This is a genomic window from Enterobacter sp. 50588862, assembly GCF_001462935.1.
Lineage (GTDB): Bacteria > Pseudomonadota > Gammaproteobacteria > Enterobacterales > Enterobacteriaceae > Enterobacter > Enterobacter bugandensis.
Map to the genome: position 1 here is coordinate 170611 of NZ_LNHM01000028.1, position 57671 is coordinate 228281.

Consider the following 57671-nt stretch of genomic DNA (forward strand, 5'->3'; position numbering starts at 1 on the left):
CGGTAAACACTCACCATCCCCGACGGGGTGGTGAGTGATTCAAAATTCATTTTACAGGATGTTGCTAAGGAGAAATAACCGACGCTTACAGCAGGTGAAAATGAAAAAGTTAATGTTGTTGTTATTGATAATAAGCCAAAGCGCACTGGCAAACTGTTGGGACAGAGCCGCACATTATTATCATGTCGATCCTTATTTATTGTATGCCATAGCCAACGTTGAATCCGGTATGAATCCGTATGCGGTTGGGCAAAATCATGACGGCACGCGTGATGTCGGGCTAATGCAAATTAATAGCACTCACTTTACTGCGCTGGAAAGGCAAGGAATTGACGAATACCGGCTGATGACCGAGCCCTGCACCTCCATTATGGTCGGCGCTTCCATCTTGTCCGGGATGATTAAGGTGTACGGATATAACTGGGAAGCGGTAGGTGCCTATAACGCCGGATTGAAAAAAGAGAACTATCCGCAGCGGATGAAATATGCCCATAAAGTTTGGGCGAAATATCAGCAGTTGAAATTAGCTGCACGCTATTAAAGTTTTTTATTTTTGAAGAGTTCCTCAGGGTGTTCTTCGAAAAGTGAAAACAGCTGTCTATGGTTTATTTATTAATGGATTAATACATAAGCCGGGATTTAACTTTAACTTTAATTAACAGGAATACTGAAATGAATAAAAGGACGTTACTGAGTGTACTCGTTGCCGGCGCATGCGTAGCACCTTTTATGGCGCAGGCTGCCTCTTTGCAGGCGACCACCGGCGAGCCGTACACCATGAAAGCCAGCGATCTGGCGAAGAAAGAGCAGGAGCTCACTAACTTCCCGCTGATGACCTCCGTTAAAGAGACGATTCAGACCCTTGATAACGCGCAGGTCGAAATGATTGAGCCAGGCCGTGCGGCGAACCCGGACAACGTTAAGCGCGTGGAAGGGATCGTGAAGGCCAGCGACTGGGATTATCTCTTCCCGCTGCGCGCTCAGGCCTATACCTACAGCAACTTCCTGAAAGCCGTAGGTAAATTCCCGGCGCTGTGTAAGACCTATAACGACGGTCGCGACAGCGATGCGATCTGCCGCAAAGAGCTGGCCACCATGTTTGCCCACTTTGCCCAGGAAACCGGCGGTCACGAAAGCTGGCGTCCGGAAGCCGAGTGGCGTCAGGCGCTGGTCCACGTGCGTGAAATGGGCTGGAGCGAAGGGCAGAAGGGCGGCTATAACGGCGAATGTGACCCGAAAGTATGGCAGGGCCAGACCTGGCCGTGCGGTAAGGATAAAGACGGCGACTTCCTGAGCTACTTCGGTCGCGGCGCGAAGCAGCTGTCCTACAACTACAACTACGGTCCGTTCTCCGAAGCAATGTACGGCGACGTGCGTACCCTGCTGGATAAACCTGAGCTGGTGGCGGATACCTGGCTGAACCTGGCGAGCGCGATCTTCTTCTTCGCCTACCCGCAGCCGCCAAAACCAAGCATGCTGCAGGTTATCGACGGCACGTGGCAGCCGAACGATCATGATAAAGCCAACGGTCTGGTACCGGGCTTCGGCGTGACCACCCAGATCATCAACGGCGGCGTAGAGTGCGGCGGCCCGACTGAAATTGCTCAGTCTCAGAACCGTATCAAGTACTACAAAGAGTTCGCGAACTACCTGAAAGTGCCTGTTCCGGCCAATGAAGTGCTGGGCTGCGCCAACATGAAGCAGTTCGACGAATACGGTGCCGGCGCCCTGAAGATCTACTGGGAGCAGGACTGGGGATGGAGCGCGGATACGCCAGACGGTAAGACCTACTCGTGCCAGCTGGTGGGCTACCAGACGCCGTTCAGCGCGTTCAAAGACGGCGACTATACCAAGTGCGTGCAGAAGTTCTATAACGTCAATATCGTGAACGATGACGGCTCTGCCGTAACGCCGGACGAAACCCCGGTAACGCCAGCGCCAACGCCAACGCCTTCAGAAGATGAAACGCCGGCACCAGCTCCAGCGCCAACGCCGGATGAAACCCCGGCTGAACCTGTTGCGGTGAACCACGCGCCGGTTGCGCAGATTGCGGGTCCAATCGGTGCCGTTGAAGCGGGCGCGCAGGTGTCCCTGAGCGCGGAAGGCTCTACCGACGCGGACGGCAACAAGCTGACCTACACCTGGCGTTCTCAGGATGGTCAGACCGTGACCGGTGAAGACAAAGCGGTGGTGACCTTCAAGGCGCCTGAGTCCGCAACGGCGCAGCAGATTGAAATCAGCCTGACCGTCAGCGATGGCGAGCTGACCAATACCACCACTTACCTGCTGAACGTGAAAGCGAAAGCGGCAACGCCATCAGGTGACGAAGGTGCTTACCAGGCGTGGAGCGCGAACAGCAAGTACAACGCAGGTGATATCGTGAACAACCACGGTAAACTGTTCCAGTGCAAACCGTTCCCGTACAGCGGCTGGTGTAACAACTCCCCGGCATACTATGAACCAGGCGCAGGTCTGGCATGGGCTGATGCCTGGACGGCATTATAAACAGCAAACGGCAACCCTCGGGTTGCCGTTTTAGTGTCTGCACCCTCTCCCCGTGGGAGAGGGTCGGGGTGAGGGCATCAGGCCGCACACTCTGTCTTTTGCCGGGTGGCGCTGCGCTTACCCGGCCTACATGAGGCTGGAGGCTTACCGGTGCAACTTCCCGTGATCCCGTAACCACGCCGCCGTGCGCACAATGCCTTCATCCAGCGTCACAATCGGCTTATACCCCAGCTCAGTCTCCGCGCGCGTGATATCCAGCGTAAAATCAAAGTTAAGCTTCGACACGCCGTAGTGCGTCAGCGCGGGCTCTTTGGCGGATTTACTGCCAAAACGCTCCATGCTGCGGGCGATCATGTCCAGCATCGGGTAGGGCACGGAACGGATACGGCAGTCGATCTGCAGTTCATCAATCAGCCGCTGCACGATGCTGCGCAACGAGCACGGTTCGCCGTTGGTGATGTTATAGGCGCGACCGGAGATAAGCTTGTCGCAGTCCGGCTGGCTTGCCAGCCACATGGCGTGGACGGCATTTTCGTAATAGGTCATGTCCACCAGCGCATCGCCGCCGCGCGGCAGCAGCACGCTGCCGTAGTGGTGCATCATCTGCGCCAGACGCGGAATAAACACTTTGTCGTGCGGCCCGAACAGGCTCTGCGGGCGCAGGACGGTAAAACGGGTATGCGGGTTTGACTGCGCCAGCAGGTCGATGACCTCTTCGCTGGCCGCCTTGCTGCGGGCAAACTCGCAAGCAAAGCGAGCAGGGCGGAAATCTTCCTGCACGTCACGATGGTGGTGGTAGTCGAAATAGAGTGACGGTGACGAGATATGGATAAAGTTACGCACGCCCCAGGCTACGGCCCATTCGCCCAGACGACGCGTGGCGCGCACGTTGGCGAGATCGAAGGCTTCCTGGGTTCCCCACGGGGAGGTAAAACTGGAGCAGTGCCACAGCGTGTCGATACCGGCGAGCATCACCTTCGCCTGCGAGGAGACCAGCTCCGTCAGGTCGGCATGGACGAACTCCGCGCCCATTTTTTGCAGCAGTTTCCCCATCGCTTCGTTGCGACCGGTGGCCCTGACGCTGATGCCCTTGTTGCGCAGAAATTCGACCGCATTTCGGCCTAAGCCGCTGGTCGCCCCGGTAACCAGTACCTTCATATCAATCCACTGTGTTGAAAAGAATTTCGTGCGCATTCTTTCGTGAATTACGATGTGTTGCAATGGGAAAGGTGAAAGAAAGAGGGTTTTATTAACTTATTTTCGTCTTTTGTTCTGCCAGTTGCGCAATGCGTTTTGCCATTCCCCGGAAGATAAACAGATGGGCGGGGATCATAAACAGCCAGTAGAACAGACCCGGCATCCCGTGTGGGTGCCACCAGGCGCGAACGTCCAGTTCCCGATGATCGCCTTTGTCCTTGAGCGTAAAGCAGAGCCGCCCCAGCCCCGGCGCCTTCATGCCGAACAGTAGCGCCAGCTGTTTTTCCGGCTCGACGACGATCACCTTCCAGCTGTCGACCGCATCGCCTGGCTTAAGATACGGATGCGCCGGGCGGCCTTTCGCCAGCCGGTGACCGACCAGCAGATCCATCGCACCGCGCGTCTGCCAGAGGATATTGCCGAAGAAATAGCGCTCTTTGCCGCCGATCTGGTTCACCACCTCCCACAGCGCGTGAAGGCTGGCAGAGGTTTTTACCGTGCAGCCCGCCTGCTTCGGGTAATAGCCGTACTCGGGGCGCCAGCGGGCAAAGGCCTGCGCGTCGTAGCCCCAGTCGCTGGAGTTCACCAGCTTCTCTTCTTCTTTCAGCGTATGGCGCACCGCGTCGTCAAAGCGGATCAACGCCTGGGGGATCAATGCGCGCAGCGCGCGATCGTCCGCCAGCAAATCGTGTTTTAGCCCCTGGATCAGTGCTTTGGCAGTCGTCGGGGGAACCGAGGTGATCACATTCAAAAACCACACTGAAATCCAGCGGGTCGGGAAGGGGATGGGGATCAGCCAGCGGCGGCGTCCGCTGACGCGCATGAAATGTTCGAACTGCTCCTGATAGCTCAGCACTTCAGGGCCTGCCGCCTCCAGCACGCGGTGTTGCTCTGCCGGGTGATCCAGCAGGGCCACCAGATAGTGGAGCAAATTCTCCAGCGCAATCGGCGTGGTGCGCGAGCGCACCCAGCGCGGCGGGGTCAGCACCGGCAGGTTGTAGACCATATCGCGCATTACTTCGAAGGCGGCGGAACCCGCGCCGACGATGATCCCGGCGCGCAGTTCGGTGACGGGAATATTCGCCCCGCGCAGCGTGTCTGCCGTCAGCTGGCGGGCGCGCAGATGGTCGGACTGCTCGTGTTCGGGTGCCTGGAGCGAGCTTAAAAAAATCACCTGCTTCACCGGCGTTTGCAGCAGGGCATCGCGGACGTTCATCGCCACCTGACGTTCGTGGGCGATAAAATCCCCGCCTTCGCCCATGCTGTGGACCAGGTAGTAAAGCGTGTCGACCCCTTCCAGCAGCGCGGGGAGTTCCTTCGGCCAGTTGAGATCGACGTTGTGACAGGTCACGCCAGGCAAACCAAGCTTTTGCAGGCGCTCGGTATTGCGTGCCGCTGCCCGCACCTGATGCCCCTGCTGGCTTAATGCAGTGGTGAGGTGCTGACCGATATATCCGCTGGCGCCAAGCACCAGAATACGTTGCGGCACATGATGCTCCTTAACGCTGTAAAAACGCCTGCCAGTGTTTCACCACGTCCGCCAGCTGTTCGCGGCTCACGTCGAGATGCATCACCAGGCGCACGACCGGGGAGGCGTTGATCAGCACGCCACGCGCTTTCATAAATTCACCCAGCGCAGCGGCGTGCTCGTCGCCCACGCGCACAAAAAGCATGTTGGTGTCGTGACGCATCACGTCCGCGCCGATCTCGCGCAGCTGCGTTGCCATCCACGCGGCGTTGTCATGATCGTCCTTGAGGCGCGCCACGTTATTTTTTAATGCGTACAGTCCGGCAGCCGCCAGAATGCCCGCCTGACGCATGCCGCCGCCGGTCATTTTACGCCAGCGGTTGGCGCGCTTGATGTAGTCTGTACTGCCGACCAGCAGCGAACCCACCGGCGTGCCCAACCCTTTTGAGAGGCAAATGGTGAACGAGTCGCAATATTGCGTTATCTCTTTTAGCTCGCAGCCGTACTCCACGACGGCGTTGAAAATGCGTGCGCCGTCGACGTGCAGGCCGAGGTTGCGCTCGCGGGTAAACGCCCATGCTGCTTTCAGGTATTCGCGCGGCAGCACTTTACCGTTGTGGGTGTTTTCGAGGCTGAGCAGCCGGGTGCGGGCGAAGTGAATATCGTCAGCTTTGATTTTTGCCGCGACTTTATCCAGCGGCAGGGTGCCGTCCGACGCGGCGTCAATCGGCTGCGGCTGAATGCTACCGAGCACCGCCGCGCCGCCAGCTTCGTACAGGTAGTTATGCGCACCCTGGCCGACGATATACTCTTCGCCGCGCTCGCAGTGGCTGAGCAGTGCCACCAGGTTAGCCTGCGTGCCGGTCGGCAGGAACAGCGCGGCCTCCTTGCCGCTCATCTCTGCCGCAAAGCGCTGCAGTTCGTTGACCGTCGGGTCATCGCCGTAGACGTCGTCCCCGACCGGGGCGGCCATCATCTCTTCGAGCATGGCGCGGCTCGGGCGGGTAACGGTATCACTACGCAAATCAATCATTTCACATCCCTTTATTTTAAGAGGTCATGCGAAACGTTTTACCTGAGCCAGTTGGTTTTTGCCAGTTCGATCACTTCGTCACCGCGTCCGCTGATGATGGCGCGCAGCATGTAGAGGCTAAAACCTTTGGCCTGTTCCAGCTTGATCTGCGGCGGGATCGCCAGCTCTTCTTTGGCGACGACGACGTCAACCAGTACCGGACCGTCGATGGAGAAGGCGCGCTGCAGGGCTTCATCCACCTCTGAGGCTTTCTCCACGCGAATACCGGTGATGCCGCACGCTTCGGCGATGCGGGCAAAGTTGGTGTCGTGCAGTTCGGTGCCATCCGTGAGATAGCCTCCTGCCTTCATCTCCATCGCCACGAAGCCCAGCACGCTATTGTTAAAGACCACGATTTTCAGCGGAAGCTTCATCTGCACCACCGACAGGAAATCCCCCATCAGCATACTGAACCCGCCGTCGCCGCACATCGCCACGACCTGACGCTCCGGTGCCGTCGCTTTTGCCCCCAGCGCCTGCGGCATGGCGTTGGCCATCGAGCCGTGGTTGAACGAGCCGAGCAGGCGACGTTTGCCGTTCATCTTCAGGTAGCGCGCCGCCCAGACGGTGGGCGTGCCGACGTCGCAGGTAAAAATGGCGTCGTCGTCCGCAAAATGGCTGATCTGCTGCGCCAGATACTGCGGATGAATGGCTTTGTCGCTCGGTTTGGCGAGGTCGTCCAGCCCCTTGCGCGCGTCGCGGTAGTCGCTCAACGCTTTATCGAGGAATTTGCGGTCGGTTTTCTCTTCCAGCAGCGGCAGCAGGGCGGCAAGGGTGGATTTGATGTCGCCCACAAGCGCCATATCGACCTTGCTGTGCGCGCCGATGCTGGCCGGGTTGATATCAATCTGAATGATTTTGGCATCCGTCGGATAGAACGCGCGGTACGGGAACTGGGTGCCGAGCAGGATCAGCGTGTCGGCGTTCATCATGGTGTGGAAGCCGGAAGAAAAACCGATCAGCCCGGTCATGCCCACATCGTACGGGTTATCGTATTCGACGTGCTCTTTGCCGCGCAGAGCGTGGACGATCGGCGCTTTGAGCTTACCGGCAAATTCCAGCAGCTCTTTATGCGCGCCCGCACAGCCGCTGCCGCACATCAGGGCGATATTGCTGGAGTAGCGCAGCAGCTGCGCCAGCTTTTTCAGCTCCTCTTCGGCTGGCGTTACCACCGGCTGCGGAGCGTGATACCAGTGGGTGCTGGCCCCTTCAGGTGCAGCCTTAAGCGCCACGTCTCCCGGGATAACGACCACGGAAACGCCACGGTTTAGTACGGCTTTGCGCATGGCGATCGCCAGCACCTGCGGGATCTGCTCCGGGGATGAAACCAGCTCACAGTAGTGGCTGCATTCACGGAACAGCTCCTGCGGATGCGTCTCCTGAAAATAGCCGCTGCCGATTTCGGAAGAGGGGATATGGGCGGCAATCGCCAGCACCGGCACGTGGTTACGATGGCAGTCGAACAGGCCGTTGATCAGATGCAGGTTGCCAGGCCCGCACGAGCCTGCACACACGGCCAGTTCTCCTGTGAGCTGCGCTTCGGCACCGGCAGCGAAGGCAGCGACCTCCTCATGACGGGTCGGCATCCATTCGATGGTTTTCATCTTGTTCAGGCTGTCGCTAAGCCCGTTCAGGGAATCGCCGGTCACGCCCCAGATACGTTTTACGCCAGCCTGTTCGAGCGTTTTCGCTATATATGCAGCCACGGTTTGTTTCATGGTTGTCCGTCTCCTTTTTGTGATATCGCTTACAAGCTTAGAAGAAAGTCACTGTATTGCCCGTCAAATCCCCCCAATTAAAAGGTGCTTTTCACGCGCCACGCTTAGGCATAATCTGGTGATGCCTCAGTGAAAACAGGAATCATTTCAAATGGTTAAATCATTGTTAATTGCTGTTAATGAAAAGCTATCGTACGACGATCTCGGCAAACTCTTGTTACGACTTGCCGTCGGTGGGCTGATGCTTTTTCACGGTTTGCATAAGCTGTTTGGTGGCGTGGGATTTATCAGCGGCATGCTGGTAGAGAAAGGGCTGCCGGGATTTATTGCCTACGGCGTGTTGATTGGCGAAGTGGTGGCACCGATCCTGATTATTGTCGGGCTCTTTACGCGCCCGGCCGCGCTGGTGCTGGCGTTTACGATGATCGTGGCATGGCTGATGGTGGGAACGAGTGAAACGTTCGCTCTCGATAAGGTTGGGGCATGGGCGATTGAAAGCCTGGTGTACTTCTTTATTGGCTCGCTGGCAGTCGCGTTTTTAGGGGCAGGGCGGTTTGCGGTAGGGAAAGCTCCAGCGTGGCGGTGAGGATAACAAAAGCCCGGTGGCGCTAGCGCTTACCGGGCCTGTGAAGAGCAAACCTGTACAAAGTAGGCTGGGTAAACGCAGTGCCACCCGGCAAAGAAGGGGGCACCGCAGCGGATTACGCCAGCACCAGATCCCCCTGCGGATGACAGGAACATGCCAGCACATAGCCCTCGGCAATTTCCGCGTCGGACAGCGTCATGGTGCTGGTGACGGTATATTCCCCTGAAACCACTTTCGTTTTACAGCAGCCGCACACGCCCGCACGGCAGGCCGCGACTACCGGCACCTTGTTGCTTTCCAGCGCTTCCAGCAGCGTGGTGCCCACGCGGCCAAAGAAGGTCTGTGCGGGCTGCAGTTTGGTGAACTGAATCCCGCTGGTTGCCGCTTTCGCCACCGGCGTGAAGAACCGCTCTTTGAAGAAGCGGGTCACGCCAAGCGCTCTAACTTCTTTCTCCACGATATCCATGTACGGCGCCGGGCCGCAGGTCATCACGGTACGGTTCGCAATGTCCGGCACGCTTTGCAGTAGCTCGCGGCTCAGGCGACCGGGCACAAAACCGTGGGTCGCGTTGTGTTCCGCCACCAGCGTCACCGGATAATCACGCCACTCATCGGCAAAAATCACATCTTCCGGAGAGCGCACGCTGAAGATTGTCTGCACGTCGGCCTGCGGGCGGTTCTTCGCCAGCCAGCGGCGCATCGACATGATCGGCGTTACGCCGCAGCCCGCCGCCAGCAGCAGGAATTTATCGTCTGCCTTGTCGTCACAGGTGAAATCCCCCTGCGCGTCAGACAGCCAGATGTAATCCCCGCGCTTCACGTCACGGGTCAGCCACTGGGAGCCTGCGCCGTCATCAATGCGGCGGATAGTGAGCGTAATGTACTCGCTCACGCCCGGCGTGGAGGAGATCGTATAGGCGCGAAGCGTGTCCGCCGAGTTGCGAACGCTGACCAGCGCATACTGGCCCGCACGGTACGGATAGTAGTCGTGGCAGAGCAGCGACAGCGTCCACACATCCGGCGTCTCCTGATGGATGTGATGAACCTGCATCCGCCACGGACATTGTGAGGTTGGCATGGTCATGAATCGCTCCTTACGCGCTCAGCAGTTGTTTCATATCATCTTCAACGTTGGTCACGGAACGCAGACCGAATTTTTCATTGAGCACCGCCAGCAGGTCCGGCGTCAGGAAGCCTGGCGCCGTCGGGCCGGTTACGATGTTGGTCACGCCGAGAGAAAGCAGGGTGAGCAGGATGACAATCGCTTTCTGCTCGAACCAGGAGAGCACCAGCGACAGCGGCAGATCGTTCACGCCGCAGCCGAGTTTTTCCGCCAGCGTGACCGCCAGAATGATGGCCGAGTAAGCATCGTTGCACTGGCCTGCATCAATCAGGCGCGGCAGGCCTTCGATGTTGCCGAAGTCCAGCTTGTTGAAACGGTATTTACCGCACGCCAGGGTCAGGATCAGGCAATCATCCGGCACGCTGGTGGCGAAATCGGTGAAGTAGTTACGCTCGCCGCGCGCGCCGTCGCATCCCCCAACGAGGAAGATGTGGCGCAGCTTTTCACGGCTGACGAGGTCAATCAGAGAATCTGCCGCACCCAGCAGCGTTTCGCGACCGAAGCCGACGGTGATCAGATGTTCGATTTCGCTGTACGGGAAGCCCGCCATCTGCTGCGCCTGCTCGATAACCGGACCGAAATCGTCGCCTTCAAGGTGGCTCACGCCCGGCCAGCCGACGATGCTGCGGGTCCAGATGCGGTCGTCATACGCGCCCACGGTAGGGTCGATGATGCAGTTGGAGGTCATCACGATAGGGCCAGGGAAGCGGGCGAACTCTACCTGCTGATTCTGCCAGCCGCTGCCGTAGTTACCCACCAGATGCTTGAACTTGCGCAGTTCCGGGTAGCCATGGGCGGGCAGCATTTCGCCGTGGGTATAGACGTTAACGCCGGTGCCTTCGGTCTGCTTCAGCAGGTTGTAGAGATCTTTCAGGTCGTGGCCGGAAATCAGGATGCATTTGCCTTCGGTCGCTTTGACGTTGACCTGCGTCGGGGTCGGATGACCGTAAGTGCTGGTTTCACCGGCATCCAGAATGCTCATGACCCTGAAGTTCATCTGGCCGATTTCCATTGCGCACTTGAGCAGGGCGTTCATGTCGGAAGGCCAGGTGCCGAGCCACGCCATAATTTTGTGGTACTGGGCGTAAATGTCGTTATCTGACTTCCCGAGAACGTGCGCGTGTTCCATATAGGCCGCTGCACCTTTCAGGCCGTACAGGCACAGCAGACGCAGGCCGAGGATGTTCTCGCCAATCGCCGCTTTGTCCTTATTAGGGGTAAATTCTGCGGCCTGGCGCTGTAGCTCGCCGAGGTCCTCGCTCACCAGCTGAAGCTCCGCCATTGGGTTGTCCACGCGGGCACTGGTATCGGCATTCAGGCACTGCGCTTTCAAAGCTTCGCGCAGGGCAATCGCTTCGCGGGCATAGCCGACGATGCGCGGAGAATCGAAGTTGACGTTAGTCAGGGTGGAGAAAAACGCGCGCGGCGCGAAGCTGTCGACGTGATGGTCGACAATGCCGTATTCACGGGCTTTGAAGGCCCAGGCGGAAAGACCATGCAGGGCGGCTATCAGCAGATCCTGCAGGTCTGATGTTTCTGCGGTTTTACCGCACATACCCTGCGCGTAAGAGCAGCCGTTGCCTGCCGGGGTACGGATGGTTTGTTCACATTGCACACAAAACATAATCACACCTGTAAAAGTTATATTTAATATACATGTTTAAGGGTATGCCTGTGCCAGAACGGTGAAAAGAGCTTTCTGCGACAAAATAGAGGGAGATTGATTTAGCGCAATTTTGGCGGCAGGAGCCCTACCGCCACAGAGGTATCAGGCAGAGAAAAACGCCATCAGGACGGGAACCAGCAGGCTCAAAATAAAGCCGTGAACGATGGCTGCGGGCACCATCTCCAGCCCGCCCGAACGCTGGAGGACCGGCAGGGTAAAGTCCATCGACGTGGCGCCGCACAGGCCCAGTGCCGTCGAGCGGCTGCGGCGAACCAGACCCGGGATCAGCATGATGGCAATCAGCTCTCGCGCCAGATCGTTAAAGAAGGCGGCGCTACCGATCACCGGGCCGAAGGATTCGGTCAGCAGAATACCGGAGAGGGAGTACCAGCCAAACCCGGAGGCCATCGCCAGGCCGGTTTTTAGCGGCAGATCGAGAATAAAGGCATTAATCACGCCCGCGACCATGGAGCTGACGACAACCATAACGGCAACGATCATTCCCCGACGGTTCAGGACAATCTGTTTCAGCGTCATACCGTTATTTCGCAGCTGAATACCAATCAGGAACAGCAGGAAGATCAGGGTATATTCGCTGGCGTCCGTAGCGTGCTGCAAAAATGTCCATCCGGTAAGGCCCAGAAGAAATCCAAGCACCACGACGCCGCAGAGCTTTAATGATTCCAGCGCCATTGCAATTCGGGAGGGAAGCTTTTCCTGGTGGTGATTATTTTTCCACGGAATAGTGCGTTCCAGCCACAGCAGGGCGGCAATATTGCAGAGCAAAATAACCACCACGGTGACCGCAGAATAATGCAGGATGGAAAGTAAATTTGTCGCCAGATTATCCAGGAAGGCCAGGCTGATCCCCATAAAGAACAGAATGACGTAAACAATCCAGCTGAGAAAACGGTTAATAAGCTTTAAGGCCGATTCATGACGCAGCGGAATAAGATAGCCCACAATCAGGGGCAGCAGAATAATGAGGAGTCCTGAAAACATGAACAGCCGGTCCTTTTGAGTTTCTGTTAAGCGCCAGAGACACTACCCAATAAAGGCTGCTCAGTAAAGCGGCAAAGAAAGCCGGGCGGCGGCTACGCCTTACCCGGCCGACAAAGTGCACACTCACGTAGGTCGGGTAAGCGTTAGCGCCACCCGACATTACAGGCCGCAATTAATTAATCGCGTTTTTCCAGCAGAGAGCGGTACAGCACGCCGCCCAGAATACCGCCGACGATCGGCATCACCCAGAACAGCCACAGCTGCTCAAGCGCCCAGCCGCCCTGGAAAATGGCGACGGCGGTGCTGCGCGCCGGGTTAACGGAGGTGTTGGTCACCGGAATGGAGATCAGGTGGATCAGCGTCAGCGCCAGACCAATAGCGATGGGCGCGAAGCCTGCAGGCGCGTGTTTGTCGGTTGCACCGTGGATCACCAGCAGGAAGCCTGCGGTCAGTACAATTTCAATTACAATGGCAGAAAGCATGGAATAACCGCCCGGAGAGTGTTCGCCAAAGCCGTTAGAGGCGAAGCCGCTGGCCGCCGCGTCAAAGCCTGCTTTACCGCTGGCAATGACGTACAGCACGCCCGCCGCAATAATACCGCCAACCACCTGCGCCACGATGTAGCCAATAACCTCTTTCGCCGGGAAACGCCCGCCCGCCCATAAGCCTAATGTCACCGCCGGGTTAAAATGACCGCCGGAAATATGCCCCACGGCGAAAGCCATGGTTAATACGGTTAAGCCAAATGCCAGCGCGACGCCGACAAAACCAATACCTAATTCCGGGAATGCTGCTGCCAGAACGGCGCTACCGCAGCCACCAAATACCAGCCAGAATGTACCAAAGCATTCTGCTGCCAATTTTCTAAACATAACCACCTCAAAATAATTTTCCACGCGTTTTCCCGCGCGCGGGATATATCGCCATAAAGGGATGACGACTCAAAGAGCCCGTATTTTAAAAACCAACAACATCCCTTCGCCACTTAAATAAATTCGGTTAATTTGATTTAAGGCAATGTGATGTTAATCCTTGTTCAAATCAGCGGTAAATAGAGCATAGTTCAAATCTCACTAGGGTGAATGTTCTGCTGTCGTGCCAGGGTTCCTGCCGCTATACTGCTGATAACTTAAAGGAAAAAGTGATCATTTCGCGGGGGATTTATGCTTCTCGAACGTGTGGAAATTGTCGGGTTTCGCGGTATTAACCGCCTGTCGCTGCAGCTGGAGCAGAACAACGTCCTGATCGGCGAGAACGCGTGGGGTAAGTCCAGCCTGCTTGATGCGCTGACGCTGCTGCTTTCACCCGAAGACAAGCTGTATCACTTCGTCCACGATGATTTCTGGTTCCCGCCCGGCGATATCGCGGGCCGCGAGAAGCACCTGCATATCATCCTGACGTTCCGTGAATCCGAACCCGGCCGTCACCGCGTGCGTCGCTTCCGCCCGCTGTCGCCCTGCTGGGTGCCCTGCGACGACGGTTTCCACCGGATTTTCTATCGGCTGGAAGGTGAGATGGCGGAAAACGAGGGGGTACTGACCCTGCGTGAATTCCTCGATGAGAAAGCCAACCCTATTCCGCTGGAGAATATCGACGATCTGGCGCGTCACCTTATCCGCCTGACGCCGGTGTTACGCCTGCGCGATGCGCGCTTTATGCGCCGTATTCGTAACGGCACCGTACCGAATATGCCGGAGGTGGAAGTCACCGCCCGCGAGCTGGATTTCCTGGCGCGAGAGCTGGTGTCGCGTCCGCAAAACCTCACCGATGGTCAAATTCGTCAGGGGCTGTCGGCGATGGTGCAACTGCTGGAGCACTATTTTTCCGAGCAGGGCACCTCGGAGTCGCGCCATCGTTTGATGCGCCGCCGTTCTCATGATGAACAGCGCAGCTGGCGCTATCTCGACATCATCAACCGGATGATCGACCGGCCCGGCGGGCGTACCCATCGGGTGATTTTGCTGGGGCTGTTTTCAACGCTTCTGCAGGCGAAGGGCACCGTGCGTCTTGACCGGGATGCCCGCCCGCTGCTGCTGGTGGAAGATCCGGAAACGCGCCTGCACCCCATCATGCTCTCCGTGGCGTGGCACCTGCTGAATCTGCTGCCGCTCCAGCGGATTACCACCACCAACTCCGGTGAGCTGCTATCGCTGACGCCGGTGGAGCACATCTGCCGTCTGGTTCGCGAGTCCTCCCGCGTATCCGCGTACCGCCTCGGGCCCGGCGGGATGAACGCCGAAGACGGGCGGCGAATCGCGTTTCATATACGCTTTAATCGCGCCTCGTCGCTCTTCGCCCGCTGCTGGCTGCTGGTGGAGGGGGAAACAGAGACCTGGGTCATCAACGAACTGGCGCGCCAGTGCGGCCACCATTTTGATGCCGAAGGTATTAAGGTGATCGAATTTGCCCAGTCGGGACTCAAGCCGCTGATAAAATTTGCCCGGCGAATGGGAATTGAATGGCATGTGCTGGTGGACGGCGACGAAGCGGGGAAAAAATATGCCTCAACCGTGCGCAGCCTGCTGAACAACGAGCGGGAAGAAGAACGGGACCATTTAACGATGCTGCCCGCGATGGACATGGAGCATTTTATGTACCGTCAGGGCTTTGACGACGTATTCCACCGCATTGCGATGGTGCCGGTCGACGTCCCGATGAACATGCGGCGCGTGATCGCCAAAGCTATTCACCGTTCGTCGAAACCGGACTTAGCCATTGAAGTGGCGACGGAAGCGGGAAGGCGGGGCGTAGAGGCGGTTCCGACCCTGCTGCGGAAAATGTTCTCCCGCGTGCTGTGGCTGGCACGCGGAAGGGCGGATTAACGTTCGGTCGCCTGTTTCACCTGCTGAATCAGGCTATCCAGCAGCGCGTAGCGGCGACGGTATTCGGCGCGTTTTTTGCTCGCGATCTCTTCTACGGGTTTACGCGGCATGGCAAGCGGCAGCATAAAGTGGCCGCTCTCCTGTTTTTCCCCACCGAGGGAACTCCAGAAGCCGTCGTAATCGGCCAGCAGTTTTCCCTCTTTTTTCTTGCGGTAGCGCCAGCTGCGATAAATATGGGTGGCATTACTGACGGCAACAATCTGCGCGACCGGGAATGCGGCGCCGAACGTCATGGCGGCTTCAACCAGCAGGCGTTTCGGGAACAGACCGTGGCAGGCCTTCGTCGCTTTCTGGATCAGCTCATGGGGAACATGCGCTTTCGCGCCCTGCAAACCGCCGATGAACAGCGTCGATTTTCCTTCAAACTGGCAGAGCGTAAAGGTTAGCTCCGCCAGCACCGTATTCTGTACGTCACAGAAGGTGAGGGTGGCCTCTCCCTCTTTATCCAGGAACGCATCGGCACACAGGCGGACGGTAAATTGCTGTTCATCTTTCCCGGTTAAGGTCAGCAGCGTAGTCCCCTGCGTCGAAAGATAGCCCTTCAGGAGCGTGGCCGGGAGCTGGCGGCTCATGGCCTGATAGTGCCAGTTCAGGGATTCCAGCGCGTGCTGGCGATCCATCTTCACCGTCAGCCAGGGACGATGAAGCCGACACGGCAAACCGGGCTGCACCTGCAGCATCTGCATCAGACGCGGCTGCTTAGCGAGGTTTGTTAACAGGCGAGAGGTGCTCACGGGCGTCGCCAGAGAACGCAGCATGAACTTACGGCGATAGGCGGGGTTCTGCCATGCAAGGCCGGGCGCGATCTTGCCGAACGCCAGATTTTTGAAGAGCTGCCAGCCGGATGTCGGCTGCGTCAGGTTTGGAAGAGGTGTATCGACGATAGAAGACATGATAAATCCTGAGTCTTTTGGAATACCGCTATTTCAGCAGGGGAAATATCAACGTCTTGTAAACAAATTAAGGTGATTTCGGAGAACAGGGGTTTCGTTAAGGAGTCGTTTAGATAGAATCAACGTTTATTATTGCCAGAACATTTATTTGGAATATTTATGAACCTCAAGGGAAAACGCAGAACGCTGTTTCTGCTGCTGGCGCTGGTGATTGTAGCCGGTGGATTCTGGTTATGGCAGGTGCTTAACGCGCCTGTGCCGCAGTACCAGACGCTGATCGTCCGTCCGGGTGAACTGCAGCAAAATGTCCTTGCGACGGGCAAACTTGATGCGCTGCGCAAAGTTGACGTCGGCGCTCAGGTCAGCGGCCAGCTGAAAACGCTGTCGGTAGAGATTGGCGACAAGGTGAAAAAAGGACAGCTGCTTGGCGTTATCGATCCCGAGCAGGCTGAGAACCAGATCCGCGAAGTGGAAGCGACGCTGATGGAGCTGCGCGCGCAGCGTGCGCAGGCGCAGGCAGAGCGTAACCTGGCGCAGGTGACGCTGACCCGCCAGCAGGCGCTGGCGAAAACCCAGGCTATCTCGAAACAGGATTTAGACACCGCCGCGACTGAACTGGCGGTGAAACAGGCGCAGATTGGCACGATCGACGCGCAAATCAAGCGTAATCAGGCCTCGCTGGATACGGCGAAAACCAATCTTGATTACACAAAGATCGTCGCGCCGATGGCCGGGGAAGTGACGCAAATTACCACGCTGCAGGGCCAGACGGTGATTGCCGCCCAGCAGGCGCCAAACATTCTGACGCTGGCGGACATGAGCACCATGCTGGTGAAGGCCCAGGTCTCCGAGGCGGACGTGATCCATCTTAAGCCGGGGCAGAATGCCTGGTTTACCGTACTCGGCGATCCGCAGACCCGCTACGAGGGCGTGCTGAAAGACATTCTGCCGACGCCGGAAAAGGTTAACGACGCCATTTTCTACTATGCGCGTTTTGAAGTGCCAAACCCGAAGGGCGTGCTGCGCCTGGACATGACCGCGCAGGTGCACATCCAACTGACCGGCGTGAAGAACGTGCTGACCGTTCCGCTCTCCGCGCTGGGTGAATCCGCCGGGGACAATCGCTATAAGGTGAAAGTGCTGCGCAACGGTGAAACGCGCGAGCGCGAGGTGGTGATTGGCGCGCGCAACGACACCGACGTGGTGGTGGAGAAAGGGCTGGAAGAGGGCGAGGAGGTTGTTGTCAGCGAAAGCCTGCCCGGAGCCGCTAAATGACCGCGCTGCTTGAGCTGAAGGACATTCGTCGCAGCTATCCGTCCGGCGACGGCCCGGTGGAGGTGCTGAAAGGCATCTCCCTGAGCGTGGAGGCGGGCGAGATGGTAGCTATTGTAGGCGCGTCGGGTTCCGGTAAATCGACGCTGATGAACATTCTCGGCTGTCTGGATAAATCCACCAGCGGCACGTACCGCGTGGCCGGGACGGACGTCTCGACGCTGGACGGCGACGCGCTGGCGAAGCTGCGCCGGGAACACTTTGGCTTTATCTTCCAGCGTTACCACTTGCTCTCTCACCTGAGCGCGGCGCAGAACGTGGAGGTTCCCGCGGTGTATGCGGGCGTTGAGCGGAAGAAACGCCTTGAGCGCGCGAAGGCGCTGTTAACGCGTCTGGGGCTGGCGGAGCGGGTGGAGTACCAGCCGTCGCAGTTGTCCGGCGGCCAGCAGCAGCGCGTGAGTATTGCCCGCGCGCTGATGAACGGCGGGCAGGTGATCCTCGCGGATGAACCGACCGGGGCGCTCGACAGCCACTCCGGCGAAGAGGTGATGGCGATCCTGCACCAGCTGCGCGATCAGGGCCACACGGTGATTATCGTTACCCACGATCCGCAGGTAGCGGCGCAGGCCGAACGGATTATAGAGATCCACGACGGCGAGCTGGTCAGCAACCCGCCGCCGCGTGAGTCCCGCGCGGCGGCACCGAAGGAAGCGCTGCCTGCGTCGACCGGCTGGGCGCAGTTCTCCAGCGGCTTTCGTGAAGCGCTGACCATGGCCTGGCTGGCGATGGCGGCCAACAAAATGCGCACCCTGCTGACCATGCTCGGCATCATTATCGGTATTGCCTCGGTGGTGTCGATTGTGGTGGTGGGCGACGCGGCCAAGCAGCTGGTGCTGGCGGATATCCGCGCCATCGGGACCAACACCATTGACGTCTATCCCGGCAAAGACTTCGGCGACGACGAGCCGCAGTATCAGCAGGCGCTCAAGTATGACGATCTGGCGGCGATTCAGAAGCAGCCGTGGGCGAACTCCGCCACGCCTGCGGTCTCGCAAAACCTGCGTCTGCGCTACGGCAACATTGACGTGGCGGCCAGTGCCAACGGCGTGAGCGGCGACTACTTCAACGTCTACGGCATGACCTTCAGCGAAGGTGCCACCTTCAACGCCGAGCAGCTGGCGGGGAGGGCGCAGGTGGTGGTGCTGGACGCCAACTCGCGCAGGCAGCTTTTCCCCAATAAAGCGAACGTGGTGGGCGAAGTGATCCTCGTCGGCAACATGCCTGCCACGGTCATTGGCGTGGCGGAAGAGAAGCAGTCGATGTTCGGCAGCAGCAAGATCCTGCGCGTCTGGCTGCCGTATACCACCATCTCCGGGCGGATTATGGGCCAGTCGTGGCTTAACTCCATCACCGTGCGCGTGAAGGAGGGCTACGACAGCGCTATGGCCGAACAGCAGCTTGAGCGATTGCTCACCCTGCGCCACGGGAAGAAGGATTTCTTCACCTGGAACATGGACGGTCTCTTGAAAACGGCGGAAAAGACCACACGTACTCTTCAGATGTTCCTGACGCTGGTGGCGGTGATTTCGCTGGTCGTTGGCGGTATCGGGGTGATGAATATCATGCTGGTGTCGGTAACTGAACGCACCCGGGAGATTGGCATCCGCATGGCGGTCGGGGCCAGGGCCAGCGACGTGCTTCAGCAGTTTTTAATTGAAGCGGTGCTGGTATGCCTGGTGGGCGGCGCGATGGGCATTGCGCTCTCGATGATGATTGCCTTTGCGCTCCAGCTCTTTTTACCCGGCTGGGAGATTGGTTTCTCGCCGATGGCGATACTCACCGCGTTTTTGTGTTCCACCTTTACCGGGATTTTGTTTGGCTGGCTGCCTGCGCGCAACGCGGCGCGGCTGGATCCGGTGGACGCGCTGGCTCGGGAATAACCTGAAAATAAAAATGCCAGCCGATCGGGCTGGCATTTTGACTGCGTGATGTACACAATAAAACAGAGAGCTATGCAACCGTTTCTGCTTCAACGGGTACGATTAGGCTTGCATGATTGCCTTTTGGTCCCTGGTGTACATCGAACCGGACGGACTGCCCGGCTTTGAGCGTCCTGTAACCATCCATCTGAATGGTGGAATAGTGAGCGAAGATATCTTCGCCGCCGCCTTCGGGGCAGATGAAGCCAAACCCCTTGGCGTTGTTGAACCACTTAACAGTACCCATTTCCATGCTTCGACATCCTTCGTAAATCTTATAAATTAAGATGGAATGAACCGGTGGTGGAGTGGGGGCTGTTCAAAACCTCGCCATCTCACGCTTGTACAATTTAGATAAACGAAAGACGTCGTCAAGCGTTTGGCGCTGGAGTTGGGACAATAATCAACCAAAGTTTGAAGCAGTTAACGCTATTGCAACAGTTTGTGACAGACATCGCGGATGACAGTAATAGATGATTGTTATCTAACATCTGAGGTAGATTCAAAGTGGTTATGCAAAATGGGTAAGACCAACGACTGGCTGGATTTTGACCAGCTGGCGGAAGATAAAGTGCGCGACGCGCTAAAACCGCCATCTATGTATAAAGTTATGTTAATGAACGATGATTACACGCCGATGGAATTTGTTATTGACGTGCTACAAAAGTTCTTTTCTTATGATGTAGAACGTGCAACGCAACTGATGCTTACCGTTCATTATCGTGGCAAAGCTATCTGCGGCATTTTTACCGCCGAGGTGGCGGAAACCAAAGTGGCGATGGTGAACGACTATGCGAGGGAGAACGAGCATCCGTTGCTGTGTACGCTGGAAAAGGCCTGATAAGGCATAAAATTGGGGGAGGTGCCTATGCTCAATCAAGAACTGGAACTCAGTTTAAACATGGCTTTCGCCAGAGCGCGTGAGCACCGACATGAGTTTATGACCGTCGAGCATTTACTGCTCGCACTGCTTAGCAACCCATCTGCCCGCGAAGCGCTGGAAGCCTGCTCCGTGGATCTGGTGGCGCTACGTCAGGAACTCGAAGCCTTCATCGAACAAACCACACCGGTGCTGCCAGCCAGTGAAGAGGAGCGCGACACGCAGCCGACGCTCAGCTTCCAGCGCGTGCTGCAGCGAGCGGTATTCCACGTCCAGTCTTCCGGACGTAGCGAAGTGACTGGCGCAAACGTCTTAGTCGCCATCTTCAGCGAGCAGGAGTCACAGGCTGCCTATCTGCTGCGCAAACACGAAGTCAGCCGCCTCGACGTGGTTAACTTTATTTCTCACGGAACGCGCAAAGACGAGCCTAACCAGGCATCGGATTCCAGCAATCAGGTCAATAACAATGAAGAGCAAGCAGGCGGGGAGGATCGTATGGAAAACTTCACCACCAACCTTAATCAGCTTGCTCGCGTTGGCGGCATCGACCCGCTGATTGGCCGCGATAAAGAGCTGGAGCGCGCGATTCAGGTGCTGTGCCGTCGCCGCAAGAACAACCCGCTGCTGGTGGGCGAGTCAGGCGTGGGTAAAACGGCGATTGCCGAAGGTCTTGCCTGGCGCATTGTGCAGGGCGACGTGCCGGAAGTGATTGCCGACTGCACCATCTACTCGCTGGATATTGGCTCGCTGCTGGCGGGCACTAAATACCGCGGTGATTTTGAAAAACGCTTCAAGGCGCTGTTAAAACAGCTGGAGCAGGACACCAACAGCATCCTGTTTATCGATGAGATCCACACCATTATCGGCGCGGGTGCGGCCTCCGGTGGCCAGGTGGATGCGGCTAACCTGATCAAACCACTGCTCTCCAGCGGCAAGATCCGCGTGATGGGCTCCACGACGTACCAGGAGTTCAGCAACATTTTTGAGAAAGATCGCGCGCTGGCGCGTCGTTTCCAGAAAATCGACGTCACCGAGCCGTCGGTTGACGAAACGGTGCAGATCATCAACGGCCTGAAAACCAAGTACGAAGCGCACCACGACGTGCGTTACACCGCGAAAGCGGTGCGTGCGGCGGTGGAGCTGGCGGTGAAATACATCAACGACCGTCACCTGCCGGATAAGGCGATTGACGTGATTGATGAGGCCGGGGCGCGTGCGCGCCTGATGCCGGCCAGCAAGCGTAAGAAAACCGTTAACGTGGCGGATATCGAGTCCGTGGTCGCCCGCATCGCGCGTATTCCTGAGAAGAGCGTTTCTCAGAGCGATCGCGATACGCTGCGCACCCTCGGCAATCGCCTGAAAATGCTGGTCTTTGGTCAGGATAAAGCCATTGAGGCCTTAACCGAAGCGATCAAGATGGCCCGTGCCGGCCTGGGGCATGACCACAAGCCCGTTGGTTCCTTCCTGTTTGCCGGTCCGACCGGCGTGGGGAAAACCGAGGTGACGGTTCAGCTCTCCAAAGCGCTGGGCATTGAGCTGCTGCGCTTTGATATGTCCGAATATATGGAGCGTCACACCGTCAGTCGTCTGATTGGTGCGCCTCCGGGATACGTGGGCTTTGACCAGGGCGGCCTGCTCACCGACGCGGTGATCAAGCATCCGCACGCGGTACTGCTGCTTGATGAAATCGAGAAAGCGCATCCGGACGTGTTCAACATCCTGTTGCAGGTGATGGACAACGGGACGCTGACCGATAACAACGGGCGCAAGGCGGACTTCCGCAACGTGGTGCTGGTGATGACCACTAACGCCGGGGTACGTGAAACGGAGCGCAAATCCATCGGCCTGATCCACCAGGATAACAGCACCGATGCGATGGAGGAGATCAAGAAGATCTTCACGCCGGAGTTCCGTAACCGTCTGGACAACATTATCTGGTTCGATCACCTGTCTACCGAGGTGATCCATCAGGTGGTGGATAAGTTCATCGTCGAGCTGCAGGTTCAGTTGGATCAGAAAGGCGTGTCGCTGGAAGTGAGCCAGGAGGCCCGCAACTGGCTGGCCGAGAAAGGCTACGACCGCGCGATGGGGGCCCGTCCGATGGCGCGCGTGATTCAGGACAACCTGAAGAAACCGCTGGCGAACGAGCTGCTGTTTGGCTCGCTGGTGGACGGCGGCCAGGTGACCGTGGCGCTGGATCAGGCGAAGAACGAACTGACGTACGATTTCCAGAGTGCGGCGAAGCACAAGCCGGAAGCGGCTCACTGAGTTAAACGTTAAACGTAAAAACCGGGCGAATGCCCGGTTTTTTTATGCCTGCCAGGGTAAAAGCAAAACGACAACAGTGTTGTCGTTTTTAGTGTTTTCTCCCTCTCCCTGTGGGCTGAGGGATCCCCAGTAAATTTGTTCTGAAGCGATGAAGATTGCTTCAGAGAAATGAATAACTTACAGCGATGTCCTGGTCCGGCTGTAAATCGCTGAGGCGTTTGCCTTCCGCTCGTCCCCGACAAGCCGGAAGGAATAAGCCGAAGGCACCGCGAAGCGGCGATTAAGCCGCCCTGGCACGTTCACAGGTCATGTCCTTACAGAGTAGCAAGGAACATAAAGTGAACGGAATGACCACCAGAGCCGTATGTTCCCCCTCACCCCAGCCCTCTCCCTCAAGGGAGAGGGGGTCGTCCGTGCTGGTATTATTTTCTGGGGATCCCTCAGCCCACAGGGAGAGGGTTGGAGTGAGGGCAACAGGCCGCAGAGGAATTTTGCGAGGCGCTTTCCAGTTTCTTTCGAAGTTAGTTGCTGGATAAATCCACAGTAATAAAATGGCGGCGCACCTGCAAAATCAGGTGCCAGGATTGGCGTCCTGAAAGTGTGTGAGCAGCAGTAATGCTGCAGGCTTCGTTCGCCCTAAGGAAAAGGGTATAATTCTGCATCTGGCGGGCGAATCGGAAGCTTCTTTTGAAGCGCCAGTAGCACACACACTGGTACGCCAATTCCTTTTCGTCCGCCGCCAGCAAATTGGCGTTTCCTGCGGTGGTAAATTCAAAGTGTGTGAAGGAATTACCGAATGAATACAGAAAACAATTTCGCCCATTTATACAGCGAACTCTCCCTCAACCCCGATCTCCCCACCCTGGCCGAGCGCTGCAAACTGCTCACCGAAATCCTCCTCGACTGCAAATCACTCCCGCAAACGCAGCCCGTTTGCCGCTGTCTCGGAGCCTGGCTGGAAGAGGTAAAAACCGGCCTCACAGAATCAATGCGTGATTTTCAGATAGTGGAATTTGAGAAAGAAGCGGAACAACCGCGACAAAAGGAGTGGCTGCTGGAAGATACAGATACAAAGTGTGATTACTGCCGGGCGTTGAATCATGTGCTGCTGGTGTCGCATTATGACCGCGATATGCTGCCGCACCTGACGGGATTACTCCATGACATGGCTCATTCTATGGCGGGGGATTTAATCGCTCCTGTACAACCATGGATGACAATACATCTTCCGATGCAACAACACTAACGCCATAAATAAAAAAGGCCGGGATTAACCCGACCTTTTATATATTCATCTGCCATTACAGGCGAAAAAATTAGCGACTACGGAAGACAATGCGGCCTTTGCTCAGGTCGTACGGGGTCAGTTCAACAGTCACTTTGTCGCCCGTCAAAATGCGGATGTAGTTTTTGCGCATTTTACCGGAGATGTGCGCAGTTACCACGTGACCGTTTTCCAGCTCTACGCGAAACATGGTATTAGGCAACGTATCAAGCACGGTACCCTGCATTTCAATATTGTCTTCTTTGGCCATCTAATCCTCTGGGGTATCACTACCAAGTTTTGAACCGGCAAGATAATGCCGAAATTCATCAATTAAGTAAAGAATTGCGCGATTAAAACGCAGCAAAACAGTTTCGGCGCATTGCCCAAGCGTCACGGTACAACCGAACAGGAAGCGCATTCGTAAAGGGGAGACGACAGGATAAACGTCAGGACGTTATCTGAAGCGAGGGTCCCAAACGGCGGCGGGGCAACAGGCAGAAGCTACTCTGCGGCATAATTATAACACCCTCACAAAAAATATGCGGAAAACATTTAAGCATTGGGCATAAAGAGCGTTCTGGGGATCCAGAAGTCGCGCGGTAGCTTCTCCTGACGGCAGGCGTCCAGATGCTCGATATACTGTCGTCGCGGGATGTCAACTGCACCGAGAGAGGCCGTGTGCTCGTTGAGCACCTGACAATCGATCAGGCGTCCGCCGCGCTGGGCAAAGGCCTCGCAGAAGACCAGTAGCGCGGTTTTCGAGGCGTTAACCGCACGGGAGAACATCGATTCGCCGCAAAACAGCGTACCTTGCGCCACACCGTACATGCCGCCAACCAGTTCCCCCTTTTCCCAAACCTCAATGGAGTGGGCGTAGCCAAGCTCATGGAGCTGGTGGTAGGCGTTGACGATATCGCGGGTGATCCACGTCCCTTCATGGCGATCTTCGGCACAGCCTTCGATCACCTGCCCAAAGGCGTGATTCAGTGTGACGCGATATGGGGATTTAGCATGGAAACGCTTCATGCTGCGGCTCAGATGGAACTGCGCTGGCCACAGCACGGCGCGCGGGTCGGGAGACCACCATAAAATCGGGTCGCCGGGAGAAAACCACGGGAAGATGCCGCGCTGGTAGGCCATTAATAGCCGCGCAGGGCTAAGGTCACCGCCAAGGGCCAGCAGCCCGTTGGGCTCACGCAGCGCTCCCTCCGGCGAAGGAAACGCGATGTTATGACGAGAAAGCTGGACCAGGCGCATGACAGCAAAACTCCAGTACGCGAGTGAGGACGCTACAAATATAGTCTACAGACGCTGTTTGAACTGGTAGTAGCGACCCTGTTTCGCCAACAGCTCTGCGTGACTACCTTGCTCAATAATGTGTCCGTTGTCCATCACAATTATCCGATCAAAACTTGCCAGCCCGCGCAGGCGGTGCGTCACCATCAGGACGGTTTTTCCTGCCATAACGTTTGCCAGTAAATCAAGGATTTGACTCTCGGTTGTCGCATCAAGCCCTTCTGTAGGTTCGTCGAGCAGCATCAGAGGTGCATCATGCAGCAGCGCGCGCGCAATGGCCAGACGGCGCAGCTCTCCGCCGGAAAGCTGACGACCACCTTCTCCCAGCCAGCTATTCAGTCCTTCGTCCTCAAGCAGCTTTTGCAGCCCGACCTGCTCCAGTACGGCGCGAAGATCATCGTCTGAAGCCTCTGGCGCGGCCAGCAGCAGGTTATCGCGCAGGGTGGCGCTAAACAGATGCACGCGCTGTGGAACAACGCTCACGGTCTTGCGCAGGGCCTGCTCGCTGAAATCAGTCAGCAACGTGTTATTAAAACGAATCTGACCGTGCTGTGGATCCCAGGCGCGCGTCAGCAGCTGCAGCAGCGTCGACTTACCGCAGCCGGTACGGCCGAGAATCGCAATCCGCTGCCCTGCATTAACGGAAAGGTTGATACCCTCCAGCGCGTTCTGCGCCTGTTTGTCATAGGCGAAGGTCACGTTATCAAGCGTCAGCGCCACCTGCTCAGGCACGGTGGTTTGCCCGGCACTGAACGTGACTTCAGGCTGCTGTTCGGCAATCTGAGTGATGCGCAGGGCAGAGGCGATCACCTGTCCAAGATGCTGGAAAGCGCCCGTCACCGGGGCCAGTGCCTCAAATGCGGCCAGCGCGCAGAAAACAAAGAGGGCAATAAGAGGGCCTGGCTGGGTATTACCGCCAATGCCGCCGGAAGCCAGCCACAGCATGGCGATCACCGCCACGCCGCCGATTAACACCATCAGCGCCTGCGAGAAGGCCGTCAGTTCCGACTGGCGGCGCTGGGCTTCATGCCAGTTCAGCTCCGTACTTTCCATTCGGGCACGGTAGCGCTTGCTGGCACCAAAAATGGTCAGCTCCGCCTGGCCCTGAAGCCAGGAGGTCAGCTGCTGGCGGTAATCCCCGCGCAGCCGCGTCAGGTTTTCCCCGGTGGATTTCCCGGCGCGATAAAACAGCGGCGGCAGAATAATGAGCGTCAGCAGCATAATTCCACCCAGCGTCAGCGCAACGGGAACATCCAGAACGGACAGCCCCAGCGTAACTACCACAATCACCACAAACGCGCCCACTATCGGGGAGATCACCCGCAGGTAAAGGTGGTCCAGCGTGTCGATATCCGCAACGACACGGTTCAGTAATTCGCCCTGGCGAAAACGCGCCAGCCCGGCAGGGGAGAGGGGAAGCAGTTTGCTGAAGGTGTAAATGCGCAGGTGCTGCAGGACGCGGAACGTCGCGTCGTGGCTGACCAGCCGCTCGAAATAGCGTCCGGCAGTACGGGTAATGGCGGTACCCCGCACGCCTGCCGCCGGCAGCATATAGTTGAAGCTGTATAATCCGGCGAACCCGGCTACGGCGGAGGCCGACAGGAACCAGCCGGAAAGCGTGAGCAGGCCGATGCTGGCAAGCAGCGTGACAATCGCCAGCACGATCCCCAGCGTCAGCATCCACTTGTGGCGTTTATAGAGCGCAAGATAAGGCAGCAGATCACGCATCAGATGTCCTCCTGACGGTTCGCCAGCAGGGCGGCGAACGGCCCCTGCGCGGCAACAAGAGCGGCGTAATCGCCTTGCTCAACAATATGACCGTTTTCCATCACCCAGATCTCATCCCAGTCAGCAATGCCTTCCAGCTGATGGGTAACCATCAGGGTGGTTTGCTGCAGGGAAGCGGCGCTCAGGGCCGCCATGACGCGCTGCTCGCTGTGTGAATCCAGGCTGGCAGCAGGCTCATCCAGCAGCATCAGCTGGCACGGGTTCAGCAGCGCACGGGCGACGGCCACGCGCTGTGCCTGGCCGACAGACAGCCCGGCAGACTGATCGCCTACCACGGTATCGACACCCTGCGGGAGCAGCGGCAGAAATTCACTGACCCACGCGCGGTCGAGAACGGACTGGAGTTCATCTTCACGAGCATCCGGGCGTGCCAGGAGCACGTTTTCGCGCAGCGTGGAAGCAGGTAGCTGAGGGTTTTGTCCGACCCAACTGAGCTGCTTACGCCAGGCGTCGGGATCGAGGTTACGCAGTTCAGTTTTGTTTATCCGCAGCGAACCGGTGTAGGCCATAAAACCGGATAACGCATTCAGCAGAGAACTCTTCCCTGAACCGCTGGTGCCGACCAGCACCACGCGTTTTCCGGCGGGCAGGCTAAAGTCCAGCGGGCCAGCCAGCACTTTTCCTTCCGGCGAGAGAATGCAGAAGTCGCTCGCGTCGATGGTTACCGGCTCTTTAGCGTTCAGCGCCACGTCACCGCGCTCCGGGTGCGCCAGCGGCGTCTCCAGGAAGGTTTTCAGGCTGTCGGCCGCGCCAACGGCCTGCGCTTTGGCATGATAGAAGGTCCCCAGGTCGCGAAGCGGCTGGAAAAACTCCGGAGCCAGGATGAGCGCGAGGAAACCGGCAGAGAGGGTCACCGCCGTGCCGTAGTGGCCGAAATCCAGCGCGCCGAGATAGGAGAAACCGAAATAAACCGCCACGAGGGCAATCGACAGCGAGGTAAAGAATTCCAGCACGCCGGACGAGAGGAACGCCAGGCGTAACACTTCCATCGTGCGCTGGCGGAAGTCCTGTGATGCCAGGCGAATGTTCTCGGTTTCCGCTTCACCGCGACCAAAAATACGCAGGGTTTCCATCCCGCGCAGACGATCGAGGAAATGTCCGCTCAGCCGGCCCAGCGCCAGGAAGTTGCGGCGGTTGGCATCAGCCGCCCCCATGCCGACCATCGCCATAAACAGCGGGATTAGCGGGGCGGTCCCCAGCAGGATCAGCGCCGCCACCCAGTTAACCGGGAAGATGGCAATAACAATCAACAGCGGCACAAAAACCGCCAGCGCCATCTGCGGAAGATAGCGCGCGTAGTAATCGTGCATATCGTCGATCTGCTCAAGGATCAGCGTCGCCCAGCTTCCGGCCGGTTTACCCTGGATCCACGCGGGCCCGGCTTCCTGCAGGCGGTCGAGCACCTGACGACGGATCTCGTAGCGGATATGCTGTCCGGCGTGGAAGCCGACACGTTCACGCAGCCACACCACCCAGGCGCGCAGGACAAAAACCAGGATCAGAACAATAAAGGGCAGCAGGAGCGCTTCGCGGGGAATGTTCTCCATGATCATGTGATTAAGAATGCGGGCCAGCAGCCATGCCTGGGCAACAATCAACAGACCGCTAACGAACCCCAGAAGACGGGAGATCGTAAGCCAGCGGCGGGAAATAACGCTTTGCTGTTTCAGCCAGCGTGTTAACTCTTGTTGACGGGTTTTTTCCATTGCGTATTTTGCAGGTGACGTTATAAGAAATTAGACATCTGCATGTTACACGCGAGCAAAAATAAAGGCGACCTGTGGCCGCCTTTATTTACGTTTGTTACTGACTTGTAAAGATTATTTACCTTGTTCAGCCAGTCCGTCGAGGTAGCGTTCAGCGTCCAGCGCGGCCATACAGCCGGTGCCCGCAGAGGTGATCGCCTGACGATAAATATGGTCCATCACGTCACCGGCAGCGAACACGCCCGGGATGCTGGTCTGGGTCGCGTTACCGTGAATGCCGGACTGCACTTTGATATAGCCGTTTTCCAGCTCCAGCTGGCCTTCGAAGATCCCGGTGTTCGGGCTGTGGCCGATTGCCACAAACAGGCCCGCCACTTCCAGCGTTTCGACGTTATCGGTGTTCTGGGTATCACGAATGCGCAGACCCGCAACGCCCATCTGATCGCCGGTGACTTCTTCCAGGGTACGGTTGGTGTGCAGCACGATGTTGCCGCTCGCCACTTTATCCATCAGGCGCTTAATAAGGATCTTCTCGGCGCGGAAGGTGTCACGACGGTGGATCAGATGCACCTCAGAGGCAATGTTCGCCAGGTACAGCGCTTCTTCCACCGCGGTGTTACCGCCGCCGATAACCGCGACTTTCTGGTTACGGTAGAAGAAACCGTCGCAGGTCGCACAGGCAGAGACGCCGCGGCCTTTGAACGCTTCTTCAGACGGCAGGCCGAGATAACGGGCAGAGGCGCCGGTGGCAATGATTAGCGCATCGCAGGTGTATTCACCGCTGTCACCCGTCAGGCGGAACGGACGGTTCTGCAAATCCACTTTATTAATGTGGTCGAACAGGATTTCGGTTTCGAATTTGGCGGCATGCTCGTGCATGCGTTCCATCAGCAGCGGCCCGGTCAGATCGTTCGGGTCGCCCGGCCAGTTTTCCACTTCCGTGGTGGTGGTCAACTGACCGCCTTTTTCCATGCCGGTGATCAGAACCGGCTGCAGGTTTGCGCGTGCAGCATAGACCGCCGCGGTATATCCCGCAGGTCCAGAACCAAGGATTAACAACTTACTGTGTTTGGTCGTGCCCATGAGATCCCCATTGTTGTTGGCAGGCAATGGGCTGGATTGTAGGGAATTTGTTGCCGTAAAAAAAGAGCACTGGGATTTTGCTTTCGATATATGCAATAGCTGCGCCCGATGAATCCAGTGCCGTTACGTCACATTTTCTACTGAAAACCGCTCGTTTATAAAGCAGTAAAATGAGGATTAATACCCCCCCGTAATGAATATCCGGCATCTTGTACTAAAAAACGATGTTTTGCTTTGACAATCCCCTGCGCATTTGCGAAAACATTCAAGGAAGAAAAAAAAACGCGTTAACCGTATGCCGCATAGGCATGCACGTAAATGCCATTTTTACCGTGTCAGTGAAATCTACGCATGGCGTGGACAGACGCCATACGTGATGTCGGTGACAGCCTTCGGGCAGCGGTCTTCTTACCAACAGAACCCGAATCCGCATCGCGTCTAATACATAACCAGGCGATGTGATGACTAACGGGTACAGGCTCTGAACAGTGATGTGCACAGGGTCCAGGCAGGAGTAGGGAAGGAATACAGAGAGACAATAATAATGGTAGATAGCAAGAAGCGCCCTGGCAAAGATCTCGACCGTATCGATCGTAACATTCTTAATGAATTGCAAAAGGATGGGCGTATTTCCAACGTCGAGCTTTCAAAACGTGTGGGACTTTCCCCGACGCCGTGCCTTGAGCGTGTGCGCCGACTGGAAAGACAGGGTTTTATTCAGGGCTATACAGCTCTGCTGAACCCGCATTATCTGGATGCCTCACTTCTGGTATTTGTTGAGATTACTCTGAATCGTGGTGCGCCGGATGTGTTTGAGCAATTTAACGCCGCTGTACAAAAACTTGAAGAAATTCAAGAGTGTCATCTGGTGTCCGGTGATTTCGACTACCTGTTGAAAACCCGTGTGCCTGATATGTCCGCCTACCGTAAGCTGCTGGGGGAAACCCTGCTGCGTCTGCCAGGCGTGAACGACACCCGTACCTATGTGGTGATGGAAGAGGTCAAACAGAGCAATCGTCTGGTTATTAAGACGCGCTAACACGGAACAGGTGCAAAATCAGCGTAGTTTGATTACACTCCTGTTAATCCATACAGCAACAGTGCCGGGGAGCCCCGGCGCTGTTGTCCGTTTTAGCAAACAGGCAGGATATGCCTGATACCTGGAGAGCCTTTCTTGAGCCAGGAATACACTGAAGACAAAGAAGTCACACTATCGAAGCTAAGCAGCGGACGTCGTCTCCTCGAGGCTTTGCTGATCGTTATTGCCCTTTTTGCCGTCTGGCTGATGGCAGCCTTACTCAGTTTCAACCCCTCCGATCCCAGCTGGTCGCAAACCGCGTGGCATGAGCCTATCCATAATTTAGGCGGCGTACCCGGAGCCTGGCTTGCGGACACGCTCTTTTTCATTTTCGGTGTGATGGCCTACACCATTCCCGTCATAATCATTGGCGGATGCTGGTTTGCATGGCGTCATCGTCAGAACGATGATTACATCGACTATTTTGCAGTTTCCCTGCGCCTGATTGGCGCCCTGGCGCTGATCCTCACCTCCTGCGGGCTGGCGGCGATTAATGCCGATGATATCTGGTACTTCGCCTCCGGTGGGGTGATTGGCAGCCTGCTGAGCTCTGCGCTACAGCCGATGCTTCACAGCAGCGGCGGCACGCTGGCGCTACTCTGCATCTGGGCGGCCGGGCTGACGCTGTTTACCGGCTGGTCATGGGTGAGCATCGCCGAGAAGATCGGCAGCTTTATTCTTACTATCCTGACCTTTGCGAGCAACCGTACCCGCCGCGACGATACGTGGGTCGATGAAGAAGAATATGAAGATGAGTACGAAGAGGAAGACGATGCGCCGGTGCAACGTCGTGAATCTCGTCGTGCCCGTATTCTGCGCGGTGCCCTGGCGCGTCGCCAGCGCGTTGCTGAAAAATTTGCCAACCCGCTTGGACGTAAAACCGACGCGGCGCTCTTCTCCGGTAAGCGTATGGATGAAGACGAGCAGGTGGAGTACCGCGCAGCGGGTAGTACAGTCGATCCTGATGATGTGCTTTTCTCCGGCAACCGGGCGATGCCGGGTGATTTCGATGAATACGATCCGCTGCTTAACGGCCATACCGTTACCGCGCCGGTTGCCGCGGCCGCAGCCGCAACGACAGCATCACAGGCGTATGCCGCGCCTGTCGAAGCCGTGATGCCATCCGCGCCGGTTCCGCCTCCGGAATCCGCTATTCAGCAGCCTCAGGTTGCCTGGCAGACCGCGCCGGGTGTCCACACGCCGGAGCCTGTTATCGCGCCGGAACCAGAGAGCTATATCCCCGTGCAGCAGGAGCAGTGGCAGCAGCCTTATCAGCCGCCGCAACCTGAGTATGAACAGCCGCACTATGAGCAGCCTGTGGCCCAGCCTTATCAGGAGTACGTGCCTGAACCGGTTGAACCTGTGCAGCCTTATGTTGAGCCTCAGCCTGAACCTGAGGTGGTGGAAGAGGTGAAACCGTCTCGTCCGCCAATGTACTATTTTGAAGAAGTTGAAGAACGCCGTGCTCGTGAGCGCGAACAGCTGGCGGCATGGTATCAGCCTGTGCCTGAACCGGTGCAGGAACCTGCGCCAAAAGCCCCGTCGGTTTCGGTTCCACCGGTCGACCCGACGCCTGCTGTTGCCCCCGTAGCGGAAAGCGTGAAGCAGGCGACCGCAGCCGCAGCGGCGGCGGCACCTGTCTTTAGCCTGGCAACGGGCGGTGCGCCGCGTCCGCAGGTGAAAGAAGGAATTGGTCCGCAACTGCCTCGCCCTAACCGCGTCCGCGTTCCAACCCGTCGTGAGCTTGCCTCCTATGGGATCAAGCTGCCTTCCCAGCGGATGGCCGAAGAGAAAGCGCGTGGGACGGACTACGAAGATGATGCTGATGAAATGCAGCAGGACGAGCTGGCGCGACAGTTCGCCGCGCAGCAGAATCAGCGCTACGGTGAAGACTATCAGCATGATGAACCGATGCTGGAAGACGAAGATGACGCGGCTGAAGCCGAATTAGCGCGTCAGTTTGCGGCAACCCAGCAGCAGCGTTACTCAGGTGAACAGCCAGCTGGTGCGAACCCGTTCTCATTATCGGATTTCGAGTTTTCGCCGATGAAAGATCTGGTGGATGATGGCCCGAGCGAGCCTCTGTTCACCCCAAGCGTGATGCCTGAAGCAGAGCCTGTGCGTCAGCCGCCAGCGCCGCAGGCACAGACTTACGCGCAGCCGCAGCAACCTGTTCAGCAGCCGTATGCGCAACCGCAGCAGCCACAACAGCAGCCGCCGCAGTACCAGCAGCCAGCACCGCAGCCGCAGGAGAGCCTGATTCACCCGCTGCTGATGCGTAACGGTGATAGCCGTCCGCTGCAGCGTCCGAGCACGCCGCTGCCGTCGCTGGATCTGCTGACGCCGCCACCGGCTGAAGTCGAGCCGGTTGATACGTTTGCCCTGGAGCAGATGGCCCGTCTGGTGGAAGCCCGTCTGGCAGACTTCCGCATTAAGGCGGATGTGGTGAACTACTCGCCGGGTCCGGTGATCACCCGTTTCGAACTGAACCTGGCGCCGGGCGTCAAAGCCGCGCGTATTTCTAACCTCTCCCGCGACCTGGCGCGTTCTCTGTCGACCGTGGCGGTACGTGTGGTGGAAGTGATTCCGGGTAAACCGTACGTTGGCCTTGAGCTGCCGAACAAGAAACGTCAGACCGTTTACCTGCGTGAAGTGCTGGATAACACCAAGTTTCGCGATAACCCATCTCCGCTGACCGTGGTGTTGGGTAAAGATATCGCCGGCGACCCGGTAGTGGCAGACCTCGCGAAAATGCCTCACCTGCTGGTAGCGGGTACCACCGGTTCCGGTAAATCGGTCGGCGTGAACGCCATGATCCTGAGCATGCTCTACAAAGCGCAGCCTGAAGACGTGCGTTTCATCATGATCGACCCGAAAATGCTCGAACTGTCGGTCTACGAAGGCATTCCGCACCTGCTGACGGAAGTGGTCACCGACATGAAGGACGCCGCCAACGCCCTGCGCTGGAGCGTCAATGAAATGGAGCGTCGCTACAAGCTGATGTCTGCGCTGGGCGTGCGTAACCTGGCCGGTTATAACGAGAAGATCGCCGAGGCGGCGCGCATGGGTCGTCCGATTCCGGACCCATACTGGAAGCCGGGTGACAGCATGGATGCTCAGCATCCTGTGCTGGAGAAACTGCCTTATATCGTCGTGCTGGTGGATGAATTCGCCGACCTGATGATGACCGTCGGGAAGAAAGTGGAAGAGCTGATCGCGCGTCTGGCACAGAAAGCGCGTGCGGCAGGTATTCACCTGGTGCTGGCGACTCAGCGTCCGTCCGTGGACGTTATCACCGGTCTGATTAAGGCGAATATTCCGACCCGTATTGCGTTTACCGTTTCGAGCAAAATCGACTCCCGTACCATTCTTGACCAGGGCGGCGCTGAGTCGCTGCTGGGAATGGGTGACATGCTGTACTCCGGCCCGAACTCCACCTCTCCGGTGCGCGTACATGGCGCGTTTGTTCGCGACCAGGAAGTACACGCCGTGGTGCAGGACTGGAAGGCGCGCGGACGTCCGCAGTACGTTGACGGCATTACCTCCGACAGCGAAAGCGAAGGCGGCGGTGGTGGCTTTGACGGCGGCGAAGAGCTGGATCCGTTATTCGACCAGGCGGTTAATTTCGTTACTGAAAAACGCAAAGCGTCCATCTCTGGCGTGCAGCGTCAGTTCCGCATCGGCTATAACCGCGCGGCGCGCATCATCGAGCAGATGGAAGCGCAGGGCATTGTGAGCGAGCAGGGGCACAACGGTAACCGTGAGGTGCTGGCTCCGCCGCCGTTTGATTAACCTTCAGCGATTGCAAAGAAGGGTAAATCAGCAAAAATTAAGCATATTCTTCTGTCGCCTGCCTTCGGGCAGGTCCAGAATAGAAACGGAAACCCCATTTCGGGAAGACGTATTTTAAGGAATAACAATGAAAAAAATCGCCATCGCCTGTGCATTACTCACCAGTTTTGTAGCCAGCAGCGTCTGGGCTGATGCAGCCAGCGACCTTAAAAGCCGACTGGATAAAGTAAGCAGCTTCCACGCCAGCTTCACGCAAAAAGTGACGGACGGCAGCGGCAACGCGGTGCAGGAAGGACAGGGTGATTTGTGGGTGAAACGCCCCAATCTGTTTAACTGGCATATGACCCAACCGGATGAGAGCATCCTGGTTTCTGACGGTAAAACCCTGTGGTTCTTCAACCCGTTTGTTGAGCAGGCCACTGCGACCTGGCTGAAAGACGCGACCAGCAATACGCCGTTTATGCTGATCGCCCGCAACCAGACCAGCGACTGGCAGCAGTACAACATTAAACAGAACGGTGATGAATTTGTCCTGACGCCGAAAGGCAGCAACGGCAATCTGAAGCAGTTCACCATCAACGTAAGCACCAACGGTACCATTAATCAGTTCGGCGCGGTTGAGCAGGACGATCAGCGTAGCAGCTACCAGCTTAAGTCTCAGCAAAACGGCGCCGTTGACGCATCGAAATTCACCTTTACCCCGCCGCAGGGCGTAACGGTGGACGACCAACGCAATAAGTAAGAGGCGTGAGTGAGCAACCTGTCGCTCGATTTTTCAGATAATGCGTTTCAACCTCTGGCCGCCCGTATGCGGCCAGAAAATTTAGCGCAGTACATCGGTCAGCAGCATCTGCTGGCTGCGGGGAAACCCTTGCCGCGCGCTATTGAGGCGGGGCATCTGCACTCCATGATCCTCTGGGGGCCGCCCGGCACCGGAAAAACCACGCTCGCTGAAGTGATTGCCCGCTATGCCAACGCGGACGTTGAGCGTATCTCGGCGGTAACGTCTGGCGTGAAGGAGATCCGCGAGGCGATCGAGCGCGCGCGTCAGAACCGCAATGCCGGACGCCGCACCATTCTCTTTGTCGATGAAGTCCACCGCTTCAACAAGAGCCAGCAGGATGCTTTCCTGCCGCACATTGAAGACGGGACGATCTTCTTCATCGGCGCCACCACGGAAAATCCATCGTTTGAACTCAACTCGGCGCTGCTGTCCCGCGCCCGCGTCTACCTGCTTAAATCCCTGACCACGGAAGATATCGAAAAGGTTCTGACGCAGGCAATGGACGACAAATCGCGCGGCTACGGCGGGCAGGATATCGTTCTGCCTGACGACACGCGACGTGCGATTGCGGAGCTGGTCAACGGCGATGCGCGCCGCGCGCTGAACACGCTCGAAATGATGGCTGATATGGCCGAAGTGGACGATGCGGGCAAGCGCGTATTGAAGCCTGAACTGCTCACCGAAATTGCCGGCGAGCGCAGCGCGCGTTTCGATAATAAAGGCGACCGTTTCTACGACCTGATCTCGGCGCTGCATAAGTCGGTGCGCGGCAGTGCGCCGGATGCGGCGCTCTACTGGTACGCACGTATCATTACCGCAGGTGGCGATCCGCTATACGTTGCGCGCCGCTGTCTGGCGATTGCGTCAGAAGATGTTGGCAATGCCGACCCGCGCGCCATGCAGGTTGCGCTTTCAGCCTGGGACTGCTTCACCCGCGTAGGCCCGGCGGAAGGCGAACGCGCCATTGCGCAGGCAATTGTCTATCTGGCCTGCGCGCCGAAAAGCAATGCGGTCTATACCGCGTTCAAAGCGGCGATGTCGGATGCGCGCGAGCGCCCGGACTATGATGTGCCGGTTCATCTGCGCAATGCGCCAACCAAACTGATGAAAGAGATGGGTTACGGGCAGGAGTATCGCTACGCCCATGATGAGCCTAACGCCTACGCTGCCGGGGAGGAATATTTCCCGCAGGAGATGGCACAAACGCGCTATTATCATCCCACAAACAGAGGTCTTGAAGGCAAGATTGGTGAAAAGCTCACCTGGCTCGCCGGACAGGATCAAAATAGCCCTATAAAACGCTACCGTTAGTTCAATCGTTGCGGTAATGTTGGCAATTGTATCCTTGTGACCGCAGGCTGTGGTCACATTTCCTATTTTAATTCGATAAGCACAGGATAAGCATGCTCGATCCCAATCTGCTGCGTAATGAGCCAGACGCAGTCGCTGAAAAACTGGCACGCCGGGGCTTTAAGCTGGATGTAGATAAGCTGCGCGCTCTTGAAGAGCGTCGTAAAGTACTGCAGGTACAAACTGAAAATCTGCAGGCAGAGCGTAACTCTCGATCGAAATCCATTGGCCAGGCGAAAGCGCGCGGGGAAGATATTGAGCCATTACGCCTGGAAGTGAACAAGCTGGGTGAAGAGCTGGATCAGGCGAAAGCGGAGCTGGACGTTCTTCAGGCCGAAATTCGTGACATCGCTCTGGCTATCCCGAACATTCCTGACGACAGCGTGCCTGTCGGCAAAGACGAGAACGACAACGTTGAAGTGAAGCGCTGGGGTACGCCTCGCGAGTTTGACTTCGAGGTGCGCGATCACGTGACGCTGGGCGAAATGCACGCGGGCCTGGACTTTGCCGCTGCGGTTAAGCTGACCGGCTCTCGCTTCGTAGTAATGAAAGGTCAGATTGCCCATCTGCACCGCGCCCTGGCGCAGTTCATGCTGGATCTGCACACCGAGCAGCACGGCTACAGCGAAACCTATGTTCCGTATCTGGTTAACCACGATACGCTGTACGGTACGGGCCAGCTGCCGAAATTTGCCGGCGATCTGTTCCATACTCGTCCGCTGGATGAAGAAGCAGACAGCAGCAACTATGCGCTGATCCCAACCGCGGAAGTGCCGCTGACCAACCTCGTGCGTGATGAGATCATTGACGAAGACGATCTGCCAATCAAGCTGACGGCACACTCTCCGTGCTTCCGTTCAGAAGCCGGTTCTTACGGTCGCGACACCCGTGGTCTGATCCGTATGCACCAGTTCGACAAAGTCGAGATGGTGCAGATTGTCCGTCCGGAAGAATCCATGGACGCGCTGGAAGAGATGACTGGCCATGCGGAAAAAGTGCTGGAGCTGCTGGGCCTGCCGTATCGCCGCATGGCGCTGTGCACCGGTGACATGGGCTTTGGTGCCTGCAAAACCTTCGACCTGGAAGTCTGGGTGCCCGCACAGAACACCTACCGTGAAATCTCCTCCTGCTCTAACGTCTGGGATTTCCAGGCGCGCCGCATGCAGGCACGCTGCCGCAGCAAATCTGACAAGAAAACCCGTCTGGTGCATACCCTGAACGGTTCTGGTCTGGCTGTTGGCCGTACGCTGGTTGCTGTGCTGGAAAACTACCAGCAGGCAGATGGCCGCATCGAGATCCCTGAAGTGCTGCGTCCATACATGAAAGGCCAGCAGTACATCGGCTAATTCTTTGCCTCACAACAAAAAAGCGCCTTCGGGCGCTTTTTTTATGCCTCTGAATTGACACGACGCAATACCCCCTCCCTCTAAAGTAGTAATACTCCTCCGAATGAAAGTCAGCATAAGACGCTGATAACGAAGAAATTCGTTATTTACAAAACTATATAGCGGTTCGTGCCGCCTCTTTTTTCTTTGTGAGCAACCAAAGTGAGTCTCTATGAAAATCAAAGCGCCTGAAGCGTTAATGGCTGCCGAGGTCACTCGCCGTGGGTTGATGAAAACCACGGCAATAGGCGGCCTGGCTGTAGCCAGCAGCGCCTTCACGCTCCCTTTTACCGGGCTGGCGTCGGCGGCGGACGCACTATCCGCAGCCGCAGCTCCGGAAAAAGTGGTGTGGAGTGCGTGTACCGTAAACTGCGGTAGCCGTTGTCCGCTGCGTATGCACGTGGTGGATGGCGAAATTAAGTATGTCGAAACCGACAACACCGGGGACGATAACTACGAAGGGTTACACCAGGTTCGCGCCTGCCTGCGGGGTCGCTCCATGCGTCGCCGCGTCTACAACCCGGATCGTCTGAAATACCCAATGAAGCGTGTCGGTAAGCGTGGGGAAGGGAAGTTTGAGCGCATTAGCTGGGACGAAGCCTACGACATTATCGCCACCAACATGCAGCGCCTGATCAAAGAGTACGGCAACGAGTCCATCTACCTGAACTATGGCACCGGGACGCTGGGCGGCACGCTGACCCGCTCCTGGCCACCGGGTAAAACGCTGGTCGCGCGTCTGATGAACTGCTGCGGCGGTTATCTCAACCACTACGGCGACTACTCTTCTGCACAGATTGCCGCAGGTCTGAACTATACCTACGGCGGCTGGGCCGACGGCAACAGCCCGTCCGATATCGAAAACAGTAAGCTGGTCGTCCTGTTCGGTAACAACCCGGGCGAAACCCGCATGAGCGGCGGCGGGGTGACGTACTACCTCGAACAGGCCCGCGCCAAATCTAATGCCCGCATGATCATTATCGATCCGCGCTATACCGACACCGGTGCCGGGCGCGAAGATGAGTGGATCCCCATTCGTCCTGGTACCGATGCGGCACTGGTTTCCGCGCTGGCGTGGGTGATGATTACTGAAAACCTCGTCGATCAGCCGTTCCTTGATAAATACTGCGTCGGTTATGACGAGAAAACGCTGCCAGCCAGTGCCCCTGCCAATGGTCACTACAAGGCATATATTCTCGGCCAGGGCAGCGACGGCGTAGCGAAAACGCCGGAGTGGGCCTCCACCATCACCGGTATTCCGGTCGAGCGCATTGTTCAGCTGGCGCGTGAGATTGGTTCCGCTAAACCGGCCTACATCAGCCAGGGCTGGGGACCGCAGCGTCATGCGAACGGTGAAATCGCCACCCGCGCTATCTCTATGCTTTCAATTCTGACCGGCAACGTCGGCGTTCATGGCGGTAACACCGGCGCGCGCGAAGGTTCTTATGAAGTGCCGTTTGAGCGGATGCCGACGCTGGATAACCCGGTTCAGACCAGCATCTCCATGTTTATGTGGACTGACGCGATCGAGCGCGGCCCGGAAATGACCGCGCTGCGCGACGGCGTTCGGGGCAAAGACAAGCTGGATGTGCCGATCAAGATGATCTGGAACTACGCCGGCAACTGCCTTATCAACCAGCACTCGGAAATCAACCGCACCCATGAAATTCTGCAGGACGACAAGAAGTGCGAGATGATTGTGGTGATCGACTGCCACATGACCTCCTCGGCAAAATATGCCGATATTCTGCTGCCGGACTGCACCGCGTCTGAGCAGATGGATTTCGCGCTGGACGCTTCCTGCGGCAACATGTCCTACGTGATCTTTACCGACCAGGCCATCAAGCCGCGCTTCGAGTGCAAAACCATCTATGAGATGACCTCCGAACTGGCGAAGCGATTAGGCGTCGAACAGCAGTTTACCGAAGGGCGTACTCAGGAAGGGTGGATGCGCCATCTGCACGAGCTCTCTCGTAAAGCAATTCCCGATCTGCCGGACTTCGACACCTTCCGCAAGCAGGGCATGTACAAGCAGCGTGACCCGGAAGGGCATCACGTGGCGTATAAAGCGTTCCGTGAAGATCCGCAGGCGAATCCGCTGACCACGCCGTCGGGCAAAATCGAAATTTACTCCGAAGCGCTGGCAAAAATCGCATCTACCTGGGAGCTGCCGGAAGGAGATGTTATCGATCCGCTGCCGATCTACACGCCGGGGTTCGAAAACTATAACGATCCGCTGACGGCGAAATTCCCTCTGCAGCTGACCGGTTTCCACTACAAGGCGCGCGTGCACTCCACCTACGGTAACGTTGACGTACTGAAGGCCGCCTGCCGCCAGGAGATGTGGATCAACCCGATGGATGCCAAAGCACGTGGTATCCGTAACGGGGATCGCGTGCGTATCTTTAACGGTCGCGGCGAGGTACACATTGAAGCCAAAGTGACACCGCGCATGATGCCTGGCGTAGTGGCACTGGGGGAAGGGGCCTGGTACAGCCCGGATGCCAACCGCATCGACCAGGCAGGCAGTATTAACGTCCTGACCACGCAGCGTCCGTCGCCGCTGGCGAAAGGCAACCCGTCTCACACAAACCTTGTCCAGGTTGAAAAGGTTTAAGGAGTAACCGATGACAACCCAGTATGGATTTTTCATTGATTCCAGCCGTTGCACCGGGTGCAAAACCTGCGAGCTGGCCTGTAAAGATTATAAAGATCTCACCCCGGACGTGAGCTTCCGCCGCATTTACGAATACGCCGGGGGCGACTGGCAGGAAGATAACGGCGTCTGGCATCAGAACGTCTTTGCCTATTACCTGTCGATTGCCTGTAACCACTGTGAAGATCCGGCCTGCACCAAGGTGTGCCCAAGCGGGGCGATGCACAAGCGGGAGGACGGTTTTGTGGTGGTGGATGAAGATGTCTGCATTGGCTGTCGCTACTGCCATATGGCGTGCCCGTACGGCGCGCCGCAGTACAACGCCGCCAAAGGACATATGACCAAGTGCGACGGCTGCCACAGCCGCGTAGCGGACGGCAAAAAGCCAATCTGCGTCGAGTCCTGCCCGCTGCGCGCGCTGGATTTTGGTCCGATAGAAGAGCTGCGTCAGAAACACGGTCAGCTTGCCGCTGTGGCACCGCTGCCGTCAGCGCACTTCACCAAGCCGAGTATTGTCATTAAACCTAACGCCAACAGCCGTCCGACGGGTGACACCACCGGCTACCTGGCAAATCCGAAGGAGGTGTGAGATGGGAAGTGGATGGCATGAATGGCCGCTGATGATCTTCACGGTCTTTGGGCAGTGCGTAGTGGGCGGCTTTATTGTTCTGGCGCTGGCGCTGTTAAAAGGGAACCTCAATGCCGAACAGCAGCAGCGTTTAGTGTTGAGCATGTTTGGCCTGTGGGTGCTGATGGGGATTGGATTTATCGCCTCTACGCTGCACCTGGGCTCACCGATGCGCGCGTTTAACTCCCTGAACCGCGTGGGGGCGTCGTCGCTCAGTAACGAAATTGCCAGCGGGGCAATCTTCTTTGCCGTCGGCGGGCTGGGGTGGCTGCTAGCTGCGTTGAAGAAATTGCCTGCGGGCCTGCGCAGCCTGTGGCTGATCGTCACCATGGTACTGGGCGTGGTGTTCGTGTGGATGATGGTGCGCGTCTATAACACCATCGATACCGTTCCAACCTGGTACAGCGTCTGGACGCCGATGAGCTTCTTCCTGACGATGTTTATCGGCGGGCCGCTGCTGGGCTACCTGCTGCTGCGCGTGGCGGGGGTAAACGGTTGGGCAATGCGTCTGCTGCCAGCCGTTTCGCTGCTGGCGTTGGTGGTGAGCGCGATGGTCGCCCTGATGCAGGGGGCCGAGCTGGCAACCATTCACAGCTCTATCCAGCAGGCTTCTGCGCTGGTGCCGGATTACGGTTCGCTGATGGCCTGGCGCGTGGTGTTGCTGGCAGCTGCGCTGGTGTGCTGGATCGGCCCTCAGCTTAAAGGTTATCAGCCTGCACTGCCGCTCCTGTCACTGGCTTTTGTGCTGGTGCTGGCAGGGGAGTTAATTGGTCGCGGTGTGTTTTACGGCCTGCATATGACGGTCGGTATGGCTATCGCCAGCTAATTTCATTTTTCGTTATAAAAAGCCGGGACATAGCGCCCGGCTTTTTTTTTCATTCATGAAATTTTTCGACTGTCGTTTTGTTTTAATTCCGGTCATTAATAAATAAAAACAGATACATAATTAATATCTATAGCAGGCGCTGCATTAGCAGGATAAGTTTTTTAAATCGACAGGGAACATATTGTGCGAGCCGGTTAAATCTGTGGATTGACTTTGTTTTTGCCAGTGGCATGATGCGCACGAAATCTGAACTTCCTCACGGTTTTTAATCCATGACCACCTATACCCGGCCAGTGCTCCTGTTGCTCTGTGGCCTGCTTCTGTTGACCCTGGCGATCGCCGTGTTAAACACGCTCGTCCCGCTGTGGCTCGCCCATGAAAACTTACCGACCTGGCAGGTGGGTATGGTCAGCTCGTCCTTTTTCACCGGGAACCTGTTGGGCACATTATTAACCGGTAGCCTGATTAAGCGTTTTGGCTTTAATCGCAGCTATTATCTGGCCTCGCTGATTTTCGCTGCCGGGTGCGCCGGTCTGGGTCTGATGGTGGGCTTCTGGAGCTGGATGGCATGGCGCTTTATCGCTGGCGTTGGCTGCGCAATGATTTGGGTGGTGGTTGAAAGTGCGCTGATGTGCAGCGGTACCTCCCGCAACCGCGGACGCCTGCTGGCGGCCTATATGATGGTTTACTACATTGGTACCGTGCTGGGTCAACTGATGGTCAGCAAGCTGCCAACCGATCTGATGAGCGTTCTGCCGTGGGTAACGGGCATGGTGCTGGCCGCGATCCTGCCGCTGCTCTTTACGCGCATTGTGAACCAGAACAGTGAACATCAGGAAGCAACGCACGTCTGGCCGATGCTGAGACTGCGTCAGGCGCGTCTGGGCGTAAACGGCTGCATTATTTCGGGAATTGTACTGGGCTCGCTCTATGGCCTGATGCCGCTTTACCTGAATCATCAGGGCGTCAGCGATTCCGGAATTGGTTTCTGGATGGCGGTGATGGTCAGTGCGGGTATTGTGGGGCAATGGCCGATTGGCCGCCTGGCAGACCGTTTTGGTCGTCTGCTGGTGCTGCGCGTTCAGGTCTTCGTGGTGATCATGGGATGCCTTGCGATGCTCAGCAACGCCGCGATGGCGCCTGCACTGTTTATTCTCGGGGCCGCAGGATTCACGCTTTACCCGGTCGCGATGGCGTGGGCCTGTGAGAAAGTAGAACATCACCAGCTTGTGGCAATGAACCAGGCGCTATTATTAAGCTATACCATCGGTAGCCTGCTGGGACCGACATTTACCGCGATGCTGATGCAGAATTATTCCGACAATTTGCTGTTTATTATGATTGCCAGCGTGTCGTTTATTTATCTCCTGATGCTGCTGCGCAAAGCGGGCGAGCATCCAACCCCTGTGGCGCACGCCTGATTAAATAAAAGCCTGTCGATGACAGGCTTTTTTGTCCCTGTCACATATAAGACTTTTACGCATTGTTTGTTTTCTCCGCCTGGCGATAATTCAAATGAGTTCTACCACAAAAGGCAACAATCATGTCTATACGTCGTTTTTCCACTACCGCACTTGCCGTAGTGTTGTCTTTAACGTTTGCAACGGCTCCGGTCATGGCTAATCCTGGAAACGGGAATGGCGGTGGTCATGGAAACAGTGGCGGACAAGGTAATGGCGGCAATCATGGTAACGGGAATTCTGGTAATTCCGGTAACCATGGTAATAAGCAAAATAGCGGAAAGGAAAACCCTGGAAAATCGGATAAGAGCTTCAAAAACAGCAAAGATGTCGGTAATGACGTCGACGCTCGCGTGAGCTTCGATCATGCCCGCCACCTGGCATTGAATTATGGCTTAACGGGCTATGAGTCTCTGCCTCCGGGGATTGCGAAAAACCTCGCACGCGGTAAACCGCTTCCTCCGGGCATTGCGAAGAAGACCGTACCAGCCTCTATGCTCGGCCAGCTTCCTTCCTACCCGGGCTATGAATGGCGCGTGGTCGGGGACGACCTGGTCTTAATTGCGCTGAGTACGGCGATTGTGACCTCCGTAATTAACGGCGTCTTTAAATAGAATATAAAAAGGCCCGGTTCTTACCGGGCCTTCTCTTTAATACATGACCTTGTGGCCGTACTGCTCAAGAATACCTTTCACGCGTTCCATCGTCTCTTTTTTCGGCGGCTTCACGCCATCAAGCTTGTACTCTTCGCCCATCGCCACCCATTTATGTTTACCCAGTTCGTGATAGGGCAGAAGCTCAATTTTCTCGACGTTGCCCATGTCGCGGGTAAATTCACCCAGGCGATGTGCGGAGTCATCGTCATCTGACCAGCCGGGAACAACAACGTAGCGGATCCAGGTTTTGATGCCTTTATCGGCGATGTATTTGGCAAACTCCAGCGTACGGTGGTTAGAAACGCCAACCAGATTCTGGTGGATCTCATCGTTCATCTGTTTGAGATCGAGCATCACCAGATCGGTCACGTCGAGCAGTTCATCAATGACCGGATCGTAGCGGCGCACAAAGCCGTTGGTGTCGAGACAGGTATGAATGCCTTCTTTATGGCAGGCGCGGAACCAGTCGCGGACAAACTCAGCCTGAAGAATAGCTTCACCGCCGGACGCGGTCACGCCACCGCCGGATGCGTTCATAAAGTGGCGGTAGGTCACCACCTCTTTCATCAGATCTTCCACGGTGACTTCTTTACCGCCGTGCGTGTCCCAGGTGTCGCGGTTATGGCAGTACAGGCAGCGCATCAGGCAGCCCTGGAAAAAGGTAATAAAGCGGATCCCCGGGCCATCGACGGTGCCACAGGATTCAAAGGAGTGAATGCGACCAATAGTTGACATTGCGGTGATATCTCCGAATTTGGCCCATCCGGGGGCCTGTGTAGTTGCACAGCTCAAAGGCTATGTCGAGTCTGTTTTGGCTGTTATCCATAAAGTATAGATAGCGGACAAAAGAGACTGGTGAAGCGAGGGTGTTAAAAAGGCCCCACTTGCGTGGAGCCTTTATTGTACGCTTTTTAACGCGTGATTTCAGTCAATTCCACTTACATGGACTGAGTGAAAGTACGGGTGATAACGTCCTGCTGCTGTTCTTTCGTCAGGGAGTTAAAACGTACTGCGTAGCCAGATACGCGGATGGTCAGCTGAGGATATTTCTCAGGATGTTCCATCGCGTCGAGCAGCATTTCACGGTTCATTACGTTCACGTTCAGGTGCTGACCACCTTCGATGGACGCTTCGTGGTGGAAGTAACCATCCATCAGACCCGCGAGGTTAGTTTTACGCACTTCGTCGTCTTTACCCAGCGCGTTTGGCACGATAGAGAAGGTGTAAGAGATACCATCTTTCGCGTAAGCAAACGGCAGTTTAGCAACGGAGGTCAGAGAAGCTACAGCACCTTTCTGGTCACGACCGTGCATTGGGTTAGCACCTGGGCCAAATGGCGCGCCAGCACGACGACCGTCTGGGGTGTTACCGGTTTTCTTACCATACACAACGTTAGAGGTGATGGTCAGAACAGACTGAGTCGGGATAGCGTTACGGTAGGTAGTGAGTTTCTGAATTTTCTTCATGAAACGTTCTACCAGGTCAACCGCCATGTCATCAACGCGAGCGTCGTTGTTACCAAACTGCGGGTATTCGCCTTCGATTTCGAAGTCTACGGCCAGACCGTCTTCGTCACGAATTGGTTTAACTTTCGCGTATTTGATTGCAGACAGGGAGTCAGCCGCAACGGACAGACCTGCGATACCACACGCCATGGTGCGGATAACGTCACGGTCGTGCAGCGCCATCAGAGAGGCTTCGTAGCTGTACTTGTCGTGCATGTAGTGGATAACGTTCAGCGCGGTCACGTACTGCTTAGCCAGCCAGTCCATGAAGTGGTCCATGCGCTCCATGACTTCGTCATAGTTCAGCACGTCGCCTTTGATTGGCTCAGACTTAGGACCAACCTGCATTTTCAGTTTTTCATCAACGCCGCCGTTGATAGCGTATAGCATGGTTTTCGCCAGGTTTGCACGCGCACCGAAGAACTGCATTTGTTTACCAACAACCATTGGGCTCACGCAGCAAGCGATAGCGTAGTCGTCGTTGTTGAAGTCCGGACGCATCAGGTCATCGTTCTCGTACTGCAGAGAAGAGGTGTCGATGGACACTTTAGCGGCGAATTTCTTGAAGTTCAGAGGCAGTTTTTCAGACCACAGAACGGTGATGTTTGGCTCCGGAGAAGGACCCATGGTGTACAGGGTGTTCAGGAAGCGGAAGCTGTTTTTGGTAACCAGCGTACGGCCATCTACGCCCATACCGCCGATTGATTCGGTTGCCCAGATTGGGTCACCAGAGAACAGTTCATCATATTCTGGGGTACGCAGGAAGCGAACCATACGCAGTTTCATGACCAGGTGGTCAATCATTTCCTGAGCGTCTTGCTCGGTGATTTTGCCTGCTTTCAGGTCACGTTCGATGTACGCATCCAGGAAGGTGGATACGCGGCCGAAGGACATTGCTGCACCGTTCTGAGACTTAACAGCGGCCAGGTAGCCGAAGTAGGTCCACTGAATAGCTTCCTGAGCGTTGGTCGCAGGACCAGAGATATCACAGCCGTATTTAGCCGCCATCTCTTTGATCTGACCCAGCGCGCGGTGCTGTTCAGCAATTTCTTCACGCAGACGGATAGTCGCTTCCAGGTTTACGCCGTTTTCCAGGTCAGACTGCAGGGAAACGAACTGCGCGTATTTGTCTTTCATCAGGAAGTCGATACCGTACAGCGCAACGCGACGGTAGTCACCGATGATACGGCCACGGCCATAGGCATCTGGCAGACCAGTCAGAACGCCAGATTTACGGCAGTTCAGAATGTCTTTGGTATAAACATCGAATACGCCCTGGTTATGGGTTTTGCGGTATTCGGTGAAGATTTTTTTCAGCATTGGGTCCAGCTCGCGGTTATACGCTTTGCAGGAACCTTCAACCATTTTGATACCACCGAACGGGATGATGGCGCGTTTCAGTGGTGCTTCAGTCTGCAGACCAACAATTTTCTCAAGGGCTTTGTTGATGTAGCCAGCATCGTGAGAAGTGATGGTGGATGCAACGGAGGTGTCAAAATCAACTGGCGCGTGAGTGCGGTTTTCCAGTTTAACGCCTTCCATTACGCTGTCCCACAGCTTGGTGGTCGCGTCAGTTGCGCCAGCCAGGAAGGATTCGTCACCTTCATACGGGGTATAGTTTTTCTGAATGAAGTCACGGACGTTGACTTCATTCTGCCAGTCACCTTTCGCAAAACCTTCCCAGGCTGTGGCTAACTTTTCATTAAGCTCGGACATGTAACACCTACCTTCTTAAGTGGATTTTTTATTTACTGCCTGAGACAACCATTAATGATGGTCGCCGCCACGCAGGTAAATGACCCAGTATGTCAACCCAACTAACAGACCCCCACCGATAATGTTCCCGATAGTGACGGGGATCAGGTTATCAGTAATGAAATTCATAATAGTCAGGTGAGAGAAACTTTCCGGGGATGAACCAACTGCGGTCCAGAACTCCGGGCTTGCAAAGTTGCGGATAACAATCCCCATCGGGATCATGAACATATTCGCAATACTGTGCTCGAAGCCGCTGGCAACAAACATCGCAACCGGCAGAACCATAATCATGGCTTTATCCATCAGGCTACGGCCAGAGTAGCTCATCCAGACCGCCAGGCAGACCATCAGGTTTGCGAGGATGCCGAGAGCAACGGCTTCGATAAATGTGTGATGCATTTTGTGGTCAGCGGTTTGCAGGACATTAAGCCCCCAGCCACCGTTGGCGGTCATATACTCGCCAGAGAGCCACATCAACAGAACAAAGAGCAGACAGCCAATCAGGTTACCAACGTAGACGTTAAGCCAGTTGCGCGCCAGTTGACCCCAGGTAATTCTTCCGCTGGCTTTCGCCACAACAATCAGCACCGTTGAGGTGAAGAGGTCGGCGCCGCAAATGACGCAGAGAATCAGACCCAGTGAGAAGCAAATGCCGCCAATCAGTTTGGCCATGCCGAAAGGCATTCCGGCAGTACCGGTGGTGGCGGTGATGTAGAAGACGAAAGCGATAGAGATGAACACACCTGCAGTGATCGCCAGATAGAACGTCTTCATCGGGTGTTTCGTTGCTTTATAGACACCCGCTTCTTCGGCAACTTTTGCCATCGCGGCGGGGAGTAAAAGATCAAAAGGGTTGTCAGCTTTCACACTAACTCTCTCTTTATTAAGTCGGCGACGAGATACTAACAAAGCATTATAGAAGAGAAATTGATATAGATCATATCTCGCCTGGCTTATAGGCCCGCAGTATGTATGGTTTCACAGCAAATGCGGAGTAAGTATTTGATTATCCGTATAAAAATAAATTTTAAAAGTTATGAAAAGAGTTGAATTTTTTCGTTCGGCCCCCTTCGAAACAGTTAATTAATATGGAGTAATTACCATAAAAAGTAACAATAAAGCCCAGGCAAATATTATTATATTTACCCGTGTTTAACTTTATTATTACAATCAACAATCATTGCCGAAGAGAATAAAAAACGGGGCAATGAAATTGCCCCGTAATATAGCCCAGACGATTGAATACGCCTACTGCCGTTAATGTTATATGCGCTTATTTTGACCAGTAAGCGGCTTTTGCTTTCTGCAGTTTTTCATAGGCCTTCAGCAGAGACTGATGCGCCGGGAAGGCTTTCAGATCGCTGTCAACCGCCTGCAGACCGTAGAACGGCTCTTCACCGCTCAGCGCCGCGCTGGCGGCTTCAACCGCTTCAGCACCGTACATACGTACGAAAGCGTTCAGGTACTGCAGTGGCTCGCGATCGTCTTCCTGCGCAAGCAGCAGCAGGGTTTGCAGGCAGCGGTAATAGTTGGTGCGCTCGGCGGAGAAGACCGACTGGTTAAACTCCATGGTCCATTCTGTCCAGGCCAGAGCCTGATCCAGATCGCCGCCCGCGAGGGCCAGCATCGCTTTCAGTTCACCGATGCGCAGCGTGTACCAGCCGTTGTCTTTCCCGGTCGCCAGACCCAGCAGCTCGCGCACGCGGGTAAAGTCATCGTGGCCTTCATCGTCCAGCTGGGCTATCAGGTTGAGATAATCTTCTTTTTCCCACTCGCTGCCCGGCAGGGAGAGTAGGGTTTCACGCAGGTGCGCGCCCATGCTGTTGTTTGCGAGCCACAGATCTTCCGCCGGATAGATATCAGACATGCCAGGCACGATGATGCGGCACGCGTAAACGCCCAGGTGCTCGTAATCGGCAATGTACACTTCCTGGTCTTCCGCGTTAAAGATCGCCATCAGCGTCGCGAACTCTTCTTCCGTGGTACCGGCAAAGCTCCAGTCCACGAACGGATAGTCCGCGTCCTGCTTGAACATATCCCAGGAGATCAAACCGCTGGAGTCGATGAAGTGGGTTTCGAGGTTGGTGTGCTCGGCCACTTCTTCATCGTCAAACGTTGGCGGGGTGAATACGTCGAGATCTTTCAGGCTACGGCCCTGCAGCAGCTCGGTCACGGTACGCTCCAGCGCCACGCCGAAGTCAGGATGCGCGCCGAAGGAGGCGAAGCAGGTTCCGTTAGTCGGGTTAAACAGCACGACGCAGATAACCGGATATTTACCGCCCAGCGAGCCGTCATATGCAAAGATTGGGAAACCTTCGGCTTCCAGTTTGGCGATGGATTCCACCACCCCCGGGTAGCGCGCCAGCACGTCTGCCGGAATTTCAGGCAGGCTGATGGATTCGGCGATAATGCGGTTTTTGATATGACGCTCGAAGACTTCAGAGAGACCCTGCACGCGCGCTTCATTGCGGGTGTTACCGGCGGACATACCGTTGGACACATACAGGTTGCCGACGATGTTCATCGGAATATACACGGTTTGCTCGTCAGACTGACGGGTGAACGGCAGGGCGCAGATCCCACGCTCTTCATTCCCAGACTGCAGATCGATCAGCATGCTGGCGGTCAGTTCGTTTTCCGGATCGTAGAAGGCACGCAGACGGGCATCCAGAATGCCTTCCGGCAGTTCATCGTCTTCGGTCAGCGGGAACCATTTTTCGTTCGGATAGTGAACGAACGGGCCGTTGGCAATGGTTTCACCCAGCCAGAAGTCGGCGAAGAAGTAGTTGGTGGACAGACGCTCAAAATACTCACCCAGCGCAGAGGCCAGTGCCGCTTTTTTTGTCGCACCTTTACCGTTGGTAAAGCAGAGCGCGCAGTCTTTGTCGCGAATGTGCACGGACCAGACGTGAGGCACCGGGTTCAGCCAGGAGGCTTCTTCGATGTTAAAGCCCAGGTCGGTCAGTTTCTGCTGGAAGCGAGCGATGGAATCTTCCAGAGCGGCGTCTTTGCCGGGGATAAACGTTTGAGTCATGGCGTTCACTTTTATCGTACGTAAAGCGCGCAATGATACGGGTTTTGCGTGACGGGTGCTATCTCCGGCGAAAATAAATGGCTGGGCTATGCTTAGTAGCAGTAACTGACTGTTAAGGCATAGAAAAATGAAAGCATTTGATCTCCAGCGGATGGCGTTTGATAAAGTTCCACCTGAATTTCTGGGCGAAGTGGCGCTGCGCAGCCTGTATACCTTCGTACTCGTCTTCCTGTTTCTCAAAATTACCGGCCGTCGTGGCGTTCGTCAGATGTCGCTGTTTGAAGTGCTGATCATCCTGACGCTGGGCTCGGCGGCGGGGGACGTCGCGTTTTATGACGACGTGCCGATGGTGCCGGTGTTTATCGTTTTTGTTTCCCTCGCCTTGCTTTACCGGCTGGTGATGTGGCTGATGTCAAAAAGTGAAAAGCTGGAAGATCTGCTTGAAGGGAAACCGGTCGTTATTGTCGAGGACGGTCAGCTGGCCTGGGAAAATGTGCAAAGCGCCAATATGACCGAGTTTGAGTTCTTTATGGAGCTGCGCCTGAATAGCGTTGAACAGCTCGGACAGGTGCGGCTGGCGATCATGGAAACCAATGGGCAAATCAGCGTCTATTACTATGCTGACGACGACGTTAAGCCCGGCCTGTGTATCCTGCCGGATATGTTAGTAGAACGGTTCAGGGTGATACCTGAAACCGGGGAGTATGCATGTATAAAATGTAGTCATGTTGTGGGGATGCATGCAGGCGATCATCAATTATGCCCTCGTTGTGCAAATCCGGAATGGACAAAGGTTAGCCGGGCTAAACGCCTCGTCTGACAGCGATTTTGTCGGTTTTGTGACGACGAGGCGGCAGATTGTTTTGTGTGACGAAGGGCACATTTCCCCGGTCATAAGTTTTAGACATTGCGGCGCGTGTCACTGAATGATAAAACCGATATCCACAGTTATAACTTATGGCTTTTAGCGTGGTGAGGGGAAATGGCTCAAGTCTTTAATTTCAGTTCAGGTCCGGCAATGTTACCGGCAGACGTGCTCAAACAGGCTCAACAGGAGCTGTGTGACTGGAACGGTCTGGGTACGTCGGTGATGGAAATCAGCCACCGTGGTAAAGCGTTTATTCAGGTGGCGGAAGAGGCAGAAAAGGATTTTCGCGATCTGCTGAACATTCCCTCGAACTACAAAGTATTGTTCTGTCACGGCGGTGGACGCGGCCAGTTTGCGGGCATCCCGCTCAATCTGCTGGGCGACAAAACCACCGCTGATTACGTCGATGCCGGCTACTGGGCAGCCAGTGCGGTAAAAGAAGCGCACAAATACTGCACGCCGAACGTTATCGACGCCAAAGTGACCGTTGACGGTCTGCGCGCCGTGAAGCCGATGAGCGAGTGGCAGCTGTCTGACAACGCCGCGTATCTCCACTACTGCCCGAACGAAACCATCGACGGCATCGCCATTCACGAAGAGCCAGACTTTGGCGACAATGTCATTGTGACGGCGGACTTCTCTTCAACCATTCTGTCCACTCCGCTGGACGTCAGTCGCTACGGCGTCATTTACGCAGGTGCTCAGAAAAACATCGGTCCTGCTGGGCTGACTATTGTCATCGTCCGTGAAGACCTGCTGGGGAAAGCCCATAAGTCCTGCCCGTCAATCCTGGATTACACCGTCCTGAATGACAACGACTCCATGTTCAACACCCCACCTACGTTTGCCTGGTATCTCTCCGGCCTGGTCTTCAAATGGCTGAAGCAAAACGGCGGCGTGGCGCAGATGGACAAGATCAATCAGCAGAAAGCCGAACTGCTGTATGGCGTGATCGACAAGAGTGATTTCTACCGCAACGATGTGGCGAAAGCTAACCGTTCCCGCATGAACGTGCCGTTCCAGCTGGCGGACAGCAACCTGGACAAAGTGTTCCTGGAAGAGTCCTTCGCCGCAGGTCTGCATGCGCTCAAAGGTCACCGTGTCGTGGGCGGCATGCGTGCCTCCATTTATAACGCCATGCCGCTGGAAGGCGTTAAAGCCCTGACCGATTTCATGATCGACTTCGAACGTCGTCACGGTTAATTTGCTGTTTTTCACCCCCGCAGCGTCCCTGCGGGGTTTTTATTATGTTGAGTTGAGAGTTTAGTTTTCATGGAATCCCTGACGTTACAACCTATCGCGCGGGTAGATGGCACCATCAATCTGCCTGGTTCAAAAAGTGTCTCGAACCGCGCTCTGCTGCTGGCAGCTCTGGCAAACGGCACCACCGTCCTCACCAACCTGCTGGACAGCGATGACGTGCGCCATATGCTCAATGCGCTGAAAGCGTTGGGCGTTCATTACACACTCTCTGACGATCGCACCCGCTGCGAAGTGACCGGCAACGGCGGCGCGCTGCGGGCGAGTGAAGAGCTTGAGCTGTTTCTGGGTAACGCGGGTACCGCGATGCGTCCGCTGGCGGCGGCCCTGTGCCTCGGGAGCAATAACATCGTGCTGACCGGCGAGCCGCGCATGAAGGAGCGTCCGATCGGCCATCTGGTAGATGCCCTGCGTCAGGGCGGCGCGCAGATTGAGTATCTGGAGCAGGAAAATTACCCGCCACTGCGTCTGCGCGGGGGCTTTACCGGCGGTACCGTCGAGGTTGACGGCAGCGTCTCCAGCCAGTTCCTGACGGCGCTACTGATGACCGCGCCGCTGGCCCCGCAGGATACGGTTATCACGATTAAAGGTGAGCTGGTCTCCAAACCGTATATTGATATTACGCTGCATCTGATGAAAACCTTCGGCGTTGAGGTTGAAAACCAGTCTTATCAGCGCTTTGTCGTGCGTGGGGCGCAGCAGTACCAGTCGCCGGGCAACTACCTGGTTGAAGGCGATGCTTCATCCGCGTCCTATTTCCTTGCCGCTGGCGCGATTAAAGGCGGTACGGTAAAAGTGACCGGCATTGGCCGCAACAGCGTGCAGGGCGATATTCGTTTTGCTGACGTGCTGGAAAAAATGGGCGCGGTTGTCACCTGGGGGGATGATTTCATCTCCTGTACCCACGGTGAGCTGAACGCCATCGACATGGACATGAACCATATCCCGGATGCGGCGATGACCATTGCCACGGCGGCGCTGTTTGCCAAAGGCACCACCACGCTGCGCAACATCTATAACTGGCGCGTAAAAGAGACGGACCGCCTGTTCGCGATGGCAACCGAGTTGCGTAAAGTCGGCGCTGAGGTAGAAGAGGGCGAAGATTACATTCGCGTCACGCCGCCGGCAAAACTGAACTTTGCTGAAATCGGGACCTATAACGATCACCGTATGGCGATGTGTTTTTCGCTGGTGGCGCTGTCCGATACCCCTGTGACCATTCTCGATCCGAAATGTACGGCGAAAACCTTCCCGGACTATTTCGAACAGCTGGCGCGCATTAGCACCCTGGCATGATGAAGTCTTGCCGCATCACCTGATGCGGCATTTCCTTACGCTTCCTGACGATCTTTCCCGCTCATTTCTTCTACACTCTGCTTCTATCATTCCGTAATTTGCACGCAAAGGTAACAGTTGCGCACGTTGGCGCGTATAATGCGCGGCGTTCATGTTAACGGTATGCCTTATTTAAGGAGAAAAAGATGACGGCAGTTGCCCCGGTAATCACCATTGATGGGCCGAGTGGCGCAGGGAAAGGTACTCTGTGCAAAGCGATGGCGGAAGCATTGCAATGGCATCTTTTAGATTCGGGAGCAATCTATCGCGTGCTGGCGCTGGCTGCGCTGCATCATCACGTGGATGTCGCCTCTGAAGAAGCGCTGGTACCGCTGGCTGCGCATCTGGATGTGCGTTTTGTTTCTACCAATGGCAACCTGGAAGTGATCCTGGAAGGGGAAGACGTGAGCGGCGAAATCCGTACGCAGGAAGTTGCTAATGCGGCCTCCCAGGTGGCGGCTTTCCCACGCGTTCGCGAGGCGCTGCTGCGTCGCCAGCGAGCGTTTCGTGAAGCCCCGGGTCTGATCGCTGATGGACGCGACATGGGAACCGTGGTCTTCCCTGATGCGCCAGTAAAAATCTTCCTTGACGCCTCTTCGGAAGAACGTGCTCAACGCCGTATGCTTCAGTTGCAGGAAAAGGGGTTTAGTGTTAACTTTGAACGCCTTTTATCCGAGATAAAAGAGCGCGATGACCGCGATCGTAACCGCGCCGTCGCACCGCTTGTTCCTGCAGAAGATGCATTAGTTCTGGATTCAACCAGTTTAACTATTGAGCAAGTGATTGAAAAAGCGCTACAATATGCGCGCCAAAAACTGGCACTCGCGTAATCGCGACCGATTTAGCAGTACCCCCGCTGCAATGGATTGACGGCGGGTATGTGAAACAACCCCATCCGGCACGGAGCCAGGTGGACGTTAATATTAACCTGAAGATTAAACATGACTGAATCTTTTGCTCAACTGTTTGAAGAATCCTTAAAAGAAATCGAAACCCGTCCGGGTTCCATCGTTCGCGGTGTTGTTGTTGCTATCGACAAAGACGTAGTACTGGTTGACGCCGGTCTGAAATCTGAGTCCGCCATTCCGGCTGAGCAGTTCAAAAACGCCCAGGGCGAGCTGGAAATCCAGGTTGGTGACGAAGTTGACGTTGCTCTGGACGCAGTAGAAGACGGCTTCGGCGAAACCCTGCTGTCTCGTGAGAAAGCTAAACGTCACGAAGCATGGATCACGCTGGAGAAAGCTTACGAAGAAGCTGAAACTGTGGTCGGTGTTATCAACGGCAAAGTTAAAGGTGGCTTCACTGTTGAGCTGAATGGTATTCGTGCGTTCCTGCCAGGTTCACTGGTAGACGTTCGTCCAGTCCGTGACACCCTGCACCTCGAAGGCAAAGAGCTTGAGTTCAAAGTAATCAAGCTGGACCAGAAGCGTAACAACGTTGTTGTTTCCCGTCGTGCCGTTATCGAATCCGAAAACAGCGCAGAACGCGATCAGCTGCTGGAAAACCTGCAGGAAGGCATGGAAGTCAAAGGTATCGTTAAGAACCTCACTGACTACGGCGCATTCGTTGACCTGGGCGGCGTTGATGGCCTGCTGCACATCACCGACATGGCGTGGAAACGCGTTAAGCACCCAAGCGAAATCGTGAACGTGGGCGACGAAATCACTGTTAAAGTGCTGAAGTTCGACCGCGAGCGTACTCGTGTATCCCTCGGCCTGAAACAGCTGGGCGAAGATCCATGGGTAGCTATCGCTAAGCGTTACCCAGAAGGTACTAAACTGACTGGTCGCGTAACCAACCTGACCGACTACGGCTGCTTCGTTGAAATCGAAGAAGGCGTTGAAGGCCTGGTGCACGTTTCCGAAATGGACTGGACCAACAAAAACATCCACCCATCCAAAGTTGTTAACGTTGGTGATGTAGTGGAAGTGATGGTTCTGGATATCGACGAAGAACGTCGTCGTATCTCCCTGGGCCTGAAGCAGTGCAAAAACAACCCATGGCAGCAGTTCGCGGAAACCCACAACAAGGGCGACCGTGTTGAAGGTAAAATCAAGTCTATCACTGACTTCGGTATCTTCATCGGCCTGGACGGCGGCATCGATGGCCTGGTTCACCTGTCTGACATCTCCTGGAACGTTGCAGGCGAAGAAGCAGTTCGTGAATACAAAAAAGGCGACGAAATCGCTGCAGTTGTTCTGCAGGTTGACGCAGAGCGTGAGCGTATCTCCCTGGGCGTTAAACAGCTCGCAGAAGATCCGTTCAACAACTGGGTTGCACTGAACAAGAAAGGCGCAATCGTAAACGGTAAAGTGACTGCAGTTGACGCTAAAGGCGCAACCGTAGAACTGGCTGACGGCGTTGAAGGTTACCTGCGCGCTTCTGAAGCTTCACGTGACCGCGTTGAAGATGCCACTCTGGTTCTGAACGTAGGCGACGACGTTGAAGCTAAGTTCACCGGTGTTGACCGTAAGAACCGTGCAATCAGCCTGTCTGTTCGTGCTAAAGACGAAGCTGATGAGAAAGATGCAATCGCAACTGTTAACAAACAGGAAGATGCAAACTTCTCTAACAACGCAATGGCTGAAGCTTTCAAAGCAGCTAAAGGCGAGTAATATCAGGTTCTCAGCATCATTTGAGCTGTAACGCATTTACAGCGCGAAGGATGAGGAGCAGACTTGACAGATTGCAGGATTCGTCCTGTAATCAATAACAAAGGGCGGCTACGGCCGCCCTTGTTTAATGAGCTGTTCAGCTAATTGGTTTGAAAGGAACCGGAGGAATCATGACCAAGTCAGAATTGATTGAAAGACTTGCCAGTCAGCAACCGCATATCCCTGCCAAGGCAGTGGAAGATGCCGTAAAAGAGATGCTGGAGCATATGGCCTCCACTCTTGCCCAGGGCGAGCGCATTGAAATCCGCGGTTTCGGTAGTTTTTCTCTGCACTATCGTGCTCCACGTACCGGGCGTAACCCGAAAACTGGTGATAAAGTCGAGCTGGAAGGGAAGTACGTTCCACACTTTAAGCCGGGTAAAGAACTGCGCGATCGCGCCAATATTTACGGCAACTGAGTTTAGCCAGCCGGTTAAACTGGGTTCGAAAGAAAGCACCTGCGGGTGCTTTTTTTGTCTCCGTCACTTTCATTCTGAAGGTGTCTCGCATTTTAAGTTGCGTTTTCTGCAACGCGCTAAAAACCTTGCAGCGCTTGCTGTAGATTGCATTTTTCACGCCTGACACCCCGCTCGATCTGCCCGCATACTGCCACCCAGAAACAGGGAGGTAGCAATGGGAATTCCCGCTTTAGGTATCTGCGCCATTCTGGCGATAGCCCCGTTACTCTGGTTACCTGAACTGCCATCGCGTTATACCATCTGGATAATGATGGCTGGCGCAGTTGCACTGGCCGCACGCCAAAACGTACGGCTGAAGTATGTGGGGTTGACGCTGTTATTTTGCGTGTGGGGCATTCTGGCCGCGCAAGAGAGCGTCTGGCCGATGCAGCATTTAACCGCAGGTGCCGTACAGGCCGAGGTGGAGATCGCCGCGACTGATGGTGCCACTGTGCATCAGGGAAAAATACTCACCGTTGATGGCCATCGCTGGTGGGCGTCAACAGGCGTAACGCTTTATGGTCATTATCTGC

General features: G+C 56.0%; 45 protein-coding genes (1 of these 45 running past the window's edge). 26 read left to right on the plus strand and 19 right to left on the minus strand.

The window, feature by feature from the left end:
• Positions 1-100 precede the first annotated feature (100 nt).
• Both iagB and APT89_RS13705 read left to right on the plus strand, forming a co-directional pair.
• Positions 101-541 (plus strand): type III secretion system invasion protein IagB, encoded by a 441-nt coding sequence (gene iagB / locus APT89_RS13700; protein ID WP_041910653.1) that lies wholly within the window; start codon positions 101-103, stop codon positions 539-541.
• A gap of 131 nt (positions 542-672) precedes the next feature.
• Positions 673-2505 (plus strand): chitinase, encoded by a 1833-nt coding sequence (locus APT89_RS13705; protein ID WP_041910652.1) that lies wholly within the window; start codon positions 673-675, stop codon positions 2503-2505.
• Positions 2506-2649: 144 nt separating this feature from the next.
• Here the strand turns inward: APT89_RS13705 and APT89_RS13710 are convergent, their stop codons facing one another.
• From APT89_RS13710 to poxB, 4 genes are all read right to left on the minus strand, one after another.
• The gene (locus APT89_RS13710; RefSeq protein ID WP_059358040.1) at positions 2650-3663 is read right to left on the minus strand and encodes an NAD-dependent epimerase/dehydratase family protein; all 1014 of its coding nucleotides are present in this window, start codon (positions 3661-3663) and stop codon (positions 2650-2652) included.
• A 91-nt stretch (positions 3664-3754) separates the two neighbouring features.
• Positions 3755-5191, minus strand: a complete 1437-nt coding sequence (locus tag APT89_RS13715) for an SDR family oxidoreductase (protein ID WP_045261794.1) — start codon at positions 5189-5191, stop codon at positions 3755-3757.
• Between the two features lie 10 nt (positions 5192-5201).
• Entirely contained in the window at positions 5202-6203 is a 1002-nt protein-coding gene (gene ltaE, locus APT89_RS13720) for a low-specificity L-threonine aldolase (RefSeq protein ID WP_060572699.1), read from the minus strand.
• 38 nt (positions 6204-6241) lie between these two features.
• Positions 6242-7960 carry a ubiquinone-dependent pyruvate dehydrogenase gene (gene poxB / locus APT89_RS13725; RefSeq protein ID WP_041910648.1) on the minus strand — a complete coding sequence of 573 codons (1719 nt, stop codon included), beginning with the start codon at positions 7958-7960 and terminating at the stop codon, positions 6242-6244.
• 151 nt (positions 7961-8111) lie between these two features.
• Here poxB and APT89_RS13730 point away from each other — a divergent pair, with 151 nt between their 5' ends.
• Positions 8112-8546, plus strand: a complete 435-nt coding sequence (locus tag APT89_RS13730) for a DoxX family protein (RefSeq protein ID WP_041910647.1) — start codon at positions 8112-8114, stop codon at positions 8544-8546.
• Between the two features lie 115 nt (positions 8547-8661).
• On the opposite strand, the gene hcr is transcribed toward APT89_RS13730, so the two are convergent.
• The 4 genes from hcr to aqpZ all read right to left on the minus strand — a co-directional run bounded on the left by hcr (position 8662) and on the right by aqpZ (position 13209).
• Positions 8662-9630 carry an NADH oxidoreductase gene (gene hcr / locus APT89_RS13735; protein WP_060572700.1) on the minus strand — a complete coding sequence of 323 codons (969 nt, stop codon included), beginning with the start codon at positions 9628-9630 and terminating at the stop codon, positions 8662-8664.
• A gap of 10 nt (positions 9631-9640) precedes the next feature.
• The gene (gene hcp / locus APT89_RS13740; protein WP_060572703.1) at positions 9641-11293 is read right to left on the minus strand and encodes a hydroxylamine reductase; all 1653 of its coding nucleotides are present in this window, start codon (positions 11291-11293) and stop codon (positions 9641-9643) included.
• A gap of 144 nt (positions 11294-11437) precedes the next feature.
• The gene (locus APT89_RS13745; RefSeq protein WP_028012543.1) at positions 11438-12337 is read right to left on the minus strand and encodes a lysine exporter LysO family protein; all 900 of its coding nucleotides are present in this window, start codon (positions 12335-12337) and stop codon (positions 11438-11440) included.
• Between the two features lie 176 nt (positions 12338-12513).
• Complete coding sequence (aqpZ, locus tag APT89_RS13750; protein ID WP_041912036.1) at positions 12514-13209, minus strand: aquaporin Z; 696 nt, start codon at positions 13207-13209, stop codon at positions 12514-12516.
• 291 nt (positions 13210-13500) lie between these two features.
• On the opposite strand from aqpZ, the gene APT89_RS13755 reads away from it, so the two are divergent.
• The gene (locus tag APT89_RS13755) at positions 13501-15159 is read left to right on the plus strand and encodes an ATP-dependent endonuclease (protein ID WP_041910643.1); all 1659 of its coding nucleotides are present in this window, start codon (positions 13501-13503) and stop codon (positions 15157-15159) included.
• Here APT89_RS13755 and APT89_RS13760 read toward each other — a convergent pair.
• Complete coding sequence (locus APT89_RS13760; RefSeq protein WP_045630014.1) at positions 15156-16112, minus strand: VirK/YbjX family protein; 957 nt, start codon at positions 16110-16112, stop codon at positions 15156-15158. The two genes, APT89_RS13755 and APT89_RS13760, sit on opposite strands and share 4 nt — an antisense overlap.
• Before the next feature lie 159 nt (positions 16113-16271).
• On the opposite strand from APT89_RS13760, the gene macA reads away from it, so the two are divergent.
• Together macA and macB are read left to right on the plus strand one after the other, a co-directional pair.
• Positions 16272-17387, plus strand: a complete 1116-nt coding sequence (gene macA, locus APT89_RS13765; RefSeq protein ID WP_041910641.1) for a macrolide transporter subunit MacA — start codon at positions 16272-16274, stop codon at positions 17385-17387.
• Complete coding sequence (gene macB / locus APT89_RS13770) at positions 17384-19324, plus strand: macrolide ABC transporter ATP-binding protein/permease MacB (protein WP_060572706.1); 1941 nt, start codon at positions 17384-17386, stop codon at positions 19322-19324. The genes macA and macB overlap by 4 nt, the downstream gene beginning before the upstream one ends.
• A 70-nt stretch (positions 19325-19394) precedes the next feature.
• Here macB and cspD read toward each other — a convergent pair whose 3' ends face one another.
• A complete protein-coding gene (gene cspD, locus APT89_RS13775; RefSeq protein ID WP_006809408.1) occupies positions 19395-19616 on the minus strand; it encodes a cold shock-like protein CspD in 222 nt (73 codons plus the stop codon).
• A 267-nt stretch (positions 19617-19883) separates the two neighbouring features.
• Between cspD and clpS the strand changes: the two genes are divergently transcribed.
• From clpS to APT89_RS13795, 3 genes are all read left to right on the plus strand, one after another.
• Entirely contained in the window at positions 19884-20204 is a 321-nt protein-coding gene (gene clpS, locus APT89_RS13780) for an ATP-dependent Clp protease adapter ClpS (RefSeq protein WP_006174393.1), read from the plus strand.
• A 27-nt stretch (positions 20205-20231) separates the two neighbouring features.
• Complete coding sequence (clpA, locus tag APT89_RS13785; RefSeq protein WP_028012550.1) at positions 20232-22511, plus strand: ATP-dependent Clp protease ATP-binding subunit ClpA; 2280 nt, start codon at positions 20232-20234, stop codon at positions 22509-22511.
• A 796-nt stretch (positions 22512-23307) separates the two neighbouring features.
• A complete protein-coding gene (locus tag APT89_RS13795; protein ID WP_060572713.1) occupies positions 23308-23757 on the plus strand; it encodes a hypothetical protein in 450 nt (149 codons plus the stop codon).
• A 70-nt stretch (positions 23758-23827) separates the two neighbouring features.
• On the opposite strand, the gene infA is transcribed toward APT89_RS13795, so the two are convergent.
• The 5 genes from infA to trxB form a co-directional block, all read right to left on the minus strand.
• Entirely contained in the window at positions 23828-24046 is a 219-nt protein-coding gene (gene infA / locus APT89_RS13800; protein ID WP_002211347.1) for a translation initiation factor IF-1, read from the minus strand.
• A 284-nt stretch (positions 24047-24330) separates the two neighbouring features.
• On the minus strand, positions 24331-25035 hold the full coding sequence (gene aat / locus APT89_RS13805; RefSeq protein WP_041910636.1) for a leucyl/phenylalanyl-tRNA--protein transferase: 705 nt from the start codon (positions 25033-25035) through the stop codon (positions 24331-24333).
• A 45-nt stretch (positions 25036-25080) separates the two neighbouring features.
• Positions 25081-26802, minus strand: coding sequence for a heme ABC transporter ATP-binding protein/permease CydC (gene cydC / locus APT89_RS13810; protein ID WP_060572714.1), 1722 nt, complete (start codon positions 26800-26802; stop codon positions 25081-25083).
• Complete coding sequence (cydD, locus tag APT89_RS13815; protein ID WP_041910634.1) at positions 26802-28568, minus strand: heme ABC transporter permease/ATP-binding protein CydD; 1767 nt, start codon at positions 28566-28568, stop codon at positions 26802-26804. The genes cydC and cydD overlap by 1 nt, the downstream gene beginning before the upstream one ends.
• A gap of 114 nt (positions 28569-28682) precedes the next feature.
• Complete coding sequence (gene trxB / locus APT89_RS13820) at positions 28683-29651, minus strand: thioredoxin-disulfide reductase (protein WP_041910633.1); 969 nt, start codon at positions 29649-29651, stop codon at positions 28683-28685.
• Positions 29652-30195: 544 nt separating this feature from the next.
• Here trxB and lrp point away from each other — a divergent pair.
• The 10 genes from lrp to APT89_RS13870 all read left to right on the plus strand — a co-directional run bounded on the left by lrp (position 30196) and on the right by APT89_RS13870 (position 44224).
• Positions 30196-30690 carry a leucine-responsive transcriptional regulator Lrp gene (gene lrp, locus APT89_RS13825; protein WP_000228469.1) on the plus strand — a complete coding sequence of 165 codons (495 nt, stop codon included), beginning with the start codon at positions 30196-30198 and terminating at the stop codon, positions 30688-30690.
• A 135-nt stretch (positions 30691-30825) separates the two neighbouring features.
• Entirely contained in the window at positions 30826-34521 is a 3696-nt protein-coding gene (locus tag APT89_RS13830; protein WP_060572716.1) for a DNA translocase FtsK 4TM domain-containing protein, read from the plus strand.
• A gap of 127 nt (positions 34522-34648) precedes the next feature.
• On the plus strand, positions 34649-35263 hold the full coding sequence (gene lolA, locus APT89_RS13835) for an outer membrane lipoprotein chaperone LolA (protein WP_028012557.1): 615 nt from the start codon (positions 34649-34651) through the stop codon (positions 35261-35263).
• 9 nt (positions 35264-35272) lie between these two features.
• Complete coding sequence (rarA, locus tag APT89_RS13840) at positions 35273-36616, plus strand: replication-associated recombination protein RarA (protein ID WP_045630019.1); 1344 nt, start codon at positions 35273-35275, stop codon at positions 36614-36616.
• Between the two features lie 92 nt (positions 36617-36708).
• Positions 36709-38001: a serine--tRNA ligase gene (serS, locus tag APT89_RS13845; protein WP_008499983.1), complete on the plus strand. Its 1293-nt coding sequence runs from the start codon at positions 36709-36711 to the stop codon at positions 37999-38001.
• 211 nt (positions 38002-38212) lie between these two features.
• Positions 38213-40657 (plus strand): dimethylsulfoxide reductase subunit A, encoded by a 2445-nt coding sequence (dmsA, locus tag APT89_RS13850; protein WP_060572717.1) that lies wholly within the window; start codon positions 38213-38215, stop codon positions 40655-40657.
• Between the two features lie 10 nt (positions 40658-40667).
• Entirely contained in the window at positions 40668-41285 is a 618-nt protein-coding gene (locus tag APT89_RS13855; protein ID WP_014883208.1) for a DMSO/selenate family reductase complex B subunit, read from the plus strand.
• A gap of 1 nt (position 41286) precedes the next feature.
• Positions 41287-42150, plus strand: a complete 864-nt coding sequence (locus APT89_RS13860; RefSeq protein ID WP_028012560.1) for a dimethyl sulfoxide reductase anchor subunit family protein — start codon at positions 41287-41289, stop codon at positions 42148-42150.
• 272 nt (positions 42151-42422) lie between these two features.
• Positions 42423-43571 (plus strand): MFS transporter, encoded by a 1149-nt coding sequence (locus APT89_RS13865; protein ID WP_060572718.1) that lies wholly within the window; start codon positions 42423-42425, stop codon positions 43569-43571.
• Positions 43572-43693: 122 nt separating this feature from the next.
• Positions 43694-44224, plus strand: coding sequence for an anti-virulence regulator CigR family protein (locus APT89_RS13870; protein WP_047368209.1), 531 nt, complete (start codon positions 43694-43696; stop codon positions 44222-44224).
• Positions 44225-44260: 36 nt separating this feature from the next.
• Here APT89_RS13870 and pflA read toward each other — a convergent pair whose 3' ends face one another.
• From pflA to ycaO, 4 genes are all read right to left on the minus strand, one after another.
• Complete coding sequence (gene pflA, locus APT89_RS13875; protein ID WP_028012563.1) at positions 44261-45001, minus strand: pyruvate formate lyase 1-activating protein; 741 nt, start codon at positions 44999-45001, stop codon at positions 44261-44263.
• A gap of 203 nt (positions 45002-45204) precedes the next feature.
• Positions 45205-47487 (minus strand): formate C-acetyltransferase, encoded by a 2283-nt coding sequence (pflB, locus tag APT89_RS13880; RefSeq protein WP_023338210.1) that lies wholly within the window; start codon positions 47485-47487, stop codon positions 45205-45207.
• 51 nt (positions 47488-47538) lie between these two features.
• Positions 47539-48396 (minus strand): formate transporter FocA, encoded by an 858-nt coding sequence (gene focA, locus APT89_RS24120; protein WP_028012564.1) that lies wholly within the window; start codon positions 48394-48396, stop codon positions 47539-47541.
• A gap of 406 nt (positions 48397-48802) precedes the next feature.
• Entirely contained in the window at positions 48803-50563 is a 1761-nt protein-coding gene (gene ycaO / locus APT89_RS13890; RefSeq protein WP_032644855.1) for a 30S ribosomal protein S12 methylthiotransferase accessory factor YcaO, read from the minus strand.
• Between the two features lie 127 nt (positions 50564-50690).
• Here ycaO and APT89_RS13895 point away from each other — a divergent pair, with 127 nt between their 5' ends.
• The 7 genes from APT89_RS13895 to APT89_RS13925 all read left to right on the plus strand — a co-directional run.
• A complete protein-coding gene (locus tag APT89_RS13895) occupies positions 50691-51383 on the plus strand; it encodes a DUF421 domain-containing protein (RefSeq protein WP_028012566.1) in 693 nt (230 codons plus the stop codon).
• Between the two features lie 162 nt (positions 51384-51545).
• Positions 51546-52634 (plus strand): 3-phosphoserine/phosphohydroxythreonine transaminase, encoded by a 1089-nt coding sequence (gene serC / locus APT89_RS13900; RefSeq protein ID WP_041910627.1) that lies wholly within the window; start codon positions 51546-51548, stop codon positions 52632-52634.
• Between the two features lie 69 nt (positions 52635-52703).
• Entirely contained in the window at positions 52704-53987 is a 1284-nt protein-coding gene (gene aroA / locus APT89_RS13905) for a 3-phosphoshikimate 1-carboxyvinyltransferase (RefSeq protein ID WP_041910626.1), read from the plus strand.
• A 185-nt stretch (positions 53988-54172) separates the two neighbouring features.
• Positions 54173-54856 carry a (d)CMP kinase gene (cmk, locus tag APT89_RS13910; RefSeq protein WP_041910625.1) on the plus strand — a complete coding sequence of 228 codons (684 nt, stop codon included), beginning with the start codon at positions 54173-54175 and terminating at the stop codon, positions 54854-54856.
• Positions 54857-54967: 111 nt separating this feature from the next.
• Complete coding sequence (gene rpsA / locus APT89_RS13915) at positions 54968-56641, plus strand: 30S ribosomal protein S1 (RefSeq protein ID WP_008499966.1); 1674 nt, start codon at positions 54968-54970, stop codon at positions 56639-56641.
• Positions 56642-56811: 170 nt separating this feature from the next.
• On the plus strand, positions 56812-57099 hold the full coding sequence (gene ihfB, locus APT89_RS13920) for an integration host factor subunit beta (RefSeq protein ID WP_008499965.1): 288 nt from the start codon (positions 56812-56814) through the stop codon (positions 57097-57099).
• Positions 57100-57313: 214 nt separating this feature from the next.
• On the plus strand, positions 57314-57671 hold the 5' end (the start) of the coding sequence (locus APT89_RS13925) for a ComEC family protein (protein WP_041910624.1). 1907 nt of this gene lie beyond the right edge of the window; the window shows 358 of its 2265 coding nt (coding positions 1-358); it begins with the start codon at positions 57314-57316; the stop codon falls past the right edge of the window.

Coding starts and splice junctions, on each gene's coding strand:
- iagB (WP_041910653.1), top strand. CDS start 101: ATGAAAAAGTTAATGTTGTTGTTATTGATAATAAGCCAAAGCGCACTG.
- APT89_RS13705 (WP_041910652.1), top strand. CDS start 673: ATGAATAAAAGGACGTTACTGAGTGTACTCGTTGCCGGCGCATGCGTA.
- APT89_RS13710 (WP_059358040.1), bottom strand. CDS start 3,663: ATGAAGGTACTGGTTACCGGGGCGACCAGCGGCTTAGGCCGAAATGCG.
- ltaE (WP_060572699.1), bottom strand. CDS start 6,203: ATGATTGATTTGCGTAGTGATACCGTTACCCGCCCGAGCCGCGCCATG.
- poxB (WP_041910648.1), bottom strand. CDS start 7,960: ATGAAACAAACCGTGGCTGCATATATAGCGAAAACGCTCGAACAGGCT.
- APT89_RS13730 (WP_041910647.1), top strand. CDS start 8,112: ATGGTTAAATCATTGTTAATTGCTGTTAATGAAAAGCTATCGTACGAC.
- hcr (WP_060572700.1), bottom strand. CDS start 9,630: ATGACCATGCCAACCTCACAATGTCCGTGGCGGATGCAGGTTCATCAC.
- hcp (WP_060572703.1), bottom strand. CDS start 11,293: ATGTTTTGTGTGCAATGTGAACAAACCATCCGTACCCCGGCAGGCAAC.
- APT89_RS13745 (WP_028012543.1), bottom strand. CDS start 12,337: ATGTTTTCAGGACTCCTCATTATTCTGCTGCCCCTGATTGTGGGCTAT.
- aqpZ (WP_041912036.1), bottom strand. CDS start 13,209: ATGTTTAGAAAATTGGCAGCAGAATGCTTTGGTACATTCTGGCTGGTA.
- APT89_RS13755 (WP_041910643.1), top strand. CDS start 13,501: ATGCTTCTCGAACGTGTGGAAATTGTCGGGTTTCGCGGTATTAACCGC.
- APT89_RS13760 (WP_045630014.1), bottom strand. CDS start 16,112: ATGTCTTCTATCGTCGATACACCTCTTCCAAACCTGACGCAGCCGACA.
- macA (WP_041910641.1), top strand. CDS start 16,272: ATGAACCTCAAGGGAAAACGCAGAACGCTGTTTCTGCTGCTGGCGCTG.
- macB (WP_060572706.1), top strand. CDS start 17,384: ATGACCGCGCTGCTTGAGCTGAAGGACATTCGTCGCAGCTATCCGTCC.
- cspD (WP_006809408.1), bottom strand. CDS start 19,616: ATGGAAATGGGTACTGTTAAGTGGTTCAACAACGCCAAGGGGTTTGGC.
- clpS (WP_006174393.1), top strand. CDS start 19,884: ATGGGTAAGACCAACGACTGGCTGGATTTTGACCAGCTGGCGGAAGAT.
- clpA (WP_028012550.1), top strand. CDS start 20,232: ATGCTCAATCAAGAACTGGAACTCAGTTTAAACATGGCTTTCGCCAGA.
- APT89_RS13795 (WP_060572713.1), top strand. CDS start 23,308: ATGAATACAGAAAACAATTTCGCCCATTTATACAGCGAACTCTCCCTC.
- infA (WP_002211347.1), bottom strand. CDS start 24,046: ATGGCCAAAGAAGACAATATTGAAATGCAGGGTACCGTGCTTGATACG.
- aat (WP_041910636.1), bottom strand. CDS start 25,035: ATGCGCCTGGTCCAGCTTTCTCGTCATAACATCGCGTTTCCTTCGCCG.
- cydC (WP_060572714.1), bottom strand. CDS start 26,802: ATGCGTGATCTGCTGCCTTATCTTGCGCTCTATAAACGCCACAAGTGG.
- cydD (WP_041910634.1), bottom strand. CDS start 28,568: ATGGAAAAAACCCGTCAACAAGAGTTAACACGCTGGCTGAAACAGCAA.
- trxB (WP_041910633.1), bottom strand. CDS start 29,651: ATGGGCACGACCAAACACAGTAAGTTGTTAATCCTTGGTTCTGGACCT.
- lrp (WP_000228469.1), top strand. CDS start 30,196: ATGGTAGATAGCAAGAAGCGCCCTGGCAAAGATCTCGACCGTATCGAT.
- lolA (WP_028012557.1), top strand. CDS start 34,649: ATGAAAAAAATCGCCATCGCCTGTGCATTACTCACCAGTTTTGTAGCC.
- serS (WP_008499983.1), top strand. CDS start 36,709: ATGCTCGATCCCAATCTGCTGCGTAATGAGCCAGACGCAGTCGCTGAA.
- dmsA (WP_060572717.1), top strand. CDS start 38,213: ATGAAAATCAAAGCGCCTGAAGCGTTAATGGCTGCCGAGGTCACTCGC.
- APT89_RS13855 (WP_014883208.1), top strand. CDS start 40,668: ATGACAACCCAGTATGGATTTTTCATTGATTCCAGCCGTTGCACCGGG.
- APT89_RS13860 (WP_028012560.1), top strand. CDS start 41,287: ATGGGAAGTGGATGGCATGAATGGCCGCTGATGATCTTCACGGTCTTT.
- APT89_RS13865 (WP_060572718.1), top strand. CDS start 42,423: ATGACCACCTATACCCGGCCAGTGCTCCTGTTGCTCTGTGGCCTGCTT.
- APT89_RS13870 (WP_047368209.1), top strand. CDS start 43,694: ATGTCTATACGTCGTTTTTCCACTACCGCACTTGCCGTAGTGTTGTCT.
- pflA (WP_028012563.1), bottom strand. CDS start 45,001: ATGTCAACTATTGGTCGCATTCACTCCTTTGAATCCTGTGGCACCGTC.
- pflB (WP_023338210.1), bottom strand. CDS start 47,487: ATGTCCGAGCTTAATGAAAAGTTAGCCACAGCCTGGGAAGGTTTTGCG.
- ycaO (WP_032644855.1), bottom strand. CDS start 50,563: ATGACTCAAACGTTTATCCCCGGCAAAGACGCCGCTCTGGAAGATTCC.
- APT89_RS13895 (WP_028012566.1), top strand. CDS start 50,691: ATGAAAGCATTTGATCTCCAGCGGATGGCGTTTGATAAAGTTCCACCT.
- serC (WP_041910627.1), top strand. CDS start 51,546: ATGGCTCAAGTCTTTAATTTCAGTTCAGGTCCGGCAATGTTACCGGCA.
- aroA (WP_041910626.1), top strand. CDS start 52,704: ATGGAATCCCTGACGTTACAACCTATCGCGCGGGTAGATGGCACCATC.
- cmk (WP_041910625.1), top strand. CDS start 54,173: ATGACGGCAGTTGCCCCGGTAATCACCATTGATGGGCCGAGTGGCGCA.
- rpsA (WP_008499966.1), top strand. CDS start 54,968: ATGACTGAATCTTTTGCTCAACTGTTTGAAGAATCCTTAAAAGAAATC.
- ihfB (WP_008499965.1), top strand. CDS start 56,812: ATGACCAAGTCAGAATTGATTGAAAGACTTGCCAGTCAGCAACCGCAT.